The organism is Pseudomonas sp. ERMR1:02, assembly GCF_002277815.1.
Taxonomy (GTDB): Bacteria; Pseudomonadota; Gammaproteobacteria; order Pseudomonadales; family Pseudomonadaceae; genus Aquipseudomonas.
In genome coordinates, this window is sequence record NZ_NKJI01000005.1 from 345,638 (window position 1) to 403,308 (window position 57,671).

At 59.8% G+C, this 57,671-nt stretch carries 33 protein-coding genes, 13 pseudogenes and 1 riboswitch (2 of these 47 running past the window's edge); of the genes and pseudogenes, 33 read left to right on the forward strand and 13 right to left on the reverse strand.

The features are described from left to right. A protein-coding gene (locus CES87_RS12435; protein ID WP_128606341.1) for a 23S rRNA (adenine(2030)-N(6))-methyltransferase RlmJ crosses the window boundary here: on the forward strand, positions 1–503 show its 3' portion. 334 nt of this gene lie to the left of the window's left edge; 503 of the gene's 837 nt are visible here — the last part of the coding sequence; the start codon falls outside the window, past its left edge; its stop codon occupies positions 501–503. Positions 504–602: 99 nt separating this feature from the next. Here CES87_RS12435 and msrA read toward each other — a convergent pair whose 3' ends face one another. The 5 genes and pseudogenes from msrA to aceE form a co-directional block, all read right to left on the reverse strand. Next, positions 603–1,253: a peptide-methionine (S)-S-oxide reductase MsrA gene (gene msrA / locus CES87_RS12440; RefSeq protein WP_128606404.1), complete on the reverse strand. Its 651-nt coding sequence runs from the start codon at positions 1,251–1,253 to the stop codon at positions 603–605. A 174-nt stretch (positions 1,254–1,427) separates the two neighbouring features. Further along, complete coding sequence (locus CES87_RS12450) at positions 1,428–4,121, reverse strand: bifunctional diguanylate cyclase/phosphodiesterase (RefSeq protein ID WP_128606343.1); 2,694 nt, start codon at positions 4,119–4,121, stop codon at positions 1,428–1,430. A 268-nt stretch (positions 4,122–4,389) separates the two neighbouring features. Beyond that, entirely contained in the window at positions 4,390–5,784 is a 1,395-nt protein-coding gene (locus CES87_RS12455) for an alkaline phosphatase D family protein (RefSeq protein WP_128606344.1), read from the reverse strand. A 270-nt stretch (positions 5,785–6,054) separates the two neighbouring features. After that, positions 6,055–8,010, reverse strand: a complete 1,956-nt coding sequence (aceF, locus tag CES87_RS12460) for a dihydrolipoyllysine-residue acetyltransferase (RefSeq protein WP_128606345.1) — start codon at positions 8,008–8,010, stop codon at positions 6,055–6,057. A gap of 11 nt (positions 8,011–8,021) precedes the next feature. Then, positions 8,022–10,666: pseudogene (gene aceE / locus CES87_RS12465) on the reverse strand (pyruvate dehydrogenase (acetyl-transferring), homodimeric type). Between the two features lie 383 nt (positions 10,667–11,049). Here aceE and glnE point away from each other — a divergent pair. The 14 genes and pseudogenes from glnE (at position 11,050) to CES87_RS12535 (ending at position 28,562) form a co-directional block, all read left to right on the forward strand. Continuing rightward, a pseudogene (gene glnE / locus CES87_RS12470) lies at positions 11,050–13,984 on the forward strand (bifunctional [glutamate--ammonia ligase]-adenylyl-L-tyrosine phosphorylase/[glutamate--ammonia-ligase] adenylyltransferase). Positions 13,985–14,151: 167 nt separating this feature from the next. Next, positions 14,152–15,185 (forward strand): annotated as a pseudogene (waaF, locus tag CES87_RS12475) (lipopolysaccharide heptosyltransferase II). A 1-nt stretch (position 15,186) separates the two neighbouring features. Then, positions 15,187–16,247: pseudogene (waaC, locus tag CES87_RS12480) on the forward strand (lipopolysaccharide heptosyltransferase I). Beyond that, entirely contained in the window at positions 16,247–17,368 is a 1,122-nt protein-coding gene (locus CES87_RS12485; protein ID WP_128606346.1) for a glycosyltransferase family 4 protein, read from the forward strand. Before waaC ends, CES87_RS12485 begins: the two are co-directional and overlap by 1 nt. Next, positions 17,369–18,175, forward strand: coding sequence for a lipopolysaccharide core heptose(I) kinase RfaP (gene rfaP, locus CES87_RS12490; protein WP_128606347.1), 807 nt, complete (start codon positions 17,369–17,371; stop codon positions 18,173–18,175). Then, positions 18,175–18,909 (forward strand): lipopolysaccharide kinase InaA family protein, encoded by a 735-nt coding sequence (locus tag CES87_RS12495; protein WP_128606348.1) that lies wholly within the window; start codon positions 18,175–18,177, stop codon positions 18,907–18,909. The genes rfaP and CES87_RS12495 overlap by 1 nt, the downstream gene beginning before the upstream one ends. A 91-nt stretch (positions 18,910–19,000) precedes the next feature. Then, a complete protein-coding gene (locus CES87_RS12500) occupies positions 19,001–20,452 on the forward strand; it encodes a lipopolysaccharide kinase InaA family protein (RefSeq protein ID WP_128606349.1) in 1,452 nt (483 codons plus the stop codon). A 240-nt stretch (positions 20,453–20,692) separates the two neighbouring features. Next, positions 20,693–21,016, forward strand: a complete 324-nt coding sequence (locus tag CES87_RS12505) for a YceK/YidQ family lipoprotein (protein ID WP_128606350.1) — start codon at positions 20,693–20,695, stop codon at positions 21,014–21,016. A gap of 162 nt (positions 21,017–21,178) precedes the next feature. Next, a complete protein-coding gene (locus CES87_RS12510) occupies positions 21,179–22,936 on the forward strand; it encodes a carbamoyltransferase (protein ID WP_128606351.1) in 1,758 nt (585 codons plus the stop codon). Then, on the forward strand, positions 22,920–24,050 hold the full coding sequence (locus CES87_RS12515) for a glycosyltransferase (RefSeq protein ID WP_128606352.1): 1,131 nt from the start codon (positions 22,920–22,922) through the stop codon (positions 24,048–24,050). Before CES87_RS12510 ends, CES87_RS12515 begins: the two co-directional genes overlap by 17 nt. Beyond that, positions 24,050–24,946, forward strand: coding sequence for an antimicrobial resistance protein Mig-14 (locus CES87_RS12520; protein ID WP_128606353.1), 897 nt, complete (start codon positions 24,050–24,052; stop codon positions 24,944–24,946). The genes CES87_RS12515 and CES87_RS12520 overlap by 1 nt, the downstream gene beginning before the upstream one ends. A gap of 8 nt (positions 24,947–24,954) precedes the next feature. After that, positions 24,955–26,354, forward strand: a pseudogene (locus CES87_RS12525) (PIG-L family deacetylase). Positions 26,355–26,439: 85 nt separating this feature from the next. Continuing rightward, positions 26,440–27,396 (forward strand): glycosyltransferase, encoded by a 957-nt coding sequence (locus CES87_RS12530; RefSeq protein ID WP_128606354.1) that lies wholly within the window; start codon positions 26,440–26,442, stop codon positions 27,394–27,396. A 71-nt stretch (positions 27,397–27,467) separates the two neighbouring features. After that, entirely contained in the window at positions 27,468–28,562 is a 1,095-nt protein-coding gene (locus tag CES87_RS12535) for a glycosyltransferase (RefSeq protein ID WP_128606355.1), read from the forward strand. Here CES87_RS12535 and CES87_RS12540 read toward each other — a convergent pair. Then, a pseudogene (locus CES87_RS12540) lies at positions 28,551–29,161 on the reverse strand (toluene tolerance protein). The gene CES87_RS12535 and the pseudogene CES87_RS12540 sit on opposite strands and share 12 nt — an antisense overlap. Before the next feature lie 108 nt (positions 29,162–29,269). Between CES87_RS12540 and CES87_RS12545 the strand changes: the two are divergent. The 3 genes and pseudogenes from CES87_RS12545 (at position 29,270) to hldE (ending at position 33,881) form a co-directional block, all read left to right on the forward strand. Continuing rightward, a pseudogene (locus tag CES87_RS12545) lies at positions 29,270–30,441 on the forward strand (O-antigen ligase family protein). Between the two features lie 15 nt (positions 30,442–30,456). Beyond that, positions 30,457–32,262, forward strand: a complete 1,806-nt coding sequence (gene msbA, locus CES87_RS12550) for a lipid A export permease/ATP-binding protein MsbA (protein ID WP_128606356.1) — start codon at positions 30,457–30,459, stop codon at positions 32,260–32,262. A gap of 197 nt (positions 32,263–32,459) precedes the next feature. Continuing rightward, the gene (gene hldE, locus CES87_RS12555) at positions 32,460–33,881 is read left to right on the forward strand and encodes a bifunctional D-glycero-beta-D-manno-heptose-7-phosphate kinase/D-glycero-beta-D-manno-heptose 1-phosphate adenylyltransferase HldE (RefSeq protein ID WP_128606357.1); all 1,422 of its coding nucleotides are present in this window, start codon (positions 32,460–32,462) and stop codon (positions 33,879–33,881) included. A 146-nt stretch (positions 33,882–34,027) separates the two neighbouring features. Here hldE and CES87_RS12560 read toward each other — a convergent pair whose 3' ends face one another. From CES87_RS12560 to CES87_RS12575, 4 genes are all read right to left on the reverse strand, one after another. Further along, positions 34,028–34,996 carry a metal ABC transporter ATPase gene (locus tag CES87_RS12560; protein WP_128606358.1) on the reverse strand — a complete coding sequence of 323 codons (969 nt, stop codon included), beginning with the start codon at positions 34,994–34,996 and terminating at the stop codon, positions 34,028–34,030. A gap of 33 nt (positions 34,997–35,029) precedes the next feature. After that, positions 35,030–35,842: an aldo/keto reductase gene (locus CES87_RS12565; RefSeq protein WP_128606359.1), complete on the reverse strand. Its 813-nt coding sequence runs from the start codon at positions 35,840–35,842 to the stop codon at positions 35,030–35,032. After that, a complete protein-coding gene (locus CES87_RS12570; RefSeq protein ID WP_128606360.1) occupies positions 35,839–37,014 on the reverse strand; it encodes an FAD-binding oxidoreductase in 1,176 nt (391 codons plus the stop codon). The genes CES87_RS12565 and CES87_RS12570 overlap by 4 nt, the downstream gene beginning before the upstream one ends. Before the next feature lie 187 nt (positions 37,015–37,201). Further along, positions 37,202–37,534 carry a multidrug efflux SMR transporter gene (locus tag CES87_RS12575; RefSeq protein ID WP_095192165.1) on the reverse strand — a complete coding sequence of 111 codons (333 nt, stop codon included), beginning with the start codon at positions 37,532–37,534 and terminating at the stop codon, positions 37,202–37,204. A 103-nt stretch (positions 37,535–37,637) separates the two neighbouring features. Here CES87_RS12575 and CES87_RS12580 point away from each other — a divergent pair, with 103 nt between their 5' ends. Both CES87_RS12580 and waaA read left to right on the forward strand, forming a co-directional pair. Further along, positions 37,638–38,558 carry a LysR family transcriptional regulator gene (locus tag CES87_RS12580; RefSeq protein ID WP_128606361.1) on the forward strand — a complete coding sequence of 307 codons (921 nt, stop codon included), beginning with the start codon at positions 37,638–37,640 and terminating at the stop codon, positions 38,556–38,558. Further along, a complete protein-coding gene (waaA, locus tag CES87_RS12585; RefSeq protein ID WP_128606362.1) occupies positions 38,551–39,828 on the forward strand; it encodes a lipid IV(A) 3-deoxy-D-manno-octulosonic acid transferase in 1,278 nt (425 codons plus the stop codon). Before CES87_RS12580 ends, waaA begins: the two co-directional genes overlap by 8 nt. Before the next feature lie 131 nt (positions 39,829–39,959). Here the strand turns inward: waaA and CES87_RS12595 are convergent, their stop codons facing one another. Next, on the reverse strand, positions 39,960–41,393 hold the full coding sequence (locus CES87_RS12595; protein ID WP_128606363.1) for a TolC family outer membrane protein: 1,434 nt from the start codon (positions 41,391–41,393) through the stop codon (positions 39,960–39,962). A gap of 193 nt (positions 41,394–41,586) precedes the next feature. Beyond that, positions 41,587–41,692, forward strand: a riboswitch (TPP riboswitch). Positions 41,693–41,855: 163 nt separating this feature from the next. Here CES87_RS12595 and thiC point away from each other — a divergent pair. Together thiC and cytX are read left to right on the forward strand one after the other, a co-directional pair. After that, positions 41,856–43,744, forward strand: a pseudogene (gene thiC / locus CES87_RS12600) (phosphomethylpyrimidine synthase ThiC). Between the two features lie 148 nt (positions 43,745–43,892). Further along, positions 43,893–45,183, forward strand: a pseudogene (cytX, locus tag CES87_RS12605) (putative hydroxymethylpyrimidine transporter CytX). On the opposite strand, the gene CES87_RS12610 reads toward cytX, so the two are convergent. Continuing rightward, the gene (locus tag CES87_RS12610; RefSeq protein WP_128606364.1) at positions 45,152–45,898 is read right to left on the reverse strand and encodes an RsiV family protein; all 747 of its coding nucleotides are present in this window, start codon (positions 45,896–45,898) and stop codon (positions 45,152–45,154) included. The pseudogene cytX and the gene CES87_RS12610 overlap by 32 nt on opposite strands. 206 nt (positions 45,899–46,104) lie before the next feature. Between CES87_RS12610 and CES87_RS33050 the strand changes: the two genes are divergently transcribed. The 10 genes and pseudogenes from CES87_RS33050 (at position 46,105) to CES87_RS12655 (ending at position 55,547) form a co-directional block, all read left to right on the forward strand. Continuing rightward, the gene (locus CES87_RS33050) at positions 46,105–46,227 is read left to right on the forward strand and encodes a hypothetical protein (RefSeq protein WP_256590879.1); all 123 of its coding nucleotides are present in this window, start codon (positions 46,105–46,107) and stop codon (positions 46,225–46,227) included. Continuing rightward, positions 46,209–46,721 (forward strand): NUDIX domain-containing protein, encoded by a 513-nt coding sequence (locus CES87_RS12615; RefSeq protein ID WP_256590877.1) that lies wholly within the window; start codon positions 46,209–46,211, stop codon positions 46,719–46,721. Before CES87_RS33050 ends, CES87_RS12615 begins: the two co-directional genes overlap by 19 nt. Next, a pseudogene (locus CES87_RS12620) lies at positions 46,712–47,162 on the forward strand (DUF1249 domain-containing protein). Before CES87_RS12615 ends, CES87_RS12620 begins: the two are co-directional and overlap by 10 nt. Before the next feature lie 110 nt (positions 47,163–47,272). Next, a pseudogene (cpdA, locus tag CES87_RS12625) lies at positions 47,273–48,086 on the forward strand (3',5'-cyclic-AMP phosphodiesterase). Positions 48,087–48,282: 196 nt separating this feature from the next. Next, positions 48,283–48,891 (forward strand): YqiA/YcfP family alpha/beta fold hydrolase, encoded by a 609-nt coding sequence (locus CES87_RS12630; RefSeq protein WP_128606365.1) that lies wholly within the window; start codon positions 48,283–48,285, stop codon positions 48,889–48,891. A gap of 77 nt (positions 48,892–48,968) precedes the next feature. Next, a pseudogene (gene parE, locus CES87_RS12635) lies at positions 48,969–50,872 on the forward strand (DNA topoisomerase IV subunit B). Beyond that, positions 50,872–51,861 carry an esterase-like activity of phytase family protein gene (locus CES87_RS12640; protein WP_128606366.1) on the forward strand — a complete coding sequence of 330 codons (990 nt, stop codon included), beginning with the start codon at positions 50,872–50,874 and terminating at the stop codon, positions 51,859–51,861. The pseudogene parE and the gene CES87_RS12640 overlap by 1 nt, the downstream one beginning before the upstream one ends. Continuing rightward, positions 51,858–52,381: pseudogene (locus CES87_RS12645) on the forward strand (TIGR02281 family clan AA aspartic protease). The gene CES87_RS12640 and the pseudogene CES87_RS12645 overlap by 4 nt, the downstream one beginning before the upstream one ends. Positions 52,382–52,388: 7 nt before the next feature. Further along, positions 52,389–54,656: a DNA topoisomerase IV subunit A gene (gene parC / locus CES87_RS12650; RefSeq protein ID WP_128606367.1), complete on the forward strand. Its 2,268-nt coding sequence runs from the start codon at positions 52,389–52,391 to the stop codon at positions 54,654–54,656. A gap of 177 nt (positions 54,657–54,833) precedes the next feature. Beyond that, complete coding sequence (locus tag CES87_RS12655; protein WP_128606368.1) at positions 54,834–55,547, forward strand: membrane integrity-associated transporter subunit PqiC; 714 nt, start codon at positions 54,834–54,836, stop codon at positions 55,545–55,547. A 241-nt stretch (positions 55,548–55,788) separates the two neighbouring features. Here the strand turns inward: CES87_RS12655 and CES87_RS12660 are convergent, their stop codons facing one another. Then, positions 55,789–57,309 carry an AhpA/YtjB family protein gene (locus CES87_RS12660; protein WP_128606369.1) on the reverse strand — a complete coding sequence of 507 codons (1,521 nt, stop codon included), beginning with the start codon at positions 57,307–57,309 and terminating at the stop codon, positions 55,789–55,791. A gap of 135 nt (positions 57,310–57,444) precedes the next feature. Between CES87_RS12660 and serB the strand changes: the two genes are divergently transcribed. Further along, positions 57,445–57,671: the beginning of a phosphoserine phosphatase SerB gene (gene serB / locus CES87_RS12665; RefSeq protein WP_095192149.1), read on the forward strand. It continues 988 nt past the right edge of the window; only the first 227 of its 1,215 coding nucleotides appear in the window; it begins with the start codon at positions 57,445–57,447; the stop codon falls past the right edge of the window.

Here is a 57,671-nt window from a genome sequence, read left to right on the forward strand (position 1 = left end):
GTGTGTTACTCAACGAGAAACACCCTGAAGACGGGGTGTTGCTCAAGGACAACATGGCGGGTGATCGCCGGGTGAAAGTGCATCTTGGCGAAGGCTGGCATGTTCCGCGGGCCTTGCTGCCAGTGCCGGAAAAACGTGCGGTGATGTTGATCGACCCGCCGTTCGAAAAACTCGACGAAATGCAGCGCTGCGCGGCGTCGTTGAAAGAGGCGATTGGCCGGATGCGGCAAACCGTGGCGGCAATCTGGTACCCGGTGAAGGATCAGCGCGCACTGCGCCGTTTCTATCAGGACCTGGCCGGTACCGGTGCGCCGAAGCTGTTGCGCGTGGAGTTGCTGGTGCATCCGCTGGACACGCCGAACAGTCTGAACGGTTCCGGTCTGGCGATTGCCAATCCGCCGTGGGGGCTGGAGGAAGAGTTGCGTGAGCTGTTGCCGTGGTTGTCCAAAAAGCTTGGGCAGACCCAGGGCGGGTGGCAGATGGATTGGTTGATTGCCGAGTAATGCTCGGCCCTGTAGGAGCCGGCTTGCCGGCGAAGGGGCCGTAAGCCTTGCGGTGATTTATCGGCCGTCTTCGCTGGCAAGCCAGCTCCTACAGTTGATTTAGATCGGGCAAGTCACACCAGTACCGCCAATCCCGCAATAGCCTTCCGGATTCTTGGCCAGGTATTGCTGGTGATAGGTTTCGGCAAAGTAGACGATCGGTGCCTGGTCAACTTCGGTGGTGATCTCGCCGAAACCGGCCTTGCTCAGCTCAGCCTGGAAGGCTTGCTTGCTGGCCTGTGCTTCTTCCAGTTGCTCCGGGGTGGTGCAGTAGATCGCCGAGCGATACTGGGTGCCGATGTCGTTACCCTGGCGCATGCCTTGTGTTGGGTTATGCAGTTCCCAGAACATTTTCAACAGCTCGTCGTAGCTGACCTTCTCCGGTTCGTACACCACCAGCACCACTTCAGTGTGGCCAGTCAAGCCTGAGCAGACTTCTTCGTAAGTCGGGTTCGGGGTAAATCCGCCGGCGTAACCCACAACGGTGCTGACCACGCCTTCACGCTGCCAGAACCGCCGCTCGGCGCCCCAGAAGCAACCCAGACCGAAGATGGCGAAATCGACATTGTTGAAGAACGGGCCCAGCAACGGAGTGTCTTCGAATACGAAATGCTTCTCGGGCAGGACCATCGCAGTTTCGCGGCCAGGCAGAGCTTGTTCTTTGGTAGGGAGCATGTTTTTGTTCACCAGAATTTCCGAGCGCAGAACCATCATCAGTCCTCAGTCAGGGTAAATAGTCAGACCTGTAGGAGCGAGCTTGCTCCGGGCGGCGTTCCGACGATGGACCTGAGGGCAACACGCCGCACCAGGCAGCGCGCGTTATCGTTAACGTACATCGTCGGAACGCCGCCCGGAGCAAGCTCGCTCCTACAATAAGTTTACAGGTCAGGCGATCGGGCCGCGCGGGTAGCGTCTGAGCTTCTCGATCAGCTCGGAGCCCGGGATCGGCTGGTCGAACAGGTAGCCCTGACCAACGTCGCAACGGTGGCGGCGCAGGAAAGATAGCTGCGCGGCCGTTTCGATACCTTCAGCCACGACCTTGAGTTTCAGGTTGTGGGCCATGGCAATCACCGCGGAGGTGATTTCCATGTCGTCCTGATTGTCCGGGATTTCGTGAATGAAGCTTCGATCGATCTTAATGATGTCGATGGGGAATTTTTTCAAGTAACTGAGCGACGAGTAACCGGTGCCGAAGTCGTCCATCGCCAGGGTCAGGCCCAGACGCTTGAGCTGGTCGAGCTGCAAGTGGGTGTCTTCGGTGGCTTCGAGCAGCAGGCCCTCTGTCAGCTCAAGCTCCAGCAGGTTCGCCGGCAGCATTTCTTCCTTGAGGATGTTGGCGATGGACGCCACCAGGTCCGGATCGGAAAACTGTTTGGGTGACAGGTTGATCGCCACCTGAAGGTTGCCCAGCCCGGCGGCGGTCAGTTCTTTGCTCATACGGCAAGCCTGGCGGGCGATCCATTTGCCAATTGGAATGATCAGCCCGGTTTCTTCCGCGACGCTGATGAACTGGTCCGGCCGGATCATGCCTTTTTCCGGGTGGTTCCAGCGCAGCAACGCCTCCATTCCCAGCAGGCGGCCGGTGCGCAGGCAGAGCTTGGGTTGATAGAACACGTCCAGTTCGTTCTGGGTCAGGGCGCGGCGCAAATTGTTCTCGACGAACAGTTTGTAACTGGCCTCGGCGTTCAGTGCTTCGGTGAACACTTGCACCTGATGTTTGCCGTTGGCCTTGGCCTTGTGCAGTGCCAGCCCGGCGTTACGCATCAGGGTTTGCGGGTCGCGCCCGTGCAGTGGCGCGCAAGCCAGGCCCACGGAACCGGTCACGCTGATCAGCTGGTTGTCGACGAACATCGGTTTGTCGAGGGTCGTCAACAACTGGCTGGCAATCTGCTGGCCAATTTCAAGGTCGGTATTGTCCAGCAACACCGCAAATTCGTTACTGGCGAACCGCGCCAGGCTGCCGCTCGGGCTCAGGCTGTTGCGCAGGCGTCGAGCCAGGCTGATCAGCAGCTTGTCGCCGGTCTGGTGGCCGAGGCTGTCGTTGATCCGCTTGAAGTTGTCGATGTCCACCAGCAACAGGCTGATGGGGGCATCGCTGTCTCGGGCGAAGCGCTCATCGAGGTTACGGATAAACGCCGGGCGGTTGCCGAGGTTGGTCAGGTTATCGGTGTAGGCCAGGCGCTCGATACGTTGCTGGGCGAGCTTGGTCTGGGTGATGTCTTCGTAGATGCCGATGTAGTGGGTCAGTTCGCGGTTGTCGCCATAGACCTTGGAGATCGACAACTGGCCCCAGTAGGGTTCGAGGTTTTTGCGGCGGCTCTTGAATTCGCCCTGCCAACTGTTGCTCTTGGCCAGCGCCGAAGGCGCGTCGAACAGCAGTTCGCTGAGGTTTTCCAGTGCCGGCAATTCCGACAAGCGCTGGCCGTGGACTTCTTCGGTGCTGTACTGGGTGATTGCGGTGAAGCTTGGGTTGACGTACTCCACCACGCCGTCGCAATTAACCAGCAGAAAGGCGTTGGCACTTTGCTCGACCGCACGCTGGAACAGGTGCAGGGCGCTGGTGGCGGTGCGCCGGTTATGGTTGCTGATGACCTGAGCGAACTGGTCCGCCAGCTCGCCGGCAAAGGCGATTTCATCCGATTGCCAGGCGCGGGTTGCGCCGGTTTGCTCAAGGCACAACACGCCAACTACCTGACCGTCGACGCGGATACTGGCGTCGAGCATCGCGTTGACATCACGGGGGCGCAGGCTTTCGGCCATCTCCCGGGTGCGCGGATCGCGCATGGCGTTGTGGGCATCGATGGCGCGACCTGTGTGCAGGGCGTCGAGGTAGTCGGGAAAACAGCTAACGTCGATCGGTTGCGGTAGCACGTATTCCTGGTTAGCGCAGTGAAAGGCCGATATCGGCACCAGCATCGAACCTTCGAGGGTCCACAGGCTGGCACAGTCGATTGCGTAGATCTCGCAGGCGCTGCGGGTGATCAGTTCGGCGGCTTCTTGCAGGGAATTGTTGCTGCTGTAGCGCTGGCGGGTCAGCAGCAGGATCAGGTCCTGCTGGGCGCGCACCCGGTCCAGGTGCTGTAGTTGTTCCTGTTGAGCGCGCTGGTTGAGCTCCAGGGCGATTTGCAGGCGCGAGTTCTGGGTTTCCAGGTCCAGCACGGGCAGCAGTGGGTCGTCCTCGAACAGACCGTCGATGACCAACAGGTAACCGCGCAACAGGTGTCGATTGTGCTGTTTGTAGCCTTCGCCCAGCTCCAGCAGGTTCAGCGAGCCCGTGGCAGTGTGCAAGGTGTAGCGGATCAGGTAATGCGGTGCTTGGCTAAGTTGCTGCTGGATCGCGTCATGCATCTGATAGCGCGCTTGCGGCTCCATCAGGCTGGCGTAAGGCGAGCCAACCAGCGCACAGAGCTCTACGGCAGGAAGGCCGAACTGGCGTTCGCAATTGGGATCGAGAAACAGCAGCGCCCAGCTAGGTTCATTCAGCCGTTCGAAACGCAGCATGCCGAGCCGAGAGGGCACAGGCAACTGCGTTACTACCTCGGCCACCATACGGCTGGCGGCATCGGGTTGGCTTTTCATATGGAAGGAAACTCGCTTCGAATTTGCTGATCGCGCTGGGCTTTCGCCCTCTTTACTGTTGTCTGCGGCAAGGTTGCATCATTGCGACACCGACTGACAAGAGACATGAAGGCCAAGTGCTATAAGAATATGTCGGCAGAAGCGAAGAATTCTTCAATCAAGGCTAAAAGTAGTGCTATTACCGCAAAGATCGCAGCCTTCGGCAGCTCCTACAGAATGGACATCGTTCACTTGTAGGAGCTGCCGAAGGCTGCGATTTTTTATTTTCTTAACGCAACGGGACATGGGTTGAATGCAACAGATGGCCATCCCGGTCGTGATAACGCACTTGAATCTGTTCCGTATCGACGATGAGATGCGCGAAGTTGTCCTGGCTGACCACCTTGCCGGTGAGTTCATGTCGATAATCGCCTGTTTCGGTTCGAATCAGCGGTTGATCGATGATAAACGTGGAGTCTTTGGCATAGGGCAGCAGTTTGCTGTTGCACAGGGGCGACGAGACGATGGTGTGAACTTCGAAGTCCGGATCGGTGCTGTGAGTCAGGCGGCTGGTCAAGGAGCCGTGGACATCGCCGGAAACGAAGACCACGTTCCTGATCTTGTGATTGCGAACGGTCTCCAGCAACCGCAGTCGTTGCTCGGGAAAGGCTTTCCAGGCGTCATCACCCTGGCGTTTGCGGTCGGGGTAGAACATGACGCTGGTGACCACGAATTTGACCCGGGCGGGGCTGTGGATCAACCAGTCGCAAAGAGCCTGTTCCTGTTCGATATCAAGAATACGGCGGTCGTGGGCCGCGAGATTGCGTCGGGTGCGGCTGTCGGTGACAAACCACTCGATATCGCCATTGGCAAACTGATACCAATATTGTTTTAACGGCTGACGGGGTTGCCCTTGTCTATCCAGTTGGTGGGCTGGGCTGTGACTGGCTTGATACAACTCATAGGCGGCCATTGCATTGTTGTATAGATGCTCATCGGTTCTGCTTTTATTGGCTGGCCAGTTATCTTCGATTTCGTGGTCATCGAGGATCATATATGTAGGTGTGCCGGACATTAACTTGCTGATATGAGGCTGTGAAAACGCAGCGCGGTATTTGGCAAGAATTTCCTGGTATTCCCGATCGGGTGCGATGAAGTTCAAGTCATCGACATAGACCTGGTCGCCGGTCATCAGCATGGCGCTGATCGACGGTGAGGCGTGCTGTGCCAGATTTGAGATGGAAGCGAAGATCCGGTCGCCCAGATGTGGGGCCCATGGCGCGCCGGCGGTCATGTTCAGATAGCGGCATGAACCGACGATGTAGGCCCGTGGAGTCGTAATTTGGTTTGATTGTGTGCGCAGGCGGTAGATCTCCCGAGGCCATTGCAATGGCAGCTCCTGTACGGTTTCCACGGTGTGCACCGGGTTCATGGGGTTGAGCCATCCGGCCTGGTACTCGTATTCGGTATCGGCAGCAAGATCATGCAGAACAATGACATCAGACATATCGCGCAAGTCTGTCAGTTGTTTGAATGCACCGTTATTCCATTGTTCGTCACCGATCCGTCGATAACGAACGCCGGCAAATACCAAAGCATCTTTTTGCCATTCTCCACGTAAAAATATACGGGTTTGATTAGTTGTTGTGTGACCAATAATCGGCCCGACAGTTGGCTTTAACATATTCGAGTCCATCCGCTATTTAATTGATTCAAGGTGACCGGGTTATTGGCTGTTTTACGCAGCCGTAAACCAAAGCTAGTTTTTGAAACCCAAAAAATATCGAGTCGAAATGGACTTGAGTTGTGGGCGATATCAGCCACAAATGTAGGAAGGCAATTAAAAACTGCAGACAAAAAAAGCCCCGCCAAATTGGCGGGGTTGAGGTACGAGCGTGGCGCTCGGAAAACGTGAAACACGACAGGCCCTCCCGTAAAGGAGGGCCGTTCGCAGTTACAGCAGGATGGTGCGGATGTCCGCCAGCAGGTCGCTCAGACGCTTGGTGAAGCGTGCCGCAGCGGCGCCGTTGATCACACGGTGATCGTAGGACAGCGACAGTGGCAGCATCAGTTTCGGCTGGAAGGCTTTGCCGTCCCAGACTGGCTGGATGGTTGCCTTGGAAACACCGAGGATCGCCACTTCCGGCGCGTTGACGATCGGCGTGAAGCCGGTGCCGCCAATGTGACCGAGGCTGGAAATGGTGAAGCAGGCGCCTTGCATGTCGTCAGCGGTGAGCTTTTTGTCGCGGGCTTTGGCGGCCAGCACGGCGGCTTCGGCGGCCAGTTGCAACAGGCTCTTCTGGTCGACGTTCTTGATGACCGGTACCAGCAGGCCTTCAGGAGTGTCCACTGCGAAGCCGATGTTCACGTACTTCTTGCGAATGATCGCCTTGCCACTTGGCGCCAGCGAACTGTTGAAGTCCGGCAGTTCCTTGAGCAGGTGCGCGCAGGACTTGAGCAGCAGCGGCAGGATGGTCAGCTTGACGCCGGCCTTCTCTGCCACAGCTTTCTGAGCGTTACGGAACGCTTCCAGCTCGGTGATATCAGCCGAATCGAACTGAGTCACGTGCGGAATGTTCAGCCAGCTGCGGTGCAGGCTCGACGCGCCGATTTGCATCAGGCGAGTCATCGGCACTTCTTCGATTTCACCGAAGCGGCTGAAGTCCACGACCGGGATCGGCGGGATGCCCGCGCCACCGGTTGCGGCAGCGGCAGCGGCTGGCGCTTCCTTGGCCTTCTGCATCATGGCTTTGACGTAAACCTGCACGTCTTCTTTCAGGATGCGACCGTGAGGACCGCTGGCACCGACTGCGTTCAGCTCGACGCCGAACTCGCGGGCCAGTTGGCGTACTGCCGGACCTGCGTGAACCTTGGCGCCAGGCTTGGCCGGGGCGGCAGCTGGAGCAACTGGAGCCGGTGCAGCAGCTGGTGCGGCGGCCGCAGCAGCAGGAGCGCTCGGTGCGGCAGCGGCAGGCGCCGGAGCAGCAGCCGGGGCAGCGCCTTTGACTTTCAGCTTGAGGATCAGGTCGCCGGTGCCGACTTCGTCATCGAGCTTGATGGAAACGCTTTCAACCACGCCAGCGGCAGGCGATGGAATTTCCATGCTCGCTTTGTCGGATTCCAGGGTAATCAGCGACTGGTCAGCTTCAACGATGTCGCCGGCCTTGACCAGGACTTCGATGATCTTGGCCTTGCCAGCAGAACCGATGTCCGGAACGTGGATGTCCTGAACGCTGTCGGCTACTGGAGCAGCCGGGGCTGCAGCGGCTGGCGCAGAAGCAGCGGCAGCAGGCGCAGCAGCCTGAGCTGGAGCAGCAGCCGGTGCTGCGGCACCCGCCACTTCCAGATCCAGGATCAGGTCGCCAGTGCCGACTTCATCGTTGAGCTTGACGCTGATGCTCTTGACTACGCCAGCGGCTGGCGATGGGATTTCCATGCTGGCCTTGTCGGACTCCAGGGTGATCAGCGACTGATCAGCCTCGACGGTGTCGCCAACCTTGACCTGGATCTCGATGATCTGGGCCTTGCCCGACGAACCGATATCCGGCACGTGCACTTGCTGAACCGACGCGGCAGCAGGAGCAGCAGCAGGAGCAGCCGGCGCTGGAGCAGCGGCCGGTTTTTCCGCTGCTTTCGCAGCAGGCGCGGCGGCAGCCGCAGGGGCCGCAGCAGCGGCACCTTCGACTTCCAGTTCAAGCAGTTCGTCGCCTTCTTTCAGGCGGTCGCCCAGCTTCACTTTCAGGCTCTTGATGATACCGGCCTTCGGCGCAGGCACTTCCATGCTCGCCTTGTCCGATTCCAGTGTCAGGATGCTCTGATCGGCTTCGATACGGTCGCCGACCTTTACAAACAGTTCAATTACTTCACCTTCACCGCTGCCGATGTCAGGTACGCGAATGAGTTCGCTCACAGAATCTCTCCTCAGCAGTCCAGTGGGTTGCGTTTTTCCGGGTCGATCCCGAACTTGGCGATGGCTTCAGACACCACCTTAGGTTCGATATCGCCACGGTCAGCCAGTGCTTCCAGGGCTGCCAACACCACGAAATGACGGTCGACTTCGAAGAAATGACGCAGTTTCTTGCGGCTGTCGCTGCGGCCGAAACCGTCGGTGCCCAGGACTTTGAATTCCTTGGACGGTACCCACTGACGAATCTGCTCGGCGAACAGTTTCATGTAGTCGGTAGAGGCGATGACCGGACCTTGGCGGCCGTTCAGGCACTCTTCAACGTAGCTCAGCTTAGGCTTCTGGCCGGGGTGCAGACGGTTGGTGCGCTCGACGGCCAGGCCATCGCGACGCAGTTCGTTGAAGCTGGTAACGCTCCACACGTCAGCGCCGACATTGAACTGTTCACGCAGGATCTTCGCCGCTTCGCGGACTTCACGCAGGATGGTGCCGGAGCCCATCAGCTGAACGTGGTGCGCCGCTTCGCGGGTGTCTTCTTCGAGCAGGTACATGCCTTTCTTGATGCCTTCTTCGGCACCGGCCGGCATGGCTGGCTGCTGGTAGGACTCGTTCATCACGGTGATGTAGTAGAAGACGTCCTGCTGCTCTTCGGTCATCTTCTTCATGCCGTCCTGGATGATCACCGCCAGCTCGTAGCCGTAGGTTGGATCATAGGTGCGGCAGTTCGGGATGGTGGCAGCCAGCAGGTGGCTGTGACCGTCTTCGTGTTGCAGGCCTTCACCGTTCAGGGTGGTACGGCCGGCGGTGCCGCCGATCAGGAAGCCACGGGTACGGCTGTCGCCAGCGGCCCAGGCCAGGTCGCCGATACGCTGGAAGCCGAACATCGAGTAAAAGATGTAGAACGGCAGCATTGGCTGATTGTGGCTGGAGTACGAAGTACCGGCAGCGATGAAGGAGCTCATGGCGCCCGCTTCGTTGATGCCTTCTTCGAGGATCTGGCCCTTCTTGTCCTCTTTGTAGAACATCACCTGGTCTTTATCGACTGGCTCGTAGAGCTGGCCGACGGACGAGTAGATGCCCAACTGACGGAACATGCCTTCCATACCGAAGGTACGGGCTTCGTCCGGAATGATCGGAACGATGCGCGGGCCGATGTCCTTGTCCTTGACCAGTTGCGCGAGGATCCGCACGAAAGCCATGGTAGTGGAAATTTCACGGTCGCCCGAACCGTCCAGGATAGCCTTGAGGGTATCGAGTGGCGGAGTCGGGATGGCGAAACTCTGTGCGCGACGCTGTGGCACGAAGCCGCCCAGTGCAGTGCGACGCTCGGCCAGGTAACGGGCTTCGGCGCTGTTCGGTTGCGGCTTGAAGAACGGCAGGTTTTCCAGTTCTTCGTCTTTTACCGGGATATCAAAGCGGTCGCGGAACAACTTCAGGCTGTCGACATCGACTTTCTTGGTGTTGTGCGCAGTGTTTTTCGCTTCGCCGGCACCGGTGCCATAACCCTTGATGGTCTTGGCCAGAATGACGGTCGGTTGTTCTTTGTGGTTGACCGCTTCGTGGTACGCCGCGTAGACCTTGTACGGGTCGTGGCCGCCACGGTTGAGTTTCCAGATTTCGTCGTCGGACAGGTCTGCAACCATCGCCTTGAGTTCTGGCGAGTTGAAGAAGTGTTCACGTACGAATGCGCCGTCTTTGGCTTTGTAGTTCTGGTACTCGCCGTCGATGACTTCGTCCATGCGGCGTTGCAGAATACCGTCGACGTCCTTGGCCAGCAGTGGGTCCCAGAAACGGCCCCAGATGACTTTGGTCACGTTCCACTGAGCACCGCGGAACACGCCTTCGAGTTCCTGGATGATCTTGCCGTTGCCGCGAACCGGGCCGTCGAGGCGCTGCAGGTTGCAGTTGATGACGAAGATCAGGTTGTCGAGCTTCTCGCGGCCAGCCAGCGAGATCGCGCCCAGGGATTCCGGCTCGTCGCACTCGCCGTCGCCCAGGAAGCACCAGACTTTTTGCTTGCCTTCAGGAATGAAGCCACGGGCTTCCAGGTACTTCATGAAGCGCGCCTGGTAAATCGCCTGGATTGGGCCCAGACCCATGGATACAGTCGGGAACTGCCAGAAGTCAGGCATCAGCCAAGGGTGCGGGTAGGACGACAAGCCCTGACCGTCGACTTCCTGGCGGAAGTTGTTCATCTGGTCTTCGGTGATGCGGCCTTCCATGAACGCACGGGCGTAAACGCCTGGCGAGGTGTGACCCTGGAAGTAGATCAGGTCGCCGCCGTGTTCATCGGTAGGGGCCTGGAAGAAATAGTTGAAGCCAATGTCATACAGGGTCGCACTGGAGGCGAAGCTGGAGATGTGACCACCCAGGTCAGAATCTTTCAGGTTCGTACGCATTACCATGGCCATCGCGTTCCAGCGAACCAGCGAGCGAATGCGGCGTTCCATGAACAGGTCGCCAGGCATGCGTGCTTCGTGGGTTACCGGGATGGTGTTGCGGTAAGGCGTGGTGATGGCGTAAGGCAATTGCGAGCCGCTGCGGGTCGCGAGTTCCCCATACGGGTCATCAGGTAGTGAGCACGGTCTTCGCCTTCTTTGTCGAGAACCGATTCCAGGGCGTCCAGCCATTCCTGGGTTTCGACGGGATCGAGGTCTTGCATGGCTTGCTCCAGGGCGGAAAGGCTACCAGAATCGGTTGCCTGAGTTAGCGACTGGCCTTGTGGGCAGACGTTATGAATTCTTGGATTGCCGATAGGTTGTTCCGGCGGTGTGTAGTTTTACTACAAATCATCCGGCATTTCAGCCTTGTTAATGTATATACGAGTAGTAAAACTACAGATGAGCGGCTTGTGGCCCACGGCTGCGTTGTGAGAATAATCGTTAAGGTTGGTCTTTTGCCAACCCGAAAAGGTGAAAGTTTGATGCTGGCTGCCAAAAACGAAGAGATTTCAGCTATTTCTAACTTTTGTTCGACAGTCCTCCAGGTAGTGCATTCCTGTAAATCACTACATTCGGCCCATTCCACGCCGATCAAGGATAGACCATGAGCATTCCCTCGCTTGTCGAACTACCCTCCATACTGCTGCCGTTTGTCACCCGCGCGGAGCAGTCGTTCCGTGCCGCCGTTGCTGCTTTAGATGACGACCATGGCTTGTCCACATGGACGCCTGAGCGCTGGGCACAATTTGCCCGCGTGTCTGCCGCCAGTGATTTCGTGGCAGAACAGTGCGCGCGCGATCCGTTGATGCTGCTGGCGCTGGTGCAGTCCGGTGAGCTGGACCGCGCTTTCACGCCCGGCGAGCTGTGCGCACAGATTGCCGCGGCGGCGAACGCGGCCGAAACCGATGACTTGTTGGGGCGTGCCTTGCGCCGCCAGCGTGCCCGTCATCAGGTGCGCATCATCTGGCGTGACCTGACGCGCCAGGCCGATCTGGTCCAGACCTGTCGCGACCTTTCGGACATGGCCGATGCCAGCATCGATCAGGCCTATCAATGGCTGTACACACGGCATTGCCAGCAGTTCGGCGTACCCACGGGGCGGCGCAGCGGTGAGCCACAGCAAATGGTCGTGCTCGGCATGGGCAAGCTCGGCGCGGTGGAGCTCAATCTGTCGTCGGACATAGACCTGATCTTCGCTTACCCCGAGGGCGGTGAAACCGTCGGCGTGAAACGTGCGCTGGATAACCAGGAATTTTTTATCCGTCTCGGTCAACGCCTGATCAAGGCCCTGGACCCGATGACCGTCGACGGTTTTGTGTTCCGCGTCGATATGCGCCTGCGGCCTTATGGTTCGTCGGGCGCGCTGGTCCTGAGTTTCAATGCGCTGGAGCAGTATTACCAGGACCAGGGGCGCGACTGGGAACGCTACGCGATGATCAAGTCGCGGGTGGTAGCTGGCGATCAAGTGGCTGGTGCGCAACTGCAAGACATGCTGCGGCCGTTCGTTTACCGACGCTATCTGGACTTCTCGGCGATCGAAGCGCTGCGCACCATGAAGCAGCTGATCCAGCAGGAAGTACGGCGCAAGGGCATGGCCGACAACATCAAGCTCGGTTCCGGCGGCATTCGCGAAGTGGAGTTTATCGCCCAGGCCTTCCAGCTGATTCACGGCGGTCGCGATTTGAGCCTGCAGCAGCGTCCACTGTTAAAGGTGCTGAATACCCTGGAAGGTCAGGGCTATCTGCCGCCGGCGGTGATCAGCGAATTGCGCGAAGGCTACGAATTCCTGCGCTACACCGAACATGCGATCCAGACGATTGCCGACGCCAGACCCAGATGCTGCCGGATGGTGCTCAGGATCAGGCGCGCATTGCCTTTATGCTCGGCTTTGCCGATTGGTCGGCATTTCATGCGCAACTGATGTACTGGCGCGGCCGTGTGGCCTGGCATTTTGGTCAGGTGATCGCCGATCCCGACGAGGAACAGGGCGCCGAAAGCGAGGTGGTGGTCGGCGGTGAGTGGCTGCCGCTTTGGGAAGAAGCCCAGGATGAAGAGGCCGCCTGCCGGCAGTTGCAGGAGGGCGGTTTCGCCGATGCCACCAAAGCACTGAAAGCGTTGGCCAGTCTGCGCAGCAGTCCGCAATTGCGTGCCATGCAGCGTCTTGGGCGCGAACGCCTGGATGCTTTTATTCCGCGTTTGCTCGCTCAAGCGGTGGAACACGCCAATCCGGATCTGGTGCTGGAGCGGGTGCTGCCTCTGGTGGAGGCGGTGGCGCGTCGTTCAGCATACCTGGTGTTGCTGACCGAAACCCCGGCGCATTGCGACGCTTGCTGACCTTGTGCGCGGCGAGCCCATGGATCGCCGAACAGATCACCCGTTTCCCGTTGCTGCTCGATGAATTGCTCAACGAAGGCAGGCTGTTCAAGCCGCCCCTGGCACCGGAACTGGCCGCCGAGTTGCGCGAGCGTCTGACGCGTATTCCCGAAGACGACCTTGAACAGCAAATGGAAGCCTTGCGCCACTTCAAACTGGCGCATCGCTTGCGAGTGGCGGCGTCAGAAATCGCCGGCAGCCTGCCGTTGATGAAAGTCAGTGATTACCTGACCTGGCTCGCCGAAGCCATTCTGGAGCAGGTACTGGCCCTGGCCTGGCGCCAGACCGTGGCCAAGTACGGTACGCCGCTGCGCACCGATGGCAGCTTGTGCGATCCCGGCTTCATCATTGTCGGTTATGGGAAAGTCGGCGGCCTGGAATTGGGGCATGGTTCGGATCTGGATCTGGTATTCATCCACGATGGCGACCCACAGGCTGAAACCGACGGACCCAAACCTATCGATGGCGCGCAATTTTTTACCCGGCTGGGGCAGCGGATCATTCACTTACTTACGGCCCAGACCAACTCCGGTCAGCTGTATGAAGTGGATATGCGCTTGCGGCCATCCGGTGCCTCGGGGTTGCTGGTGAGTTCGCTGGGAGCGTTTGCCCGTTATCAGGAGAATGAAGCCTGGACTTGGGAGCATCAGGCGCTGGTACGGGCGCGGGTGTTGGTGGGTAGCGAAGATGTTGGTCGGGCATTCGAGCAGGTTCGTGCAGCGATCCTCGGCAAACAGCGGGACTTGCCGACCTTGCGCCAGGAAGTCAGTGAGATGCGCGCCAAGATGCGCGATAACCTCGGCAGCAAGAGCACGGCGGCCGGCACCGGGGCAAATGCCTTCGAGGCCACGGCGCCGTTCGATCTCAAGCAGGACGCCGGAGGTATCGTCGATATTGAATTTATGGTGCAATACGCGGCCCTTGCGTGGTCCGAAACACACCCGCCATTACTGCGCTGGACTGACAATATCCGCATTCTGGAAGAACTGGAGCACGAAGGGCTGATGCCCGCCGAAGATGCCGGCCTATTGCGTGAAGCCTATAAAGCTTACCGCTCCGCCGCCCACCGGCAGGCCTTGCAGAAGGACGCAGGGGTGATACCGGGTGACCAGTTCGCGGACGAACGGCGACAGGTCATGCGGATCTGGCGTGAACTGGGGCTGTAGGAGCGAGCTTGCTCGCGATGGTCGTCAACGATAACTTGGCTAGTCTGATACCCCGCGGCGTTCTCAGGTTCTTCGCGAGCAAGCTCGCTCCTACAGTTGCCTTGCAGTTCTGTAGAATTCTCGAGGCAGGGAGGCGTAGGCCTCCCTGATTCGTTTTTGGAAACCACATGAAAATTCTGATCGTTGGGCCCAGTTGGGTCGGTGATATGGTGATGGCGCAGACACTGTTTCAGTGTCTCAGGCAGCGCCACCCGCAATGCGAAATCGACGTGCTGGCCCCGAGTGGAGCCGGCCGATTCTTGAGCGCATGCCCGAAGTACGTCAGGCCTTGAGCTTCCCGCTCGGCCACGGCGCGCTGGAGTTGGCGACGCGTCGGCGCATCGGCAAATCCCTGGCCGGCCAGTACGACCAGGCGATCCTGTTGCCCAATTCCCTGAAATCCGCGCTGGTGCCGTTTTTTGCCGGTATCCCCAAGCGCACCGGTTGGCGAGGCGAGTTCCGCTACGGCCTGCTCAATGATGTGCGCACGCTGGACAAAGAGCGTTACCCGCTGATGATCGAGCGCTTCATGGCCTTGGCGTACGAGCCGGGTTTTGAACTGCCCAAGCCTTATCCGCGACCGAGTCTGCAGATCGATCCGGTGACCCGCGAGGCGGCACTGGCCAAGTTCGATCTGGCCCTCGATCGTCCGGTGTTGGCGCTGTGCCCCGGCGCCGAGTTCGGCGAGTCCAAGCGCTGGCCGTCCGAACACTACGCCAAGGTTGCCGAGGCGAAAATCCGCGAGGGCTGGCAAGTCTGGCTGTTTGGTTCGAAAAACGATCACGCTGTGGGCGAAGACATCCGTTCACGGCTGATTCCCGGCTTGCGTGAAGAGTCGGTAAACCTCAGTGGCGGCACCTCGCTGGCCGAGGCGATCGATTTGCTGTCCTGTGCCGATTCGGTGGTGTCCAACGACTCCGGCCTGATGCACGTCGCCGCCGCGCTGAATCGCCCACTGGTGGCGGTTTACGGCTCGACTTCGCCGGGTTTTACGCCGCCGCTGGCCGAGCATGTCGAGATTGTGCGCCTGGGCATCGAATGCAGCCCGTGCTTCGACCGCACGTGCCGTTTCGGTCATTACAACTGCATGCGTCAGCTCATGCCGCAAGCGGTGAACGAAGCCTTGCAGCGTTTGCAGGGCACTGTGGTCGAGGTCAAATAGTTTGCGGGTACTGCTGATCAAGACTTCATCGCTGGGCGACGTGATTCACGCGTTGCCGGCGCTGACCGACGCGGCGCGGGCGATTCCCGGCATCACGTTCGACTGGGTGGTGGAAGAAGGTTTCGCCGAAATCCCCACCTGGCACCCGGCGGTGGGCAAGGTGATTCCGGTAGCGATCCGTCGCTGGCGCAAGAACATCTGGCAAACCATCAAGAGCGGTGAATGGAAGCGCTTCAAGCAAAGCCTTCGTGCCACGAAATACGATTTGGTCATCGATGCCCAGGGCCTGCTGAAAAGCGCCTTGCTGACCCGCTATGTCAAAGCCCCGGTCGCCGGACTCGACAAAGACTCAGCCCGTGAACCGATTGCCGCACGTTTCTATTCCCGACGCCTGGCCGTGGCCCGTGGACAACATGCGGTGGAGCGAGTGCGTCAGCTGTTCGCCGTGGCGCTGGGTTACGACTTGCCCAAAGGCCTGGGCGACTATGGCCTGAGCGTCGAGCGCCTGGTGGAACTTCCGCGCAAGAATCCGTACGTGCTGTTCCTGCACGGCACCACCTGGGACACCAAGCACTGGCCTGAGGCCTACTGGCGCGAGTTGGCCGAGCGCGTCGGTTATCTGGGTGTCGGGGTGAAATTGCCCTGGGGCAACGCGATCGAGAAGGCCCGCGCCGAGCGCATCGCCAAGGACATGAAACACGTAGAAGTGCTGCCCAAGCTGAATCTGGCCGGTGTCGGCAAAGTGCTGGCCGGCGCGCAAGCCTGCGTGGCGGTGGATACCGGCCTCGGGCACTTGGCTGCTGCGCTGGACGTGCCGACGCTGTCGCTGTTCGGCCCGACCAACCCCGGCCTGACCGGCGCCTATGGTAAATCGCAGATTCACCTGGCCAGCGACTTCCCTTGCGCGCCGTGCCTGCAAAAGAATGCACCTATCAACCGACGGCCGAAGATGCCAGGCGGTTTGATCTGAAACGCGAGTGGCCTCTGTGCTTCACGCGTCTGAATCCCGAGCGTGTCGCCAGCCGACTGAGCACGTTGTTACTGGCTGAGGAGCTGCGCTGATGCAATTGGCATTTGTCCTGTACAAGTATTTTCCCTTTGGTGGCTTGCAGCGCGACTTCATGCGCATCGCCCTGGAGTGCCAGCAGCGCGGCCACCAGATTCGCGTCTACACACTGATCTGGGAAGGCGACGTGCCACCGGGGTTTGAAGTGCTGGTGGCGCCGGTCAAGGCGTTCTTCAACCATCGCCGCAACGAAAAACTCAGCGAGTGGATGGAAGCGGACCTGGCCAAGCGCCCGGTAGACCGTCTGATCGGCTTCAACAAGATGCCCGGCCTGGACGTCTACTACGCCGCCGACGGTTGCTTCGAAGACAAGGCGCAGAACCTGCGCAACTCGTTGTACCGCCGCTGGGGTCGCTATCGCCACTTCGCCGAGTACGAGCGCGCGGTGTTCGCCAAGGACGCCAAGACCGAAGTGCTGATGATTTCCGAAGTGCAGCAACCGCTGTTCATCAAGCATTACGACACGCCGCTCAATCGCTTCCATTTGCTTCCACCGGGCATCGCCCAGGACCGTCGCCGGCCGGCGGATGCGGACGAGATTCGCGCCGGGTTCCGTGCCGAATTCAAGCTCAAGGACGATGAGCTGCTGCTTGTGCAGATCGGCTCCGGGTTCAAGACCAAAGGCGTCGATCGTAGTCTCAAGGCGCTGGCGGCATTGCCCGCTGATCTGAAGAAGCGTACCCGGCTGTTTGTAATTGGCCAGGATGACCCCAAATTATTCCAGATGCAGAGCGCCACTTTGGGGCTGGGCGATAACGTGACCTTCCTCAAGGGCCGCAGCGATATTCCGCGTTTCCTGTTGGGCGCCGATCTGTTGATTCACCCGGCGTACAACGAAAACACCGGCACCGTACTGCTCGAAGCCCTGGTCGCCGGGTTGCCGGTGCTGGTGAGTGCGGTCTGTGGTTATGCCCATTACATTGCCGAAGCCGATGCTGGCCTGGTACTGGACGAGCCGTTCGATCAGGCGCAACTGGCGCAGTACCTGACCGGCATGTTGAACGACGCTCAAGCACGGGCGGCCTGGAGCCGCAACGGTCTGGCCTTCGCCGAGACGGCCGACCTCTACAGCATGCCGCAGCACGCGGCCGATGTGATTCTGGCGGAGCACGCTTAAATGAAGTTGAAGCTGGCTGAACCGTTCAAGAGCCTCTGGGCCGGACGCGACCCGTTCGCCGAGGTCGAAGGGCTGCAGGGCGAGGTGTACCGCGAACTTGAAGCTCGCCGCACCCTGCGCACCGAGGTGAACGGCAACGGATTTTTTGTGAAGATCCACCGTGGCATCGGCTGGGGCGAGATCTTCAAGAACCTGCTCACCGCCAAGTTGCCGGTACTCGGCGCGGGCCAGGAGTGGAAAGCTATTCAGCGCCTGCAGGAAGTCGGTGTACCGACCATGACCGCCGTCGCTTATGGCGAGAAGGGCAGCAACCCGGCGGACCAGCACTCGTTCATCGTCACCGAAGAGCTGGCGCCGACCGTCAGCCTCGAAGACTTCAGCATCAACTGGGTCAAGCAGCCACCCGAGCCCAAACTCAAGCGTGCATTGATCGCCGAAGTGGCGCGCATGACCGGCATGATGCACCGCGCCGGGGTCAACCATCGTGACTGCTATATCTGCCACTTCCTGCTGCACACCGACAAACCTGTGACCGCTGACGACTTCAAGCTCTCGGTGATCGACCTGCACCGCGCCCAGACCCGCCCGGCAATCACCCGGCGCTGGCGCAATAAAGATCTGGCGGCGCTGTATTTTTCGGCCCTGGATATCGGCCTGACCCGACGTGACAAACTGCGCTTCCTCAAAGGTTACTTCCAGCAGCCGCTGCGGCAGATTCTTAGTGAAGAGGCCGGGCTGCTGAGTTGGCTCGAAGGCAAGGCTAACAAGCTCTACGACCGAAAACAGCGATACGGGGATGCGCTCTGATGGCAGGTTGGAAACTGGAACCTGCTTACAGCGATCTGGCAGAAGACTTCGGCAGCCTTGACGCCGTGTTTGCGCTTGAGGGCGAGCGACTGACCCAAGACCCGTTATCCGAGGTCATTCGCGTTCAGCGCAATGGCGTCAACTATTACGTCAAACGCTACGTGGGTGCAGGCAAGGGCTTGCGTCGCTACGTGGGCAAGCCTCGGGTGAAAATGGAGTGGCAGAACCTCAAGCGCTTCGCCAAATGGGGCATCCCCACCGCCGAAGTAGTGGCCTGGGGGCTGGAGCGTCGCGGCGCGGCCTATGCTCGCGGGGCGATGATCACCCGTGAACTGCCGCATACTGAAGACTTGTCGGTCCTGGCCCAGCGGCATGACCCAAAACTGGCGGACCGCGCCTGGGTCGACATTGTCAGCCGTCAGCTCGCCAACCACACCCGGACCATGCATGCGCACCGCTTTACCCATAACGATCTGAAGTGGCGCAACCTGCTGGTCGACGATCAAGCCAAATTGTTCCTGATCGATTGTCCCAACGGTGATTTCTGGCGTGGATTCTGGCTCAAGTACCGCATCACCAAGGATTTGGCGTGTCTGGACAAGGTGGCCAAGTATCAATTGTCAGCCACCCAACGCCTGCGCTTTTACCTGCAATACCGCCAACGACCCCGGCTCGATGCCGCCGACAAAAAACGGATCCGGCACGTAGTGAGATTTTTCGAGGGGCGCGAATGACTGATTTTCTGGCCGCTCGACGGGACCTGGAAGGTCACGGCTTCTACCTCAAGCGTCAGGCAGCGCGGCGCAGCCACAAGGAGAAGCGCTGATGCGTTTGTCTGAACTTAAAAATGCTGGCCGTAGCCCGGCACTGCCACTGAGCCTTTCGCTGGCCGATGCCGCCGGGCCGGCCGATTTGCAACTGCTGAGCCTGTTGCGGGTGTTGCCGGGGCAGCGTTATGTCGGTGCTGGCGTCTGGCGTGGTCGCCCGGTGCTAGCCAAATTGCTGGTGGGCAGCAAAGCGGCGCGGCATTTCAAGCGGGAGCTGGATGGCGTGCGCTTGCTTGCGGCGCAAGGTCTGACCACGCCACTGTTGTTGGCCGACGGCCTGAAGGACGGCGAGGGCGGCTGGCTGCTGTTCGAGTTTCTGGAAGGTGCCGCAAGTCTTGGCGATGCCTGGATGCAGGTCGAACACTTGCCGGTGCTGGCCGACGAACAATCGGCGGTTCTGGCGGAAGCCTTGGGTGCGATCGGTCAAATGCATCGCAAGGGCCTGTGGCAGGAAGACCTGCATCTGGACAACCTGCTGCGCCAGGGCAGTCGCCTGTATTTGATCGATGGCGCCGGAATCTGCACGGAAACGCCTGGCCAGCCACTGTCGCGGCACAAAGTCCTGGAAAACCTCGGGGTGTTTTTTGCCCAGTTGCCCAAGACACTGGAGCCGTTTACTGAAGAGTTGCTGGTGTATTACCTGCTGAGCAATGGCGAGCATGCCTTGCCCATGGAAGCGTTGCAGAAGCAGATCGACAAGGTGCGAAGCTGGAGGCTCAAGGACTTTCTGATCAAGGTCGGGCGCGAATGCACGCTTTTCAGTGTCCAGGGCGGTGCATTCGGTCTACGGGCGATTCGTCGCGAGGAAGAAGCGGCGATGTTGCCAGTATTGGCGCAGGCAGACGCCTTGCTCGATCAGGGTCACTTGTACAAGACCGGCGGCGCGGCGAGCGTCGGCAAGGTCGAGGTGGGCGGTCGCACACTGGTGATCAAGCGCTACAACATCAAGGGTTTCGCCCACTGGCTCAAACGCTTCTGGCGCCCGAGCCGCGCCTGGCACTCCTGGCGCGAAGGCAATCGCCTGGCATTCCTCGGCATCGCCACGCCCAAACCCCTGGCGTTGCTGGAAAAGCGTTTTCTCTGGTTGCGCAGTCGGGCCTACCTGATCACCGAACATCTGCCGGGCCCGGACATCATCGAACGCTTTGCGCCCTATGTTGAAAGCGGCGATGCGCCCGAGACGGAATTGGCGGCACTGGATCAGCTGTTTGCCGAACTGATTCGTGAGCGCATCAGTCATGGCGACTTCAAGGGGCACAACCTGTTCTGGCAGGATGATCGCTGGGCGCTGATCGATCTGGATTCGATGTGTCAGCACAGTTCGCCCGGAAGCTTTGCCCCGGCGTATGCGCGGGATCGGGCGCGGTTCATGCGCAACTGGCCCGAAGGCAGCGCCCTTCATCAAGTCATTGATCAGCGTTTGCCCAAAGATATCTCTAGCGCCGCCTGAGTCACCTTCGCGAGCAAGCCCGCTCCCACATTTGTTTCTGTGCCGTACACAATTTGTGTTCGCAGCAGATCAAGTGTGGGAGCGGGCTTGCTCGCGAAGGGGCCGGAACAGCCCACCCAAAATGAGGGACAAGCTCTTGTGAACCTTCCTACACGATCTTAGGAAGCCATGAACTGTGGCCTGAAAGACCACGATGCTAGTTTGCCTGACGTTCTCGGAGGGCAGACTTTGACATTAAAAATGGCAATCGCATCAGGTGCAATCTCACTGGCGTTGACCGGTTGCGGGACCGTCGCAACGGTGTTGCAGGATGACGCCGCCGCGGCCCAGGGCCTTCGCAGGCAAAAAACCTATTGCCAGTCCATCCCTCGGGTCTACAGCGGCCTGGCCTACGATTTTTGCGTATTGAATGCGCCGCCCGATCCTACGGGAATTCTCGTACCGTTCGTTTTGCTGGACCTGGCCTTGTCCGGCGCTCTGGATACCGTCGTTTTGCCGTATACGATTTACCGGCAGGGCAAGGATGGCAACATCCGTATTTATTGGCGGCCTGCACGCGGATAAACAATGGCAAGGTCACCACCACACTTGCCGCTCGCAGCTAGAGGCTTGCAACTGCTTTTAAGCTATAATCCCGCCCTTTAGCTGCCTCGCGCTCCTTGCGAAGGCACTTCATTTTTTGAGGCGCCACTGCGCCTGCATGCAGACTAAAGAGGCTAGACCCCTGTGGCATTGACGATTCTTGGCCTGTCCGGCGCCCTTAGCCATGATCCTTCCGCAGCCTTGTACATCGACGGCAAGCTGGTCGCGGCGGCTGAGGAAGAGCGCTTCGTACGCGATAAACATGCAAAGAACCGCATGCCCTATGAATCGGCGAAGTTCTGCCTGGAGCAGGCCGGTATCAAGCCTTCCGACGTTGACGTGGTAGCGATTCCATTCGCTCCGATCAGCCTGTTCGGCAAGGCGCGCTGGCACTACGCCAAGCGTTACTGGTACGCCCCGGACCGCGCCCTCGACGCGATCCTGATGGGCAACCGTCGCTACAAGCGCTATCGCAACAAGATTGTCTGGTGCCTCGAGCAATTGGGCTTCGATCCGAAGAAGATCAAGATCGAACCGGTCGAGCATCACCTGGCCCACGCCTCCAGCGCCTACCACTGTTCCGGTTTCAAAGAGAAAACCGCGATCCTCGGGATCGATGGCAAGGGTGAGTACGCCACAACCTTCTTCGGTTACGGCGAAAACGGCAAGATCCACAAGATCAAGGAGTTCTTCGACCCTGACTCCCTGGGCGGCCTGTATGGCGCGATCACCGAGTTCCTCGGTTTCGAAATGCTCGACGGTGAGTTCAAGGTCATGGGCATGGCGCCGTACGGCGACGCCAGCAAATACGATTTCTCGCGCCTGGCCTCGTTCGAAAACGGCGAACTGGTGATCAACACCGACTACGCCAATGTCATCGGCCTGCGCCGCTATAAAGAGAAGGGCAAGGGTTTCTACTTCTCGCCGAAGCTGATCGAGTGGCTGGGTCCGAAGCGCGAAGGCGACATCGCAGACGAGCCTTACATCCACTACGCTGCGAGCATGCAAGCGCTGTTCGAGAAACTGGCGTTGCAGATGATCGACCACTACCTGGGCGACGTGCTCAAGCAAACCGGCAAGCTGGCCTTCGCCGGCGGCTGCGCGTTGAACGTCAAGCTGAACCAGAAAATCATCGCCCGCGATGACGTCAAAGAGCTGTTCGTGCAGCCTGCCTCAGGCGATGCCGGCACCGCGGTTGGCGCGGCGGCTTACGTGTCTCATGCCCGTGGCGTGCCGGTCGAGAAGATGGAGCATGTCTACCTCGGTCCGTCGTACAGCAACGAAGACGTGCTCGCGGCATGCGCCCGTCACCCAAGCAAACCGGTATGGCGCAAGCTGGCGAACATGCCGGAAAACATCGCCAGGATCATGGTGGATGGCAACCCGGTGGCCTGGTTCCAGGGTCGCATGGAGTTCGGTCCTCGTGCCTTGGGCGGTCGTTCCATCATCGGTTGCCCGAGCGCGACTGGCGTGGCCGACCGCATCAACCACCAGATCAAGTTCCGCGAGCGCTGGAGGCCTTTCTGCCCGTCGATGCTCGACACCGTTGCACCGCAAATGATCAAGATCGATCACCCGGCCCCGTTCATGACCTTCACCTTCGAAGTGGCTGAAGAGTGGAAAACCCGTGTGCCGGAAGTCGTCCACGAAGACGGCACTTCCCGCGCCCAAGTGCTCAAGCGCGAATACAATCCGCGCTACTACGACATGATGAAGGCGCTGGAAGTATTGACCGGCAATGGCGTGTCGCTGAACACCTCGCTCAACCGTCGTGGCGAACCGATGATCTGCTCGCCGACGGACGCCTTGAACATGTTCTTCGGTTCGGATCTACAGTATCTGATCATGGAAGACATCCTGGTGGTCAAAGAGGGCGCGAACGCCTATGACACGCTCGGCTGAACGCCATGTGCTGCAGTTCTGTCACGGCTATGACGGGCCGTTTCTGGACTGTGCGCGGCAGTACGCCAGCCTGTTCGCGGGGACCGGCTATCGAGTGACCACGGTGTTTCTGACCGGGGTTGCCGACGCCGAAGTCGCCGCGGGTTGCGCCTCCGATGAAGTGCTGTTCATGGAGTACAGCTCCAAGGCCATTCGTGGCCTGAAGCTCGGCGCCATCGGCGATCTGCGCAAGATCGCCGCTACGCGCAATTTCAGTTTCTGCATTGCCCATCGCTTCAAGCCGATCTACATCGCCTTGCTCGGCACCTCGTTGCCGGTGATTGGCGTGCATCACGCGTTTGATGATTACAAGCGCGGCAGCCGTAAACTCTTCGCGAATATTTTCCGCAAGCGCCTAAGCCTGCTCGGCGTTTCCGATGCGGTGCGCGATGACATGCGTAGTTGCTTGCCAAAGTGGCCGGCGGCACGGATTCGAACACTTTATAACCGTATCGATGTGCAAGCCTTGCAGGACAGCCAGTTGTCGGCGCAGGAGGCGCGGGAAGCCCTGGGCCTGGCCGCAGATGCCTGGATTGTCGGCAACGTCGGGCGCCTGCATCCGGACAAGGATCAGGCCACGTTGCTGGACGGATTTGCTGCGGCGTTGCCGGGTTTGCCGGCCAATAGTCAGTTGGTGATTCTCGGCAGCGGTCGTCTGGAGCAGGATCTCAAGGCCCAGGCCCGCGAGTTGGGGATGGGCGACCGTGTGCTGTTCCTCGGCCAGGTGCCCGAGGCGCGGTGTTATTTCCGTGCCTTCGACGTGTTTGCCCTGAGTTCCGATCACGAACCGTTCGGCATGGTGCTGCTCGAAGCCATGGCCGCCGGCGTGCCGTTGCTCGCCACCGCGTGTGGCGGGGCGAAGGAAGTGGTCGAAGGCGTGGGCATCCTGTTCCCTCTGGGCGATGCCGAACACTTGGCTCAAGGGCTGCAACATTTGGCCGCGATGGACGCGCAGCAGCGTCACCAATGTGCCGAGCTGATGCTCGATCGCTTGAGTGAACGTTTCTCCGACCGCGCGGTACGCGATACTTTCTGGCATCTGCCACACGTTATCGAACTGGCACCGAGGGGCTGATGCTTAACCGATTTCAAGGCTGGCGCGAACGTGGCTGGTCGGTAGCCGATGCCTCGACATACGCCGAGGCCTGGCAGCGATATGGCGGCAGCGTCGCGACTCATCCGATGGTGGTCGAGCGGCTGGCGCAGTTGGCCGATATTCCAGTGCGCTACCTGGCCTGGGAGCAAAACGGCGAAGTCAAAGCGGCGATCCCGACCTGGGGCCGCGATCTCGCCTTGTCCAAGGACGTGCTCAAGCGCAGCGGCAAAAAGGGCTTGTTCGATCTCGGCAACGCCGAGATCATTTTGCCGGCCGCTGACGATGCTCAGGCCCCCTTGCGTCATCGTAGTCGTTATTTATCTGCGCTCAATGAAAGCCGTTTCACCGGCATCAAGTTGCAGGCCGAGCAACTGGCCATGGCTCGTACGCCTGAAGAGTTGTCGAAGAAATTTCGCTACAACCAGCGCCGCGAACTCAGGTTGCTGGAAGAAGCGGGTGGTGTGGTGCGACCGGTCTCCGAGTTTTCCAGCAGCGAACTGGCCACAATCTACTGTGACCTGTTCCAGCGCCGCTGGGGTTTCCCGGCCACGGGTGCCGAGCGCATGGCCGAGGTCATCGAGCTGTTGCGCGAGTTGCTGATCGGTTCGGTGATTTTCCTCAACGATGCGCCGATTGCGATTCAACTGGTCTACCGTGTCGAGACGCCGCAGTGGATCAGCGTCGAGTACATCAATGGCGGTGTTGACCCTGAAACGCGCGAATTCAGCCCCGGCAGCGTACTGAGTTTTCTCAACACCCAAAGCGCCTGGGAACATGCCCGGGCGCTGGACAAACCCCTGCGCTTTTCCTTCGGTCGCGCCGACCGGGAATACAAGGATCGCTGGTGCAACCCTGTGCCGGTCTACACCGTATGAGTCAGTCCATGAGCCGCAAACAGCAACTGCTCAAGCGTCATCGACGCAGCAAACGCATCGGTCTTTTGATCGTGCTGGGGCTGTTGGTTATTTGCGGCGTATGGGTAGCCTGGTGGTTGCCGCTGGTGCTGGCGGTTCTGGTCTGGATTGCCCACGAAGCCTGGTTTGCCGACCATCTGTTCTACTCGCCCAAAGATGATTACCAATACAGCTTCCCGCCCTACACGTCGCAACCCAAGGTTCATCTGAGCGGCGATCGCCTGCGGCTGGACGATGGGGTCATGTTGGTCGACGACGCGACGCTGGTGTTGGCCCTGCGGATCAAAAGCACATGGCTGGGGCGCTTTCTCGATCCTGTGGTCGAGTTGTCCGGTGGTGAGAGCCCGGACCGTCAACCTTCGAGCGTGGTGTGAACGGGCTGCGTTACCTCAACCTCAGTGGACAGGCACAGGTGTTGTCGCGCGGTGAACTGCGGTTGCGCGGGCGTTTCTGCCGATTGTTCGGTGAGCCTGTGCTGTGGGCGCTCGAACATCCTGATTACCGTCGGCAGCGGGTAATGGTTATAGCGCCTCATGCCGATGATGCGGAGCTTGCGGCCTACGGTTTGTACAGCCAGGCAGACGAAACCTGGATCGTCACACTCACCGCCGGTGAGATCGAAGCCGAACACTATCAGCAGATGGGGCTGGGCAAAGTCGAGGCTGCGCGGCTCAAAGGCCGCTTGCGAGCCTGGGACAGTATCGCTGTGCCGCGTTGGGCCGGGGTGCCGGAAGCGCATTGTGTGCAACTGGGCTATTTTTGCCTTCAACTGGCGGCAATGCAGGCCTCACCCGCTCAGTCTGTGGGTTCGCGGGAAGCGGACTTGAGCGACACTCGATTGTTCCGTCAGATGAACCCGTTTGCCCTGCCGGGCGATGTCGATGGCGCGCCGACCTGGAACAATTTGCTGGCCGATCTGCGCGAGTTACTGCTGCGGGCGCAACCTGAAGTGATCGTGCTGCCGCACCCGAGCCTTGATCCTCACCCTGATCATGTTTGTGCTCAACAAGCAGTTCTCGAAGCGCTGACGGGGCTGGAGTGGCAACCGACACTGCTGGGTTACGCCAATCACCTGCATGACAATGATCGCTGGCCAATGGGTGATACTGGCGCCGGTATCGCACTTGCACCGGTATTCGATTCGGCAACTCCACTCCATCCTTTTTGCCTGGTGCTTTCTGCGGCGCAGCAGCGTGACAAGGCCATGGCGTTGGCAATGATGCACGATCTGCAGCCTCGAGCGCCGTTCAAGCGCCGATTGCGCCGTGGATTACAGCGACTGTTGGCAGGGCGTGCCGGTTCGCCTTACGGCGAGAATGAATTCTTTCGCAAGGCTGTACGTCGCCATGAACTGTTCTGGCGTTTGTAAGGTGGTACGGGCCTGAAGTGCGCCTGTTTGTGAGCAGGGGTGGCTTCAGGTGTTGCTCGGTTTGCCTGTTGCGGCAAGGAAGACGATGAAAGTTTTATTTCTGGTGCAGAAAGAACAGCGGGCCATTTTGGACCGTTTATACGATGGAGTGGCGGCTCATTGCGAGTGCGATCTGCGGTGGCTGAGCAGCAATGAGCAGCGCAATCTGCGCAGTTATTTCCGGCGTGAAGTCGATGTGTCACGGTATGACCGGATCGTGTTTTTCCTGCGCTTCAAGCAGGAAATCCGTCAGGTCGGTTTCATCCGCACGATTCCCAACCTGGTAATTCTCGAACACGATGCTTACCAGAACTACATCCCTTGCAAGTACACCGGCAAGTTCAGTGCGCACTACCGTCGCTTGCCGTGGGCGCGAGTGATCAGTTCCGGTTTCGTTGTCGCCGAGCGTCTTCGCGAAGAGGGTTTCGACGCGGTGTTCGTTCCCAAGGGCTACGACCAGACACAGCTGGAGGATCAGGGGCGCGAACGCGATATCGAACTGGCGTTTGTCGGCAGCACCAACAGCGTGGCCTACAGCGGTCGCAAGGCTTTGCTCGACGAATTGGGGCGCGTCGAACCCCTGGTGGTGACTCGCACCAAATCCGGTGAGGAGTACCGCGAGACACTCAACCGAATTCGCTTTTTCGTCAGTGCCGATGTCGGCATGGGCGAGTTCATGATCAAGAACTTCGAGGCCATGGCCTGTGGTTGCGTATTGCTGGCTTATGACCAGGGTGCAGAAGAAAGTCAGGCCCTGGGTTTGCAGGATATGCACAACGTTGTGTTCTATCAGAGCATTGCGCAGCTTCAGGAGAAACTGGCCATACTGCGTGGCGACCCGGAGCTGGCGAAGCGTATTGCTCGCAATGGTCGCGAGCTGGCGGTCACCCAGTTCAGTTTTGCACGCATCGGTCAGCGGATTGTCGAGGTGCTTGAGCCTGCTTTGCGTGCACCTGCGCCACTGAGTCTGCTCGAAAAAGTCCGCGTGAAACTGGGCATTTGACAAGGTCTTGCCAGCGATTGATATCGCTGGCGACCTCTACTTATTGAGATTTCGGTGTAATTCATAGCTCTATGAGTATTATTAACATTATGTGGGCCAGCGGCGGTCCGTTCGCCTCAACTCATAAGGTGCACCAACAGATATTGTCCCAGGCCTCGCCCTCGGAACCGGTTGAAACCTGGTTGCTTCAGGGGCGCGCGTCCGAATGCGGGGTGAGCGTCGGTGAGGTACGTGAGTGGGGGTTGTCCTCTGCCCGGTTGAAAGGGCGACATTTCTGGAGGCTGACCAAGCCCTGGATGCAAGCCAGGTTTCAGAGCGCTCTCAAATACAGCGATGCACACGTGCTGCTGCTCGATGGCCTGGGCGTCGCGCGTACGTTATTGCCGATCCTCGAATCATTGCCGCACATCCGTGCAGTAGTCATTTTTCATGGTTCGACGCGACTTCAGCCCGCTGATCGAGCGCTCTTTGAACGTTTCCCGGCCTCCCGACTTACATTGGTTGCGGTATCGAATACCCTCGCGGCTTCGCTGAGCCAGGACCTGCAAGTTCCGGTCATGACGCTGCGTAGCGCCTTTGATCCAGCTGTTTTCCGTACCGCGCTACTTCCGCGAGAGCAAGCGCGTGCCCGGTTGAGCCTGCCACTGGACAAGACTCCGGTACTGGGTGCGGTGGGACGTCTGGTCGCGGGAAAAGGTTTCGGCTGTCTTCTCGACGCTTTTGCCGAGGCACTGCATGAGCGGCCTGATCTGCGACTGGTGATTATTGGTGAAGGGCCGGCCCGCGCTACGCTCGAGGCCCGCATCGATGAGTTGCAGTTGCGCGACAAGGTCCTGTTGCCGGGCCATCTGGATGATGCGGCTCAGCTCTACCGTGCATTCGACTGGGTTGCTATGCCTTCGTTGAGCGAAGGCCTGGGGCTGATCATGCAGGAGGCGGTAATGGCAGGTGTTCCCGTCCTGTCCAGTGAACTGGACGTGTTTCGTGAACAGTTGGCAGACTCCGGCTGGTATGCGCCGATAGAGGATGTGAGAGGTTGGCGCGACGCCATCGTTCGAGCGTTTGACGTCTCCCCCGAAACGATCGCTATAGAACAGTATCAGGCACTTGCTCCCGATCAAGCCTGGCTGAATTTCAGTCAGGGCGCCCGCTCATTACTCTTGTAACGGCAGCACTGCCTGTTCGAGTGCCTGCATCGGAAAGCTCTCGTTCAGGTTCTCGCGCTCAATATAACGAGAGAAGTGTTGCAGATTGCGCTTGACTAAATGTCGGGGCAACGGCGCCCGCAGAAAGCGCATGTCTGCCACATCAATCAGGCCCATTCGGTTGTCGGGGGTGACCACGATGTTGCCCAGGTGCAGAGACCGAAAGTAAATCCCCGATTGATGAAGACTGCGGATCAGCCCTGCCAGGTCTGGCAGGGCCTGCAGCCAGGTGAAACCTTCCTTGCTGGCGATCTGGCGCAAGGTCTCTCCTGGCAGCGGCTGGTAAAGCACGGCCGTCATGCCTGGGGTTTGCAGTCGGTAGTACTGCAGGACCTGCAAGGTCGGTACTCCGCGCTTTTGCAATTCGACGGCATTGTCTATGAAGCGTTTCGAGTACGGGCGAAACAGTGCTGAGGAAAAATACGCTTGCGACGGAACAGTTTAAGGATATTCCCATCCGGCAACAGGTAGACTTTCGGCCCGAAGCTGTCAGCCTCCAATACTCTGGCCCCGTCAATCATTTGAGTTAGAGCGGATTGCGGAAGCCGAGAACATTGCATCGTGGAAAGCCTTGTTGGAAGAGCGGGCGCTGTAGCGGGCAATGATGCCGAAAAGTTTCAGCTTTAACCATGCCAGTTGGGTGGGTGAACTCTCTCAGGAGCAATTTGATGCACGAAAAAAGCTGGGCGCAAGCATGGATGACGATGGGTTTGTTGTGGTTTCTGTTGGCCATCGCCGTTGCGCCTACCAACAAGGTCTATCAGCAAGGGCTGGTCGCATTGCTCTGGTTGCCGGCCCTGTTGTTTGCCTGGTCAGCGCGGGTTCGGCTCAAGGAATTACTCTGCGAGCAACGCTGGATCTATCTGCTGATGCTTGGGCTCATAGTCTGGTCACTCATCAGCCTTTCATGGTCGAACACCGACGACATAAGTCGCGAAGCCAAGCGTTTGCTCTACATCGCGGTGTTTCTGCTGTTCTTTCCGATTCTCGCCAATGGCCGGCCCGAGCGCGTGATCCGCATCATGCAGTGGGAGGGATCGCAATGGCGGTCACTGCGTTGGTAGCCATCGTCAAGTTTTATGGGATTGATGGCAACGTATGGAGTGCGCGCGTTGAAGGTCTTGGCCAATTGGCTCATCCCATTCTGGGCGGCTATGTCATCGGGGTGGCAGCGGTGTGGCTTGTACTTTGGCCGCCGCGCGCTGGCTTGATGCAGGTGGTCTGGGCAGTTGCGCTGGTTTTGCTGGGTGTATTCGTGCTGCTCAGCCAGAGTCGTGGCGCTGCTTTGGCATTGTTTCTTACGCTACTTGCCATGCCGATCTGGTGCCGCGACCGACGCAGTCGCATGGTCGCGGCGGCCGTATTGGTCATGGCGATCCTGGCATTCTGGTTTTTCGAGTCGTTGGTCCTGGCGCGGGGTGTGTCCTATCGCCCGCAGATCCTGATGGCCAGTCTGCAAATGATCGCGGAGCACCCATGGCGCGGCCTGGGACTGGGCAGTGACTACAGAATTTTTGCCTCAGATCTGTATTTTGACCACGCCCATAACCTGTTCACCCACGTGGCCATTGAATTGGGTCTTCCAGGGTTACTATTGTGGTGTGCGGTATGGCTCGCTGTGTTGCGCGAGGCCTGGAAAGCTCGGGAAACACTTTATGGCAGGGGAATCATTGGCATTTGGTTGTTCTCAACCCTGGCGATGCAATTCGACGCCGCCAGCCTCAATGGTACACCTAGGGCTGAGTGGTTTATCAGTTGGCTGCCGGTGGGGCTGGCCAGTGTTTTGGTATGGGCACGGGCCAATCCCGACGCTTGTGATAAAATTTCGCGTTCTTCCTAACCAGTGAGCTCTACGATGAGTGATGCACCGCCTATAGCGGAAGAGGATTCCAGCCTGAAAATCTATTTTCGGCTGTTGGGGTATGTAAAACCCTATGTCGGCCTCTTCGTGCTGAGTATCGTGGGCTTCGTGATTTTTGCTTCCACGCAGCCGATGCTGGCCGGAATTCTCAAATATTTCGTCGATGGCCTGAGCAACCCTGAAGCGGTGCTCTTCCCGAATGTCCCCTATCTGAAAGACTTGCAGCTGCTGATGGCTGTGCCGATGCTGATCATCCTGATCGCTGCATGGCAAGGCCTGGGCTCGTTTCTTGGCAACTATTATCTGGCGAAGGTTTCGTTGGGGCTGGTGCATGACCTGCGTGTCGAGTTGTTCAACAAGCTGCTGGTACTGCCCAACCGCTATTTCGATACCCACAATTCCGGGCATTTGATCTCGCGTATCACGTTCAACGTGACCATGGTGACCGGTGCCGCCACAGATGCCATCAAGGTAGTGATCCGCGAAGGTTTGACCGTGGTTTTCCTGTTTGCCTATCTGGTGTGGATGAACTGGAAGCTGACGCTGGTGATGCTGGCGATCCTGCCGATGATTGCATTGATGGTGGGCAACACCAGTAAGAAATTCCGCAAGCAGAGCAAGAAAATCCAGGTGGCCATGGGCGACGTGACCCACGTGGCTTCCGAGACGATTCAGGGCTACCGCGTGGTGCGCAGCTTCGGTGGCGAGAGCTATGAAGAGCAGCGTTTTGCCGCGGCCAGCCAGGGCAACACCGACAAACAGTTGCGCATGACCAAGACGGGCGCGGTCTACACGCCGATGCTGCAGTTGGTGATCTATACCGCCATGGCGGTATTGATGTTCCTGGTGCTGTTCCTGCGCGGTGAAGCCACTGCCGGTGACCTGGTGGCCTACATTACCGCCGCTGGTTTGCTGCCAAAGCCGATCCGGCAGCTGTCGGAAGTCAGTTCGACCATCCAGAAAGGCGTTGCCGGTGCCGAAAGCATTTTCGAACAACTGGACGTCGAACCTGAAGTCGATAGCGGCACCGTCGAGCGTGATCGTGTCAAAGGCCATCTCGATGTGCGCAACCTCAGCTTCACGTACCCGGGAACCGAACGTGAAGTGCTGAAAAACATCAGCTTCTCGGCGGCGCCGGGACAAATGATCGCCCTGGTCGGTCGTTCCGGTAGCGGCAAGTCGACCCTGGCCAGCCTGATCCCGCGTTTTTATCACCACGACATTGGCGAAATTCTGCTCGATGACGTCGAGATCGAAGACTATCGCCTGCGCAATCTGCGTCGGCACGTGGCGCAAGTCACCCAACATGTGACCCTGTTCAACGACACCATTGCCAACAACATCGCCTACGGTGACCTGGCTGGCGCACCCCGCGCCGACATCGAAAAAGCCGCCACCGATGCCTACGCGATGGACTTCATCTCGCAAATGCCCGAAGGCCTGGATACCCAGGTCGGGGAAAATGGCGTATTGCTTTCCGGCGGGCAACGACAGCGCCTGGCGATTGCCCGGGCTCTATTGAAGAATGCACCGCTGCTGATCCTCGACGAGGCGACATCGGCACTCGATACCGAGTCCGAGCGTCACATTCAGGCTGCGCTGGATCAGGTCATGAAAGGTAGGACCACATTGGTCATCGCTCACCGTTTGTCGACCATTGAAAAGGCCGACCTGATTCTGGTGATGGACCAGGGCCAGATCGTCGAGCGAGGCACCCACGCACAGTTGCTGGCCCAACATGGCTACTACTCGCGTCTGCATGCGATGGGCCTGGATGCTCCGGCCCAAGACATCGCCTGACCCCCGGCAGCAGGGTGGGCCTGGCTCACCCTGTTGCTCTCCCGGCGCGCAATGCGACCGGAATTTGTATTCACGCGGTTTTCTGCTCAAGAAATGAGCAAAAAAACGCCGGATCATCCTGTTGCAGCCGTCACACAAGCCGGTGCCTACCCTGTGTTAATATCGCGCCCCTGTTCATTTTGTATGTGGGTTGCTCCATGAAGTTGTCCATGCCGCGATTCGATCAAGCCCCTGTCTTGGTGGTCGGCGATGTCATGCTCGACCGTTACTGGCATGGTGGTACCTCACGGATTTCCCCTGAGGCGCCAGTACCGGTAGTCAAAGTCGATCACATCGAGGACCGCCCCGGCGGTGCCGCCAACGTTGCGTTGAACATTGCCGCCCTCGGCGCCCCGGCCTCGCTGGTCGGCGTGACCGGCGACGATGAAGCCGCCGACAGCCTGGCCAACAGCCTCAAAGGTGCTGGCGTGCGGGCGTTGTTCCAGCGCGTTGCGCACCAGCCGACCATCGTCAAGCTGCGGGTCATGAGCCGTCACCAGCAACTGCTGCGTATCGACTTTGAAGAACCGTTCGCCACTGACGCCATGGCGTTGTCCGTGCAAGTCGATGAATTGCTCGAAGGCATCAAGGTTCTGGTGCTGTCGGACTACGGCAAAGGCGCGCTGAAAAATCATCAGGTGCTCATTCAGGCCGCCCGCGCCCGTGGCATTCCGGTGCTGGCCGATCCCAAGGGCAAGGATTTTTCGATCTACCGCGGCGCGAGCCTGATCACGCCGAACCTCAGCGAATTCGAAACCATCGTCGGCGGTTGTGCCGATGAGCACGAATTGGTGAGCAAGGGTGCACAGTTGATGCACGATCTGGACCTCGGCGCCTTGCTGGTGACCCGCGGCGAACACGGCATGACCCTGTTGCGCCCGGATCATCCGGCGTTGCACCTGCCGGCCCGGGCCCGTGAAGTGTTCGACGTGACCGGTGCCGGCGATACTGTGATTTCCACCCTGGCGGCGGCGATTGCCGCAGGCGAGGAATTGCCTCACGCGGTGGGCCTGGCCAACCTGGCGGCCGGCATTGTGGTTGGTAAGCTCGGTACGGCGGCCATCAGCGCGCCGGAACTGCGTCGCGCCATTCAGCGTGAAGAGGGTTCGGAGCGCGGCGTGCTGGGCCTCGAACAACTGCTGCTGGCAGTCGACGATGCCCGTGCGCACAAAGAGAAGATCGTCTTCACTAACGGCTGCTTCGACATCCTGCATGCTGGCCACGTGACGTACCTTGAGCAGGCGCGGGCGCAGGGCGATCGCCTGATCGTTGCAGTCAATGACGATGCCTCGGTCAGCCGCTTGAAAGGGCCGGGTCGGCCGATCAACAGTGTCGACCGGCGCATGGCCGTGCTGGCAGGTCTGGGTGCAGTGGACTGGGTGATCAGCTTCCCGGAAGGCACCCCGGAAAACCTGCTGCGCGAGGTCAAGCCGGACGTGCTGGTCAAAGGTGGGGACTATGGTATCGACCAAGTGGTTGGCGCGGACATCGTGACCGCTTACGGCGGGACGGTGAAAGTGCTGGGGTTGGTGGAAAACAGTTCCACTACCGCGATCGTCGAGAAAATCCGCAAGTCGTAGGAGCTGGCGTAGCCTGCGATGATCGTTCCCATGCTCCGCGTGGGAACGCCTCAGCGGACGCTCTGCGTTCGGCTCTTGAAGGGACGCGGAGCGTCCCGGGCTGCATTCCCACGCAGAGCGTGGGAACGATCATTTCCCAGCAGGTTTTAGGAGCTGACTTTTTTACGCGGCACCATCTTCTTCAGCAGCTGTTTTGCCTTCCCTCGTAACAGCGCCAAACCCGAATTCTTCGCGGGTGGCGTCAAACCCTGTTGCCTTACCCAATCCTTCCAGCGAATCCGCTCATCCTTCACCAGCCAGCCCTCTTGCCGGGCAAAGCTTTCGGCCAGGAATAACCCGCGCGTACTCGCCGGGTACAGTTGATCTTTTTTCAAGGTGTAGAGCTCGGCCACAGGTCGGCCGTCCTGCAAAGGCATCAGGTACAGATCCGGACGCTTGCGATCCAGACGGGCCACCAGTTGATCGCCCTCCAGTCGCTCATCGACATGGAACAGGCTCAGGGATTTTGCTTCCTTGGGCACGTCCAGGCGCAAATCGTAGATCAACTGCAGTGATGCCGTCGGCAAGTGCACATAGGCTCGTGGCCGTTCGATCAACGGCAGGTTGGCGCAGCGCACAGGTCGTGCCGAACCGGACAGTGGCGTCAGGCGAAAGGGCAGGGCTTCGCGGTAATGCAGGGCCGACGAGTAGGGTGCTGGCAGCCAGGTTTCGTTGAAGCGGCCGCCGAGCCAGCCTTCGGGAGTTTCCAGCAGGCATTCCTCGGCAATCTCCTGAATCGCCGTATGCAGGGGCAGGTTCAGTTCATGGGCTGGCACGTATCCGGAAATCAACTTGAGCACCACATCGCCACGGTCCTGCCGATGTTGCCGAACCAACACCCAGTAATCGCGATTCTGCCAATGCAGCGTCAGGCGCACCGATACCCCGAGGTTGGCCAGCTCAAGGGCAAACCGCTCGCTGTCGCCGACCGCCACCGGGCGGCGACGTTGCAGGATCTGGGTGAAATTGAGTGGCCTCCCGACGCTCTGATAACTCAGGCCTTCGGGAGTCGCTTCGACGAATAACGGCAGGGTCTTGAAGTTGCTCGGGTTCTTTCTTATGAGCGTACGCGGCATGTCGGCTCCTGCTTAAGGCCGCGTGAGGCGGCATCAGTTGCTACGTAGGACCTGGGCTACGGTCGCGACGTTGTGGGCGAGGTGCAGCGGATTGATGGTCCCGACAATAGCACTGGCAACACCGGGATGTTCGAACAACAGCTCGAAACTGGCGCGCACCGGATCCACCCCCGGACTCAAGCACACGTGACCGCTGGCGAGGGCTTTTTTCACCAGAATGGCTTTGCCGTGAGCAGCAGCATAGTCAATGACGGGCTTTTCGGTCTGTTCGTTCAGATTGTAGGTGACCATCGCGCAATCGCCCTGCTCCAGCGCCTTCAAACCGCCCTCGACGGTTTTGCCGGAAAAACCGAACCCGCGAATCTTGCCTTCGGCCTTGAGTGCGGCGAGGGTTTCGTAGACTTCGCAGTCGTTGAGGATCGCCAGATCGTTGCCATCGGAGTGCACCAGCACCAGATCGAGAAAATCCGTCTCCAGGCGTTGCAGGCTTCGTTCCACTGACAGTCGGGTGTGCGCGGCCGTGAAATCGTGGCGGGACTGACCGTCGGCAAACTCTTCACCGACCTTGCTGACAATCACCCAATCCTGACGCTGCCCACGCAACAACGGTCCGAGGCGCTCTTCGCTGCGACCATAGGCCGGAGCTGTGTCGATCAGATTGATGCCCAGGTCTCGCGTGAGTTTGAGCAGCATGCGCGCTTCGTCATCGTCAGGGATCTGAAAGCCGTTGGGGTATTTCACCCCTTGATCGCGGCCGAGTTTTACCGTGCCCAGGCCCAGGGGCGATACCAGCAGGCCGGTGCTGCCCAAGGAGCGGTGCAGATCGTGCAGGGTGGGTTGGCTCATGGCAGCAGTTGCTCCCAGGCCGGGACGCCCATCGGCGGTTTTGGCAGGGGCGGCAACTCGGTTGCCGGGCCTGGTTGAATTCCGTCGCGTTCGAGGTTTGCGATAACCCGGTCGGCGAAGTCCGGCGCCAGTGCCAGTTTGGTTGGCCAGCCCACCAGCAGTCGACCTTCCTCGGCAATGAATGCGTTGTCGGGGCGGGTCAGCCCCGTTTGCAGCGGCTCGGCGCGATCCACGCGCAAGGTCGCCCATTGCGCGGTGCTCAGGTCGATCCAGGGCAGCAACTGCCCGAGTTCTTTCTGTGCGGTGGCGATTTGTTCGGCGGGCTCACGGGCCACGCCCTCGGTCTCGGCGATATCGCCGCCCAGGTACCAGACCCACTGGCCGTCGGCGGCCGGGTGGGTGGTCACGGTAATGCGCGGTTTGGTGCCGCCGCCCAGGCAGTGGGCGTACAGCGGTTTGAGGTTCGGGCCTTTGGCGATGATCATGTGCAACGGCCGACGTTGCATGGCTGGCTGGCTCAAGCCCAGCGCCTCGAGCAGTGCCGCCGTTCCGGCGCCGGCGCTCAAGACGATGCGTTGAGCGCGGATCTCGCGCTCGTCCACCTTCAGGCCCACCAGCACGCCGCCCTCCAGCAGCGGTTCGATCTTCTGACCGGCGAGCAAGCCGTCACCCGCCAGGTCGGCCAGGCGCTGGATCAGGCTCGGCACGTCGATCACCAGTTCCGCCAGGCGATAGACCTTGCCCTTGAAGCGTTTGTCTTGCAGGGCGGGTGGCAGTTGATCGCCCTTGACCTGATCGACGCGTCCGCGCACGGCTTTGCTGGCGAAGAAACTGGTGAGGTTGCCGGCAATCGTGCCGGGGGACCAAAGGTAATGGGCTTCGGACAACAGGCGCACGCCGGACAGGTCCAACTCACCGTCACCGGCCAAGGCTTCACGCCAGCGCCGCGGCATGTCCGCGATGGCTTCCGAGGCACCGGTCAGGGCGCCATGCAGCGCGTATTTGGCGCCACCGTGGATGATGCCTTGGGACTTCACGCTCTGTCCGCCGCCGAGGCTGGCGCTCTCCACCAGCACGGTCGAAAAACCCTGGCGGCGCAGGCGCGCATTTAGCCAGAGGCCGGCGACACCAGCGCCGACAATCAGAACGTCGGTGGAAATAACGGATGGCATGCGGCGACCTCAGTGTTCAAGACGAGGGCGCAGTATACAGATTCATGCCGAGCGCCATGTAGCAGCTGCCGAAGGCTGCGTCCGAGGACGAAGTCCTCGTCTGCGGTCTGTCTGAAGAATCACGTCGTCGGGTTTGACGACTGCTTCGCAGCCGGACGCAGCCTTCGGCAGCTGCTACAGGGCTGGGTCAGTGCCCCGCGGTTTTGGAGAAGAGCTGGATGACAACGACGCCCAGAACGATGAGCGCCATCCCCATCATTGCTGGCACATCCAGCTTCTGCCCGTAGATAAAAAGCGCCGCGACGCTGACCATCACGATGCCCATGCCGGCCCAAACTGCGTAAGCCACGCCCACCGGCACGCTGCGCACCACCAGGGTCAGCATCCAGAAGGCGATGCCGTAACCGACGATCACCAACAGCAGTGGCAGCGGGGTGCTGAAGCCTTTGACTGCTTTCATCGAAACAGTGGCAATCACTTCGGCGCAGATGGCAATGGCCAGGTAGTAGTAAGCGGTCATGGGTCAATCCTCGTGTGAAGTGTTGCTCTCTTGGGTCGGCATTCTAGATATTCCTCAGATGCGGTAAAGTCATTACCTATCTGCCAGAAAGATGGGTTGAGCCATGAACATGCAATGGAATCTGGAGCAGCTGCGCCTGTTTGTCAGCGTAGCGGAGCAACGTTCGTTTTCAGCCGTGGCACGGGACCAGCGCAAGGCGCAGTCGGCGGTCAGCAGTGCGATCGCGCTGCTGGAGGAAGATCTGGGTGTGAGTCTGTTCGACCGCAGCAGTGGACGTCAGCCGAAACTCACCGAGGCCGGCAATGCCTTGCTGGATGAGGCGCGGGAAGTGCTGCGTCAGTGTGAGCGCCTCAATGGCCGGGCGCTGGCGATGATGCGCGGGCAGGAGGCTCGCCTACGTCTGGCCCAGGACGAGGCAATGCCTTATCAACCGATCATCGAGAGCTTCGAGGCATTGGCCGAGCGCTTTCCCAGTCTTGAGGTGCAATTGACCAGCGCCGCCCAAGGCGAAGTCGCCCGCAAACTGGTGGAGCGTCGTGCCGATCTGGGCTTGCTGTTCTTTCACGACCAGATCCCCGAAGCGCTGGAGAGGCGAGTGCTCGGCAGTGTGGAAATGGTCACGGTGTGTGGTGTGGACCATCCGTTGGCGAAGCAGACACAGGTCGATTGCCAGCAACTGGCTCAGCATCGTCAACTGCTGATGTCGACCCAGTCCAGTGTCTACCCCGGCAGCGAGCCGGCCAGTCCGCAGGTCTGGCGGGCTGACAGTTTTTACGTGATGGCGGAATGGTTGGTGCGCGGTCTCGGTTGGGCATGGCTGCCACGTCATGTGGTGCAGTACCCGACCTATCACGGCCAGATGGTTGAACTGAGCAGCGAATGGACACCGCCCGCATTGGTGGTGGAGCTGGTCTGGCGTCGCGATGAGCCGTTGGGGCCAGCGGCGCGCTGGCTGGCGGAACGTTTTGCCGTGCATCTGCAGGCGATTGGCGAAAAAACCGATAAACTCCGCCGCCATGAATAGAACTCTCTACACCGCGCTGTTTTATCTGGGGCTGCCATTGGTGGCAATTCGGCTGTGGCTGCGGGCGCGCAAGGCGCCGGCTTATGCCAAACGCATCGGCGAGCGTTTCTCCTACGGGATGCCGACGATGAAGCCCGGTGGTATCTGGGTTCACGCGGTGTCGGTAGGCGAAAGCATTGCCGCTGCACCGATGATCCGCGCCTTGCTGCAACGTTATCCAACGCTTGCGATCACCGTGACCTGCATGACCCCGACCGGTTCGGAGCGCATTCAGGCGTTGTTCGCCAATGAGCCGCGTATCCAGCACTGCTATCTGCCTTATGACCTGCCGTGTGCGGCCAAGCGTTTTCTCGATCGAGTCCGGCCAAGACTGGCGGTGATCATGGAAACCGAACTGTGGCCCAACCATATCCACCAATGCGCCAAGCGCGGGATTCCCGTGGCCCTGGCCAATGCGCGATTGTCTGAACGCTCGGCCAAAGGCTATGGCCGCTTCGGCAAACTGACCGGGCCGATGCTCGCCGAAATGAGCCTGTTTGCGGTGCAGACCGAAACCGAGGCCCGGCGCTTCCGTGACTTGGGCGCGCGTACTGAAACCGTCGAAGTCACCGGTTCGATCAAGTTCGACCTGACCATCGACCCGCAGCTGTTGCAGCGTGCCGCCGAGTTGCGCGGGCAATGGCAGGCGCAGGAGCGTCCGGTGTGGATCGCCGCCAGTACTCACGAGGGCGAAGACGAGGTGGTGCTGGCGGCGCATCGTCAGTTGCTGGCGGGCCATCCCGATGCGTTGCTGATCCTGGTGCCGCGTCATCCAGAGCGCTTCAATCCGGTGTTCGAGTTGTGCCGGCAGCAGGGGTTTGCCACGGTCCGTCGCTCCAGTGGCGAGTCGGTCACCGCCGCCACTTCAGTGCTGCTGGGCGATACCATGGGCGAGCTGCTGTTTCTCTATGCCCTGGCCGACAGCGCGTTCGTTGGCGGCAGCCTGGTGCCCAATGGCGGACATAACCTGCTTGAGCCGGCGGCGCTGGCCAAACCGGTGCTCAGTGGTCCGCACTTGTTCAACTTCCTCGAAATTGCCGCGCAATTGCGCAGCGCCGGGGCGTTGCAGGAAGTGGAGGATGCCGAAGGCTTGGCCTTGGCGGTGCAGCGCCTGTTCGAATTGCCGCGGGATGCGCAGCGCATGGCGCAGGCAGGGCTGAAGGTAATGCGCACCAATCAGGGTGCGTTGCAGCGATTGCTGGATGGGTTGGGGCGGTTGATCGACCGGTGAAGATTTGCCGTACACAAGTCCCGTAGAAGCGAGCGGTGCGGCGATCCGACTTGCCCGCGAAGAACGATGACGCGGTTGTCTGTGGTACCGAGTCATCGTTCTTCGCGGGCAAGCCTCGCTCCTACAGGATCTCAGGGCCGGGCTTTGAGCTGTTCAGCCGCAGCCTTGGCCAGATCCGGCGGCAGGAAGTCTTTGTCCGGGTTGTAGTCGGGCTTGAGCCAGCGTGCCAGGTCCTGCAAGTCCCCCGGATTCAACGTGCCGGCCTGTTGTTTCAAGCGCAGGTTGTCGAGGATGTAGTCGTAGCGGGTGTTGTTGTAGTCGCGCACCGAGGTGTACAGCGAGCGCTGCGCATCCAGCACGTCGACGATGTTTCGCGTCCCCACCTGATAGCCAATTTCGGTCGCTTCAACCGCGCTCTGGTTGGAGATGATCGATTGTTTGCGCGCCTGAACCTGCTCGACATCGGTGTTCACCGCGCGGTGCAGGTCGCGGGTGTTTTCCACGATTGAGCGACGCAGGGATTCACGTTGCTGCTCGGTCTGGTCCAGTTGGGCGTACGACTGACGCACCTGGGAGTTGATCAGGCCGCCGCTGTAGATCGGAATGTTCAGTTGCAGCCCTACCGACGTCTGCTCGACGTTTCCACCGTATGGTTGGGGGAATCCATTCGGGTTGCTGAAGCCCAGTGCATCGTTGTCGCCTTTCTCGTATTTCGCTACGGCATCGATAGTCGGTGCATGGCCAGCCTTGCGCTGCTTGAGGGTTTGCTCGGCGGCACTGACGGCGTAGTTGCTGGCCAACAGATTGAGGTTCTGTCTGGCCGCCGTTTCGACCCAGGCCTTGGCGTCGTTCGGCGCCGGCGGCAGGATCGGCAAGTTATGGCTGATGCCTTGAATCGACTTGTACTCCCGGTTGGTCAGGGTGACCAGGGCCTCGAAGGCGTCATCCACCTGACGCTGCGCGACGATGCGGTTGGCCCGAGCGGTGTCGTAGCTGGCTTGCGAGTTCAGTACGTCGGTCTTGTCCGAGAGGCCTACATCAAAGCGCTCGTTGGACTGGTCGAGCTGGCGCTTGAATGCGGCTTCTTCAGCCTTGGTCGAGGCCAGGTTGTCCTGGCTGCGCAGCACGTTGAAGTAGCTGTCGGCGGTTTGCAGGATCAGGTTTTGCTCGGTCGCAGAAAGTTGCAGGGCGGCCTGTTCGTTCACGTCCTTGGCAGCCTGGAACTGGAACCAGCGATCGGCACGGAACAGCGGTTGCGCCAGGGTGGCTTGATAGGAGTGGGCATCGCGGTTTGCGGTGGCCGAAGGCTGGTCGATCGCTGTGCGCACGCTGGTGACATTAGCACCGCCCGACAAATTGGGCAGCAATCCGGCGCGGGCCTGGGGCACGACTTCTTTCTGCGCACCATATTGGGCGACGGCGGCGGCGAGGTCGGCGTTGTTGTCGACCGCTTCCTGATAGACGCTGACCAGGTCAGTTTTGGTCGATACGGGCGCTTCTGCTGCCCAGGCCATTCCATTGGACGCACAAGACACGGCAACGGCCAGTGAGAGTTTGCGCAGCATGAGGCGATCCCTAGAAAATTACACTGATAATTTGAGCGCCAAGGCTACGGCGCGGCACATTCAGCGTCAATGCGCAGCGTGGCCGTTGCGAGTGTAGTTGCGCGCTCGTTCGGCAACAATCCTGTAAATGCGCCATTCATCACGGTGTTTATCGTGGTGTTGGCGTTCTTTGCCAGTTGTGTCTAGACTGGCCACGTTCTTGTCGGGGTGCCTTGCTGTGAGGCTGAGATCGAATAATTTCGGATCCCGTTGAACCTGATCAGGTTAGCGCCTGCGTAGGGAACAAGATTTCTCGTCACCCGGCGAGTCCTCTTGTGCTTCGTCCGGGATGTTGTTCGACAATCGAACACCCCTCGAGCACTGAGCACAGCACAGCTGGTTTTCCCAGTTCACGTGCGTCCATTCGTTACAGGTTCACTCCGACAAAATTCCACTGCCTGGATGCTGTCTGGAGAGCCCGTGATGACTACAAAAGCAAAAATAGCTACCAACCTGAGTGACTCGGCCAAGGTCGATCAGCAATCGGTTCAGCCTTTTACCCGCTCGCAAAAAATCTATGTTCAGGGCACACGCCCCGACATCCTCGTGCCGATGCGCGAAATCAGCCTCGATGTGACGCCGACCGACTTCGGTGGCGAAGTCAACGCGCCGGTGGTTGTGTACGACACCTCGGGCCCGTACACCGACCCCAACGTCACCATCGACGTGCGCAAAGGCCTGGCCGATGTGCGCTCACCGTGGATCGAATCCCGTGGCGACACCGAACGCCTGAGCGGCCTGAGTTCGAACTTCGGCCAGGAACGCCTCGCCGATCCAGAGTTGACCAAGCTGCGCTTCGCTCACGTCAACAACCCGCGCCGTGCCAAGCCGGGCGCCAACGTCAGCCAGATGCACTACGCCCGCCAAGGCATCATTACCGCCGAGATGGAATACGTCGCCATCCGCGAAAACATGAAGCTGGAAGTGGCCCGTGCCGCCGGCCTGCTGGATCAGCAACACGCCGGCCACAGCTTTGGCGCCAGCGTGCCGAAAGTCATCACCCCTGAATTCGTCCGTGACGAGATCGCCCGTGGTCGCGCGATCATTCCGGCCAACATCAACCACACCGAACTGGAACCGATGATCATCGGCCGTAACTTCCTGGTGAAGATCAACGGCAACATCGGCAACAGCGCCCTGGGTTCGTCCATCGAAGAAGAAGTGGCGAAACTGACCTGGGGCATTCGCTGGGGTTCGGACACGGTCATGGACCTGTCCACCGGCAAACACATTCACGAAACCCGCGAGTGGATCATCCGCAACTCGCCAGTACCGATCGGGACCGTGCCGATCTATCAGGCCCTGGAAAAAGTCGGCGGCGTCGCCGAGGACCTGACCTGGGAGCTGTTCCGCGACACGTTGATCGAGCAGGCCGAGCAGGGCGTCGACTACTTCACCATCCACGCCGGTGTACTGCTGCGCTACGTGCCGATGACCGCCAAGCGCGTGACCGGCATCGTTTCCCGTGGCGGTTCGATCATGGCCAAGTGGTGCCTGGCGCACCACAAAGAGAACTTCCTCTACACCCATTTTGAAGACATCTGCGAAATCATGAAGGCCTACGACGTCAGCTTCTCGCTGGGGATGGCCTGCGTCCGGGTTCGATTGCAGACGCCAACGACGAAGCGCAGTTCGGCGAGCTGGAAACCCTGGGTGAGCTGACCAAGATTGCCTGGAAACACGACGTGCAGTGCATGATCGAAGGCCCTGGCCATGTGCCGATGCAGTTGATCAAGGAGAACATGGACAAGCAGTTGGAATGCTGCGACGAGGCGCCGTTCTACACCCTCGGCCCGCTGACCACCGACATCGCGCCGGGCTACGACCACATTACCTCCGGCATCGGTGCGGCGATGATCGGCTGGTTCGGCTGCGCCATGCTCTGCTACGTGACGCCGAAGGAGCACTTGGGCCTGCCGAACAAGGATGACGTGAAGACAGGGATCATCACCTACAAGATCGCCGCGCATGCCGCCGATCTGGCCAAAGGGCATCCTGGTGCGCAAATCCGCGACAATGCATTGAGCAAGGCGCGCTTCGAATTCCGTTGGGAAGACCAGTTCAACCTGGGCCTTGATCCGGACACTGCTCGTTCGTATCACGATGAAACCCTGCCGAAGGATTCGGCCAAGGTCGCGCACTTCTGTTCCATGTGCGGGCCCAAATTCTGCTCGATGAAAATCACCCAGGAAGTCCGTGAATACGCGGCCAACCAACGGATCGAAGCGGTCGACGTGGATGTCGCCCAAGGCATGGCCGAACAGGCCGAGCGCTTCAAGCAGGAAGGCAGTCAGCTTTACCAGAAAGTTTGATCTGACCCGCTGCGCCGCTCTGGCGCTGCTCTTGTAGGAGCGAGGCTTGCCCGCGAAGGCGGTTTGCCTGACACACCGCCTTCGCGGGCAAGCCTCGCTCCTACAGATAGCGGTTACAACAACAAATGTCCCTCTGAGATAACACCCCGTGAGCATTCAACCCAGCACTTACTCCCCCGATATCGCGGTGCCGATCGACAAACGTGTGTTCGGCGGCCGCGATCTGTTTCCCTGTGGTTCTCCCTCGGCATCGGCCTGATGGTCTTGCAGACCGGCGCCTTGCTCGCGCCGGGTCTAGGGCTGTCCGGCTCGTTGCTGGCGATATTCCTCGGCACGCTGGTCGGCGTGCTGTTGCTGGCTGCGGTCGGCGTGATCGGCAGCGACACTGGCCTTTCGTCGATGGCTGCGCTCAAGCTCAGCCTCGGCAAGCGTGGTGCGAGCCTGCCGGCGGTGCTGAACCTGCTACAACTGATCGGTTGGGGCTCGTTCGAAATCATCGTCATGCGTGATGCGGCCAGCCTGTTGGGCGCGCGCGCTTTCAGCGAAGGCAGCCTGCTGTCCAATCCAGTGCTGTGGACGCTATTTTCGGCGCACTGGCGACCTTGCTGGCGGTGAGTGGGCCGTTGACCTTCGTGCGGCAGATCCTGCGCAAGTGGGGCATTTGGCTGCTGCTGGCTGCATGCATCTGGCTGACCTGGAACCTGTTCGCCAAGGCTGACCTGGCGGCCTTGTGGGCACAGGCCGGTGACGGTTCGATGCCATTCGCCGTGGGCTTCGACATCGCCATTGCCATGCCGCTGTCGTGGTTGCCGCTGATTGCCGACTACTCACGTTTTGGCAAACGCGCGAAGAACGTCTTCGGTGGCACCGCGATCGGCTTCTTTATCGGTAATTTCTGGCTGATGAGCCTGGGCGTGGCCTACACATTGGCGTTCGCGCCGAGCGGTGAAGTCAATGCCTTGCTGTTGGCGCTGGCCGGAGCTGGCCTGGGGATTCCGCTGCTGCTGATTCTGCTGGATGAGTCGGAAAACGCCTTCGCCGATATTCACTCGGCGGCGGTGTCCAGCGGGATTCTGTTGCGCTTGAAGGTCGAGCACCTGGCGTTGGCCATCGGTGTGGTCTGCACCTTGATCGCCTTGCTGGCGCCTTTGGCCCAGTACCAGAACTTCCTGTTGCTGATCGGTTCGGTATTCGCGCCGCTGTTCGGCGTGGTGCTGGTGGATCACTTCATTCTGCGCAAGCGCAGTGGCCAGGTGGCGTCAGCCGCGTTGCGCTGGCCGGCGCTGCTCGCCTGGCTGGGTGGGATCAGCACGTATCATCTGCTGGCCAACCTGTATCCGGATATCGGCGCAACCCTGCCGGCACTGATCCTGGCAGGGCTGATGCAGCTTGTGCTGGGTGCTGCCTTCAGTTACGGCCGGGAAACAGCTCGGGCTTGAGGATGCCGTTCAGGCGAGGGTAGGGGATCTTCAGTTCGACATGGCCCAGCGCGTAAGGCGCGATGCTGCTGGTGTCGTACTTGAGGATCACCCCGCCGTAGGTCAGCGCCACGTTCTGGGTTTTCTGGAACGGCCAGCTCTTGACGAACTCCGGTTCCTGATCGAGCTTGGTGCTGATCAGCCAGCTGTTGTGCGCCACTTGCGCCGCTTTCCAGAAAGCCTCTTCCTGCCCCGGCACCAGCATGTCCGACAACGTCAGCACTTTATGTTGCTGGCGTGAATAGTTAATGAAGCCTCGACCCGGCGTGCCATGGGCACCGCCAGTGTCCAGGTAGCTGGACAACTCGATGATCACCAATCCGTCATGCTGCTCGCGTACTTTCGCTTGCAGATAACTGCTGTTGCGCGGTCCGGCGGTGCGCAAAAACTGTTCGCGATAGGCCGCCAGTGTCGGTGCGACCTGGGCATCGGGCGAGGTATGGGTCATTTGCAGCAGGCGATTTTCGATGATGCCGTCAAGCGCAGGCTCGGTGGGGAAGTGCACGGTGTCTATGTTCACCAGCGGACAGTCCTGTTCCTTGCAGTCTGGCTTGAGCTGCTCGGTGGCATCGCGCGTGGTTTCCAGCGGCGCTCGATAGTTGGGCTGGAACAGGCTCTGGCAGGCGCCCAGGGTAAGGGCAATAGCGGCCACGGAGGCAATTTTAAAAAGCGACATGGGTGTCCTTCATAAAACAGGGAAAGGCAAAAAGTTACCGCTTCGACTATCAACGGCGCAGTCAGTTCGCCACTAAGCTAATTAGAGTGGGTTTCGCCCTCACCGTCTATCCCGCTGACGGGAAAGGGGGCTGCAACAAATATCACGGGCGCGTTAGGATGGCGCGAAGTCGAGGCTGGAGCCTCGTTGTAGACACGAGGATTGTCATGACTGATTTCGCCAACGCCATTCCGACCGCCGTAGATATCGTTCGGCGCGAAAAGTGCTTCGAGGGCTTCTACAAGCTCGATCGCGTGCACTTGCGTCACGAATTGTTCGCCGGGGCATGAGTCGTGAAATCCATCGTGAAGTGTTCGTTCGCCACGATGCGGTATGCGTGCTGCCTTACGATGCACAGCGCGACGAAGTGGTACTGATCGAGCAGTTTCGCGTCGGCGCCGTGGGCAAGACCGACAATCCGTGGCTGATCGAACTGGTCGCTGGTCTGATCGACAAGGAAGAAGTGCCGGAAGAAGTTGCTCACCGCGAAGGGCAGGAGGAAGCTGGGCTTGTATTCGGGGCGCTGTGGCCGATGATCAAATATTTTCCATCGCCGGGCGGCAGCAATGAATTCGTGCATTTGTTCCTGGGGCGTTGCGAGACAACCGGGGTCGGCGGCCTGCATGGGCTGGAGGAAGAAGCAGAAGATATCCGCGTCACGGTGTGGGCCTTTGAAGATGCCCTGCAAGCCGTACGCGATGGACGAATTTCCAATGCGGCCACCATCATTGCCTTGCAATGGCTGGCTTTGAACCGCGTTGAAGTGAGGGGGTTATGGTCGTAAACAAGTTGCGCGATCGCTATCGGGTAGACCTGGTCGGGCTGCAAGCGTCCTGTGAGGCGAATTATGCGCGCCTGATGCGACTGCTGCCGGACATGCGCAGCGAGCCGGCGGCACGGCGCATCGCCGTGACCCATGGCGACCAGATGCTCGGTGTGCTGGCGCTGGAGGTGCTGCAAGTCTGCCCGTACACCACGACCCTGCAAGTGCGCCAGGAACACAGCCTGCCTTGGCTGCCTGTGCCACAACTGGAAGTCCAGGTCTATCACGACGCCTGCATGGCCGAAGTGGTCAGTGCCGAGCATGCGCGACGTTTTCGCGGCATCTATCCTTACCCGAATGCCTCGATGCACCAGCCTGATGAAAGGCCCAGCTGAATATGTTTCTGGGGAGTGGCTGAGCCATTGCCTGGCTTTGGGGCATGAGTACGAAGTCGTACGCTAACTTGAGCCGCAGTTGTGAACTGCGTCAGGTTCGCAGGTTTCCCCTTTCGAGCGTCCCCCAGCATAATTGCGCCACTGACCCCATCCCGTGTCGCGCCCTGGGAGAACACCTTGCCGAGCGTATCTACATTGTCCACCGCCGAACCGGCGTTGCTGGTGCAACTCTCCGACAGTCACCTGTTTGCCGAGGCGCAAGGCACGCTGCTGGGCATGAATACCCGCGAAAGTCTGCAAAAAGTCATCGAGCTGGTGCGGGCGCAGCAACCGCAGATCGATCTGATCCTGGCCACCGGTGATCTGTCCCAGGACGGCACGCTGGAGTCCTATCAACTATTTCGCGATTTAACCCGGCCGCTTGATGCGCCGACGCGCTGGATTCCCGGTAATCACGACGAGCCACAGATCATGGCCAAGGCCGCGGTGCAGAGTGCTTTGCTTGAGCCGGTGGTGGATATCGGCAACTGGCGAGTCACGCTGCTTGATTCAGCGGTTGCGGGCTCGGTGCCCGGATATTTGCAGGATGAACAGTTGCAGTTGCTGGCCCGCTCGTTGAGCGAGGCGCCGCAGCGGCATCATCTGGTGTGCTTGCACCACCATCCGGTGTCTATCGTTGTGCGTGGATGGAGCCAATCGGGTTGCGTAATCCCGAAGCGTTGTTTGCGGTGCTGGAGCGTTTTCCGCAGGTGCGCGCTGTGCTCTGGGACATGTGCATCAGGAAATTGATCAAATGCGTGGCGATGTACGTCTCATCGCTTCGCCGTCGACCTGCATTCAGTTCGAGCCGGGGAGCGAAGATTTCAAGGTCAGCGAGCAGGCGCCGGGGTATCGCTGGTTGCGGTTGCTGCCGGACGGGCGGCTGGAAACCGGCGTGGAGCGCGTCACCGGCTTCGACTTCCAAGTCGATTATGGCTCCAACGGTTACTGAAAGACTGAGTTGCGGCCTTCGCGAGCAAGCCCGCTCCCACATTCGACCGCATTCCATCTGAAGGAACTCGGTTGACTGTGGGAGCGGGCTTGCTCGCGAAGGCGTCCGTACAGGCGACATGAATTTCGCGGATATCCCCGATTCCCCCGACACCCTGTAAACTCCGTCTTCTTTACCCGACGCACAGGGAGTTCAAATGTCCGGCTCGATCCTTTATATCCACGGTTTCAACAGCGCGCCTGCATCACATAAGGCCACTCTGTTGAGCGAAGTGATGGAGCGGCTGGGCTTGAGCGATCATTTGCGCGTGCCCGCTTTGCATCACCATCCCCGTGAGGCCATCGGTCAGCTGGAACAGGCGATTGCCGAGCTCGGTCGGCCATTGCTGGTCGGCAGCTCGCTCGGCGGCTACTATGCGACTCACCTGGCCGAGCGCCATGGCCTGAAAGCCCTGTTGATCAATCCTGCCGTCAGTCCGCACCGGATGTTCGACGGATTTCTGGGAACACAGAAAAACCTGTACACCGATGAGGCCTGGGAACTGACCCACGACCACGTGACGGCCCTGGCCGAGCTGGAAGTGCCGGCACCGCAGGACCCCTATCGCTATCAGGTGTGGTTGCAGACCGGGGACGAAACGCTGGACTATCGCCTTGCCCAACAGTATTACCGGGCCTGCGCCTTGCGTATCCAGGCAGGCGGCGACCATAGTTTCCAGGGATTTGCCGCACAGCTTCCGGCCATGTTGAGTTTTGCCGGCATAGGCGCGGATTTGTATCAGGGCATTGATTTCACAGCGCTTTGATTTTCACGGCAGACATGCCCTTGTTGTACTGAATTTTTTTCACTGAACAGCTTTTCACTGAAGGACGACGAGACCCCATGGCCACTCCCAGCGCTAGCTCTTATAACGCCGACGCCATCGAAGTCCTCTCGGGCCTCGACCCGGTGCGCAAGCGCCCCGGCATGTACACCGACACAAGTCGACCAAACCACCTCGCCCAGGAAGTCATCGACAACAGCGTCGACGAAGCCTTGGCAGGGCATGCCAAATCGGTGCAAGTCATCCTGCACGCCGATCACTCGCTGGAAGTCAGCGATGACGGCCGTGGCATGCCGGTGGACATTCACCCGGAAGAAGGCGTGTCGGGCGTCGAACTGATCCTTACCAAGCTTCATGCGGGTGGCAAGTTTTCCAACAAGAACTACCAGTTCTCCGGCGGTCTGCACGGCGTTGGTATTTCGGTGGTCAACGCCTTGTCGACTGAAGTCCGGGTGCGCGTAAAACGTGACGGCAACGAATACCAGATGAGCTTCGCTGACGGCTACAAGTCGAGCGAGCTGGAAATCATCGGCACCGTCGGCAAGCGCAACACCGGCACCAGCGTGTTCTTTGCCCCGGATCCGAAATACTTCGATTCACCAAAATTCTCTATCAGCCGCCTCAAACACGTGCTCAAGGCCAAGGCCGTGCTGTGCCCAGGGCTGCTGGTCAGTTTGAAGACAAGGCTACCGGCGAGAAAGTCGAATGGCACTACGAAGACGGCCTGCGTTCTTACCTGGTCGACGCAGTCAGTGAGTTCGAACGCCTGCCGGACGAACCGTTCTGCGGCAGCCTGGCCGGTAACAAGGAAGCCGTGGACTGGGCGCTGCTGTGGCTGCCGGAAGGTGGCGACGCAGTTCAGGAAAGCTACGTCAACCTGATCCCCACCGCCCAGGGCGGCACTCACGTCAACGGCCTGCGTCAGGGCTTGCTCGACGCAATGCGCGAGTTCTGCGAATTCCGCAGCCTGTTGCCGCGCGGTGTGAAGCTGGCTCCGGAAGACGTCTGGGAGCGCGTCGCTTTCGTGCTGTCGATGAAGATGCAGGAACCACAATTTTCCGGTCAGACCAAAGAGCGTCTATCGTCCCGCGAAGCGGCGGCGTTCGTTTCCGGTGTGGTCAAGGACGCTTTCAGCCTGTGGCTCAACGCCCACCCGGAAACCGGCCTGCTGCTGGCCGAACTGGCGATCAATAACGCCGGCCGTCGTCTGAAGGCCAGCAAGAAGGTCGAGCGCAAACGCATTACCCAGGGGCCGGCGTTGCCGGGCAAACTCGCCGATTGCGCCGGACAGGATCCGATGCGTTCCGAGCTGTTCCTGGTGGAAGGTGATTCCGCCGGTGGTTCGGCCAAGCAGGCGCGGGATAAAGAGTTCCAGGCGATCCTGCCGTTGCGCGGCAAGATTCTCAACACCTGGGAAGTCGACGGCAGCGAAGTGCTGGCCAGCCAGGAGGTGCACAACATCGCCGTGGCCATCGGTGTCGATCCGGGCGCCGCGGACATGAGCCAGCTGCGCTACGGCAAGATCTGCATCCTCGCCGACGCCGACTCCGACGGCCTGCACATTGCCACGCTGCTGTGTGCGTTGTTCGTCCAGCATTTCCGCCCGTTGGTGGACGCAGGTCACGTCTATGTCGCCATGCCGCCGCTGTACCGTATCGACCTGGGCAAAGAAATCTACTACGCCCTGGACGAAGCCGAGCGCGACGGGATTCTCGATCGCCTGGTGGCCGAGAAAAAACGCGGCAAGCCGCAGGTCACCCGATTCAAAGGCCTGGGTGAAATGAACCCGCCGCAGCTGCGCGAAACCACCATGGACCCGAACACTCGGCGTTTGGTGCAACTGACGCTGGAAGATTTCGAAGCGACTTCGGAAATGATGGACATGCTGCTGGCGAAAAAACGTGCTGGCGACCGCAAAACCTGGCTGGAGTCCAAGGGCAACCTGGCCGAGGTTCTGGGCTGATGCGTCTGGGCTTTGCCCTGGCGTGTACGTTGCTGCTGACCTCGATCACGGTGTCTGCCGAGCCGACACCACAGCTGCGCCTGTTGTCCGAACATGCTGTCGACGGTATGCGCGGCGGCAACCTGTCCGGGCTGGCCCAGTGTGGCAAGGAGCTGTGGACAGTTTCCGACCGCGACGACGACCAGATCTATCGCCTCGAAACCGGCGACGGCGTCTGGCACGCTGAAACAGTGGGTATCGATGTTCCTACCGTGCCCGACAGCGGTTTGCCATGGGGTATACGCGTTCGGGTCTGGGCGGCATCGTTCATCCGTGGCGGCGACCTGGATTTTGAAGGTATTACCTGCGACAGCGCCGGCAACCGCTACGTGGTCAGCGAAGCTCACGCGGCTGTACTGCAAATTCCGCCAACCGGGCCGGCGTCGTGGTTGAAAATTTCGCCGCTCATGGTTCGCGAGGCTCGGGCTAGCGGCTTGCTTTTGCACTTCAATGCGGTGTTCGAAGGTTTGGCGATCAATCCGGCGGGTGACCAGTTGTGGCTGGCTGCCGAGCGTGAGGGTCGCGGGTTGTTGCTGATCAAGCGCAAGCAAACCGTCTGGGACTGCGATGGCGGTTGTGTGTTGCTGAGCGAAGCCGGTAAGGAAATGCAGCCTGCACAATTTCCCGGGGCCAAAGCGATGCCACGGGATTTTGCCGATCTGGCATTGTTCAGCGGCAAGCTTTTTACCCTTGAGCGCAACGCGTTCCAGATTTGCCGCCGAGACGCGGTGACGGCCAAGGTCGAGCGCTGCTGGTCGTTTGCGGACGAGGCATTACAGGAACATCGCCGTTATCCACAGGCCTATGGGCTGGCGGAAGCGTTGATCGTGGACGCCGAGGGCGCCTGGATCGGTATCGACAACAACAACGGTGCCCGCGCCGATGGCGAGGATCGTCCGATCATTTGGCGCTTTGCCGCGCCTGACGGTGGCTGGAGTGCCAAGCCATGAGTCAGCAAACGCCGGGCAGGCGCGCCGGTCGGGTTTTATGGTGCTGGCCTGGTGCGCTGCGCTGTTTCTGGCGACGCGATTTTTTGGTCAATGGGAAGAGCGACAGCAAAATCCCAACGCGGTGGTCAATTCGCAGCAGGGCGACGGTTTTATCGAGGTGAAACTGTTGGGCAATGCCCAAGGGCATTTTGTAGTCAGCGGCCAGATCAACGGTCAGCCAGTGGACTTCATGCTCGACACTGGGGCGACCGACGTGGCGATCCCGGCGGAGCTGGCCAAGCGCTTGAATCTGGAAGAAGGTTTCGGTGTGACCCTGAGCACGGCCAATGGCCTGAGCCAGGGCTATCGCACCCGTATCGAACGCCTGCAACTTGGCGACATCGTGCTGCGTGACGTCCGCGCACTGGTGGCGCCCGGCCTGCATTGCGATCAGGTGCTGCTCGGCATGAGCGCACTGAACAAACTTGAATTTACCCAGCGCGGTGGCACCATGCTGCTGCGCCAGACAACGAACCGATGAGGCCCGCATGAGCGACATCCTTGCAGACAGCTTAGATGGCGTAGAACGCCGATCGCTGGCTGACTTCACCGAAAATGCCTACCTCAACTACTCCATGTACGTGATCATGGACCGTGCCTTGCCGCATATCGGCGACGGCCTGAAGCCAGTACAGCGGCGCATCATTTATGCCATGAGCGAGTTGGGGCTGGACGCCGACTCCAAGCACAAGAAATCGGCGCGTACCGTCGGTGACGTGCTCGGTAAATTCCACCCCCACGGCGACTCGGCCTGCTACGAAGCCATGGTGCTGATGGCCCAACCGTTCAGCTACCGCTACACGTTGGTGGACGGGCAGGGTAACTGGGGTGCGCCGGACGATCCCAAGTCCTTCGCCGCGATGCGATACACCGAGGCGCGCCTGTCGCGTTACTCCGAAGTGCTGCTCAGCGAGCTGGGCCAGGGCACCGCGGATTGGGGCCCGAACTTCGACGGCACCCTCGACGAGCCGCTGGTGTTGCCGGCACGTTTACCGAACATCCTGCTCAATGGCACCACCGGTATCGCCGTGGGCATGGCCACCGACGTACCGCCGCACAACCTGCGAGAAGTCGCGAGCGCGTGCGTGCGTTTGCTCGATGAGCCAAAGGCCACGGTCGATCAGCTTTGCGAGCACATTCAAGGTCCGGACTACCCGACCGAAGCGGAAATCATCACGCCGCGCGCCGATTTGCTGAAAATATACGAAACCGGCAAGGGCTCGGTGCGCATGCGCGCCGTGTACCACATTGAAGATGGCGACATCATCGTCACCGCGCTGCCGCATCAGGTATCCGGTGCCAAGGTGTTGGAACAGATCGCGGCGATGATGCAGGCCAAGCCGTCCAAAGCCCCGCAAATCGCGGATCTGCGTGACGAGTCGGACCATGAAAACCCGTGCCGGATCGTGATTATTCCGGGTGCACGCAAGAACTTTGACCACGATGCGCTGATGCAACACCTGTTCGCCAGCACGGAGCTGGAGTCCAGCTACCGGGTCAACGTCAACATCATCGGCCTCGACGGCAAGCCACAGCTGAAGAATCTGCGTGCATTGCTGGTGGAATGGCTGGAATTCCGGGTGCAGACCGTTCGTCGCCGCCTGCAGTTCCGTCTCGATAAAGTCGAGCGTCGCCTGCACCTGTTGGACGGTTTGTTGATCGCCTACCTCAACCTGGATGAAGTGATTCACATCATTCGTACTGAGGAGCATCCGAAAGCCGCGCTGATCGAGCGTTTCGCCCTGAGCGAAATCCAGGCTGACTACATCCTTGATACCCGGTTGCGTCAGTTGGCGCGCCTGGAAGAAATGAAGTTGCGTGCCGAGCAGGATGAGCTCCTCAAAGAGCAAGCCAAACTGCAAGCACTGCTGAGCAGCGAAGCCAAACTGAAGAAGCTGGTGCGCACCGAGCTGATCAAGGACGCCGAAACCTATGGCGACGACCGCCGCTCGCCAATCGTCGAGCGCACTGAAGCCAAGGCCCTGACCGAGCACGATCTGCTGCCCAACGAGAAGGTCACCGTTGTGTTGTCGGAAAAAGGCTGGATTCGTTCCGCCAAGGGGCACGACATCGATGCCACCGGGCTTTCCTACAAGGCCGGAGATGGATTCAAGGCTTTGGCGGCGGGGCGTTCCAATCAATTCGCGGTATTTATCGACTCCACCGGCCGCAGCTACTCGGTGGCCGCACATACGTTGCCATCCGCTCGTGGCCAAGGCGAGCCGCTGACAGGCCGTCTGACGCCGCCGCCGGGGGCGAGCTTCGAATGCGTGCTGATGCCGGAAGACGACGCGCTGTACGTCATCGCGTCCGATGCCGGTTACGGTTTTGTGGTCAAGGGTGAAGACCTGCAGGCCAAGAACAAGGCGGGCAAGGCGCTATTGAGCCTGCCGAACAACGCCAAGGTCATCCTGCCGCGTCCGGTGGCCGATCGTGAACAGAACTGGCTGGCTTCGGTGACAACCGAAGGTCGCCTGCTGATCTTCAAGATCAGCGATCTGCCACAATTAGGTAAGGGCAAAGGCAACAAGATCATCGGGATTTCCGGTGAGCGAGTGGCCAGTCGAGAAGAGTATGTAACGGACATCGCTGTGATTCCGGATGGCGCCACATTGGTGCTGCAGGCCGGAAAACGTACCTTGTCACTGAAAGCGGACGACCTCGAACACTACAAGGGTGAGCGTGGGCGTCGGGGTAACAAGTTGCCGCGTGGCTTCCAGAGGGTGGATGCGCTGCTCGTCGAAAACCTCAATTAAGCGTGCTAGAGCGCTCGATCTACGATTTAACGCGTAGATCGACGCTTTCGCGCTGGAGTCGGAGCGCATATTCACGGATGATATGGCCTTTCAAGCGCCGGCGTGGCCGAGCGTTCTTCATATTTATTGAGTATTTTTCACTGTGATTAGCCTTGTGGCGATCACCTGGATGGGACGATGACTGCTCTGCGCCTTCCTTTTATTTTGATGCTCGCTGGCCTTTTGGGGCTGGCGGGTTGCAGCACGCACCAACCGGTGTCGCTGTATCAACTGGACAGCGGAAGTCCGGTTCAGCCTGCGCAAAGCGCGGGCATGGCAGTATTGCTCGGCCCGGTAACCGTTGCTGATTATCTTCAGCGCGAAACGCTGTTGCAGCGTCAGCCCGATGGCAGCCTGCAAGCTTCGATCGACGGTCGTTGGGCGGGGAGTCTGTCTTCGGACATCGATCAGTTGCTGCTGCGTCAGGTCGCCGGTCATCTGGATAGCCAGCGTGTAGTGCTGGCGCCCGCGACCGTGGGTTTCACGCCAGATGTTCAGGTGCTGCTGACAATCACGCGCCTGGACTCGGGTGAAAAACAACCGGCGATCCTTGATGCGCAATGGCGTCTGATCGATCGCCGTGGTCAGGTGCGTGACAACCGCATCATTCATCTTCAGGAGCAACACGCCGGCACTACTGCCGCTCAGGTTCAGGCCCAGGGTGTGTTGTTGCAGAAACTTGCCGAACAGCTGTCGACCGCGCTCAAGCCGCTGGCCAACCAGCCACCGATCGCCGAAGCGCCTCGTAAACCGCCAGCCAAGTCTGTGGCGCCTGCGGCGGAAGCGGAAAAGCAGCCGAAGATTCCGATGGCTGCGCCGATTCGCACGGATATGGAAGTGTTCCGCTTCTAAGTTCGGACCGATACAACACAAAGCCCGCATTGATGCGGGCTTTGTTGTTTCTGGCGCGTGATCGTTCCCACGCTCTGCGTGGGAATGCAGCCCGTGACGCTCTGCGTCACATCGGTGCCAGGCTTGGGATATGAGGTGAGGCTGGAACGCGGAGCGTCCCTGGAGGCATTCCCACGCAGAGCGTGGGAACGATCAGCCCGCAGACGATCACTCGTGTGCGGGCTTCTTCATTACCAGGCTGTTACGCCCGACGTTCATGCATCCGCGCCAGTTGCCGTTCAAGCATCGACGGATAAGGCTCCATCAAGCGCTCCACGCAGCACGCGCCTTCAGGGCTGGCAATCGGCCGGATACGCGCGCGTTGGCGGATCAGGGCATCGTCGCTGATCTTGCGCTCCACCAGCAGCAGGTTGCGGCTGTGTTGCGACAGGGCCAGGGCGTCCTGGGCGGGGTCGGTCAGCAGCAGGTCGATCTGACTCAGGCCGAACAATTCGTCGCCCAGCGTCAGGCCCAGTTGCAGTTGCAGGGTGATGCCGCTGTCGGCGACTTCGATCTGTAACTGATGGCCCAGCGCCCGCAACAATTCACCGCAGCAGATGGCGTTGGTCAGGTAATCGTCACCGCTGTCTTCGGTGTGGAACAGCATCAGCGTGCTGCCATCGTTCAAGGTGTGCAGTTCGCTCTGGTAGAGCGAGGCGGCCTGGTCGAGGCAGTCGCGGTAGCGTTTGAGCAGTTCATCCAGTCGTGCACGGGGCAAACGCCGCAGTTGCTCTTGGGAGCCCAGCTGTACGGCCAGAACAGCGCTGTGTTGCGGGACGCTGGATGCCACTGGCTTGGCCAGTGGTTTCGAAGCGTTGTCTGCCGAGTCATCGAGCAAGTCGGCGAACGCATCTTCGTCATCGTCTTCGGCGGTGCTGACAACGCGCCGTGGCGCAGCCTTCATCGCGGCCACCGGGCGGCTTTCATCGAAGCTTGGATCACGCAAATTTCGCACTTCGAAGCCCGGTTCGGCGTCGTCGTAATCGCTGTCGTCAAACTCGGGTTCCGGCACAGGCTCGGGTTCGGCCGGCTCCGGCGCGAAGTTGGCGTGCAGCTGGCGCGCCAGGTCGCCGATCTCGTCCTGGCGTTCGGTGGCCGGGGTGAACTCGTCGATGTTGCGCAGCCAAACCCGCAATTGCAGGAGTGGCGTGGAGATGTGCCGACCCAGGCGCAGGCTCAAGGCCAGGGACAGAGCCAACAGAATCGCACTCAAAATGCCCATGCTTTGCAGGCTGATGGTCATCGGTTGCTGGAATTGATCCATGTCCAGGCTGATGCGCAGTTGACCGGCGGTCACATCCTGGAAAGTGATCTTGCTCTGGTACATGCCCTCGGCTTCGCCCCACAGACCGTGCTTGGGACGCTGACCTGCTTCGGCGAGGATGCGGTTGTCCACGCTGTAGATGGCGGCATGGGCCACCAGCTTGTTCTTGGTCAGGTTGTTGAGCAGCACATTGAGGCTGAGGATGTCGTTGGACACCAACAACTCGGTGGCCGAGGTGGCTGTCTGCGTGGTCAGGCTTTCACCCAGCGCATCCGCCTGCTCGTGCATGGCCTGCTTGAACTGCAATCCCATCACACCGGCATAGATGACCAGGGCCAGAGCGACCAGGATCACGTTATGGCTGGCTATGCGCAATGCAATCGGTACACGGCGATGGCGCAGTGCACGGAAGATCAGCAGAAAGAAGTTATCGGTTTTTACTGGCGTGGGCCGGTTCACTTGAGCTCGGCTCTTTTGTCCGTGAAGTTGACGCGCAGTATAGCGACAGCCCCTAGACCGGCAAAGCGCTCACGGTGCCCGATGGTCACTGAAAGTGGGTAGAATGCGGTTTTTTTCCACTTGCGGGGGTGCGCCTTGCGCGAAATCGTCCTGATAAACATCACGGGAGTCGACCGTCCGGGTCTGACTGCGGCCATTACCGGCGTTCTGGCCCAGGGTGGTGTGAATATTCTCGACATCGGTCAGGCAGTGATCCACGACACTCTGTCGTTCGGCATCCTGGTTGAAATTCCTGACACCGAACAAGGCAAGTCGGTACTCAAGGACATCCTGTTCAAGGGATATGAGCTTGATCAGCAGGT

What these genes read in the sequence shown, in the direction of transcription:
- msrA (WP_128606404.1), bottom strand. Translation starts at nt 1,253, where the DNA reads ATGGTTCTGCGCTCGGAAATTCTGGTGAACAAAAACATGCTCCCTACC.
- CES87_RS12450 (WP_128606343.1), bottom strand. Translation starts at nt 4,121, where the DNA reads ATGAAAAGCCAACCCGATGCCGCCAGCCGTATGGTGGCCGAGGTAGTA.
- CES87_RS12455 (WP_128606344.1), bottom strand. Translation starts at nt 5,784, where the DNA reads ATGTTAAAGCCAACTGTCGGGCCGATTATTGGTCACACAACAACTAAT.
- CES87_RS12485 (WP_128606346.1), top strand. Translation starts at nt 16,247, where the DNA reads ATGCAATTGGCATTTGTCCTGTACAAGTATTTTCCCTTTGGTGGCTTG.
- rfaP (WP_128606347.1), top strand. Translation starts at nt 17,369, where the DNA reads ATGAAGTTGAAGCTGGCTGAACCGTTCAAGAGCCTCTGGGCCGGACGC.
- CES87_RS12495 (WP_128606348.1), top strand. Translation starts at nt 18,175, where the DNA reads ATGGCAGGTTGGAAACTGGAACCTGCTTACAGCGATCTGGCAGAAGAC.
- CES87_RS12500 (WP_128606349.1), top strand. Translation starts at nt 19,001, where the DNA reads ATGCGTTTGTCTGAACTTAAAAATGCTGGCCGTAGCCCGGCACTGCCA.
- CES87_RS12505 (WP_128606350.1), top strand. Translation starts at nt 20,693, where the DNA reads ATGGCAATCGCATCAGGTGCAATCTCACTGGCGTTGACCGGTTGCGGG.
- CES87_RS12515 (WP_128606352.1), top strand. Translation starts at nt 22,920, where the DNA reads ATGACACGCTCGGCTGAACGCCATGTGCTGCAGTTCTGTCACGGCTAT.
- CES87_RS12520 (WP_128606353.1), top strand. Translation starts at nt 24,050, where the DNA reads ATGCTTAACCGATTTCAAGGCTGGCGCGAACGTGGCTGGTCGGTAGCC.
- CES87_RS12530 (WP_128606354.1), top strand. Translation starts at nt 26,440, where the DNA reads ATGAAAGTTTTATTTCTGGTGCAGAAAGAACAGCGGGCCATTTTGGAC.
- CES87_RS12535 (WP_128606355.1), top strand. Translation starts at nt 27,468, where the DNA reads ATGAGTATTATTAACATTATGTGGGCCAGCGGCGGTCCGTTCGCCTCA.
- msbA (WP_128606356.1), top strand. Translation starts at nt 30,457, where the DNA reads ATGAGTGATGCACCGCCTATAGCGGAAGAGGATTCCAGCCTGAAAATC.
- hldE (WP_128606357.1), top strand. Translation starts at nt 32,460, where the DNA reads ATGAAGTTGTCCATGCCGCGATTCGATCAAGCCCCTGTCTTGGTGGTC.
- CES87_RS12560 (WP_128606358.1), bottom strand. Translation starts at nt 34,996, where the DNA reads ATGCCGCGTACGCTCATAAGAAAGAACCCGAGCAACTTCAAGACCCTG.
- CES87_RS12565 (WP_128606359.1), bottom strand. Translation starts at nt 35,842, where the DNA reads ATGAGCCAACCCACCCTGCACGATCTGCACCGCTCCTTGGGCAGCACC.
- CES87_RS12570 (WP_128606360.1), bottom strand. Translation starts at nt 37,014, where the DNA reads ATGCCATCCGTTATTTCCACCGACGTTCTGATTGTCGGCGCTGGTGTC.
- CES87_RS12575 (WP_095192165.1), bottom strand. Translation starts at nt 37,534, where the DNA reads ATGACCGCTTACTACTACCTGGCCATTGCCATCTGCGCCGAAGTGATT.
- CES87_RS12580 (WP_128606361.1), top strand. Translation starts at nt 37,638, where the DNA reads ATGAACATGCAATGGAATCTGGAGCAGCTGCGCCTGTTTGTCAGCGTA.
- waaA (WP_128606362.1), top strand. Translation starts at nt 38,551, where the DNA reads ATGAATAGAACTCTCTACACCGCGCTGTTTTATCTGGGGCTGCCATTG.
- CES87_RS12595 (WP_128606363.1), bottom strand. Translation starts at nt 41,393, where the DNA reads ATGCTGCGCAAACTCTCACTGGCCGTTGCCGTGTCTTGTGCGTCCAAT.
- CES87_RS12610 (WP_128606364.1), bottom strand. Translation starts at nt 45,898, where the DNA reads ATGTCGCTTTTTAAAATTGCCTCCGTGGCCGCTATTGCCCTTACCCTG.
- CES87_RS33050 (WP_256590879.1), top strand. Translation starts at nt 46,105, where the DNA reads ATGACTGATTTCGCCAACGCCATTCCGACCGCCGTAGATATCGTTCGG.
- CES87_RS12630 (WP_128606365.1), top strand. Translation starts at nt 48,283, where the DNA reads ATGTCCGGCTCGATCCTTTATATCCACGGTTTCAACAGCGCGCCTGCA.
- CES87_RS12640 (WP_128606366.1), top strand. Translation starts at nt 50,872, where the DNA reads ATGCGTCTGGGCTTTGCCCTGGCGTGTACGTTGCTGCTGACCTCGATC.
- parC (WP_128606367.1), top strand. Translation starts at nt 52,389, where the DNA reads ATGAGCGACATCCTTGCAGACAGCTTAGATGGCGTAGAACGCCGATCG.
- CES87_RS12655 (WP_128606368.1), top strand. Translation starts at nt 54,834, where the DNA reads ATGACTGCTCTGCGCCTTCCTTTTATTTTGATGCTCGCTGGCCTTTTG.